Origin of the sequence: Arthrobacter sp. Soil761 (assembly GCF_001428325.1) — a bacterium.
Lineage (GTDB): Bacteria > Actinomycetota > Actinomycetes > Actinomycetales > Micrococcaceae > Arthrobacter.
Map to the genome: position 1 here is coordinate 1 of NZ_LMSF01000001.1, position 57671 is coordinate 57671.

At 65.9% G+C, this 57671-nt stretch carries 49 protein-coding genes and 1 pseudogene (1 of these 50 running past the window's edge); 31 read left to right on the top strand and 19 right to left on the bottom strand.

Annotated features, from left to right (window positions below; translation table 11 throughout):
- The 6 genes from ASG79_RS00005 to ASG79_RS00030 all read left to right on the top strand — a co-directional run.
- A partial coding sequence (locus tag ASG79_RS00005; protein ID WP_414730901.1) for a transketolase-like TK C-terminal-containing protein occupies positions 1 to 1354 on the top strand: 1354 nt, incomplete at its 5' end.
- Between the two features lie 103 nt (positions 1355 to 1457).
- Complete coding sequence (locus ASG79_RS00010) at positions 1458 to 2702, top strand: PucR family transcriptional regulator (protein WP_018768270.1); 1245 nt, start codon at positions 1458 to 1460, stop codon at positions 2700 to 2702.
- Positions 2703 to 2790: 88 nt separating this feature from the next.
- Positions 2791 to 3720 carry an ACP S-malonyltransferase gene (locus ASG79_RS00015; RefSeq protein WP_186447725.1) on the top strand — a complete coding sequence of 310 codons (930 nt, stop codon included), beginning with the start codon at positions 2791 to 2793 and terminating at the stop codon, positions 3718 to 3720.
- On the top strand, positions 3717 to 4778 hold the full coding sequence (locus ASG79_RS00020) for a beta-ketoacyl-ACP synthase III (RefSeq protein ID WP_056387340.1): 1062 nt from the start codon (positions 3717 to 3719) through the stop codon (positions 4776 to 4778). The genes ASG79_RS00015 and ASG79_RS00020 overlap by 4 nt, the downstream gene beginning before the upstream one ends.
- Positions 4779 to 4855: 77 nt before the next feature.
- A complete protein-coding gene (locus ASG79_RS00025) occupies positions 4856 to 5101 on the top strand; it encodes an acyl carrier protein (RefSeq protein WP_009359314.1) in 246 nt (81 codons plus the stop codon).
- A 148-nt stretch (positions 5102 to 5249) separates the two neighbouring features.
- The gene (locus tag ASG79_RS00030; protein WP_018768273.1) at positions 5250 to 6485 is read left to right on the top strand and encodes a beta-ketoacyl-[acyl-carrier-protein] synthase family protein; all 1236 of its coding nucleotides are present in this window, start codon (positions 5250 to 5252) and stop codon (positions 6483 to 6485) included.
- Between the two features lie 111 nt (positions 6486 to 6596).
- Here the strand turns inward: ASG79_RS00030 and ASG79_RS00035 are convergent, their stop codons facing one another.
- The 10 genes and pseudogenes from ASG79_RS00035 to ASG79_RS00075 form a co-directional block, all read right to left on the bottom strand.
- A complete protein-coding gene (locus ASG79_RS00035; RefSeq protein ID WP_026265612.1) occupies positions 6597 to 7100 on the bottom strand; it encodes a DUF3145 domain-containing protein in 504 nt (167 codons plus the stop codon).
- Positions 7101 to 7339: 239 nt separating this feature from the next.
- Positions 7340 to 8266, bottom strand: a complete 927-nt coding sequence (locus ASG79_RS00040; protein ID WP_056387343.1) for a tyrosine recombinase XerC — start codon at positions 8264 to 8266, stop codon at positions 7340 to 7342.
- Between the two features lie 46 nt (positions 8267 to 8312).
- Complete coding sequence (dprA, locus tag ASG79_RS00045; protein WP_056387345.1) at positions 8313 to 9500, bottom strand: DNA-processing protein DprA; 1188 nt, start codon at positions 9498 to 9500, stop codon at positions 8313 to 8315.
- Positions 9497 to 10366 (bottom strand): annotated as a pseudogene (locus tag ASG79_RS00050) (YifB family Mg chelatase-like AAA ATPase); the annotation flags it as partial. The gene dprA and the pseudogene ASG79_RS00050, both read right to left, overlap by 4 nt.
- An 81-nt stretch (positions 10367 to 10447) precedes the next feature.
- Positions 10448 to 10618, bottom strand: a complete 171-nt coding sequence (locus tag ASG79_RS23345; RefSeq protein ID WP_156400141.1) for a hypothetical protein — start codon at positions 10616 to 10618, stop codon at positions 10448 to 10450.
- Between the two features lie 10 nt (positions 10619 to 10628).
- Positions 10629 to 11480, bottom strand: coding sequence for a hypothetical protein (locus tag ASG79_RS00055; RefSeq protein ID WP_056387349.1), 852 nt, complete (start codon positions 11478 to 11480; stop codon positions 10629 to 10631).
- Between the two features lie 118 nt (positions 11481 to 11598).
- Positions 11599 to 12690: a hypothetical protein gene (locus ASG79_RS00060; protein WP_056387352.1), complete on the bottom strand. Its 1092-nt coding sequence runs from the start codon at positions 12688 to 12690 to the stop codon at positions 11599 to 11601.
- Positions 12691 to 12693: 3 nt separating this feature from the next.
- A complete protein-coding gene (locus ASG79_RS00065) occupies positions 12694 to 13902 on the bottom strand; it encodes a GIY-YIG nuclease family protein (RefSeq protein ID WP_056387355.1) in 1209 nt (402 codons plus the stop codon).
- A complete protein-coding gene (locus ASG79_RS00070; RefSeq protein WP_056387358.1) occupies positions 13899 to 15875 on the bottom strand; it encodes a DEAD/DEAH box helicase in 1977 nt (658 codons plus the stop codon). Before ASG79_RS00070 ends, ASG79_RS00065 begins: the two co-directional genes overlap by 4 nt.
- Positions 15872 to 18571: a DNA methyltransferase gene (locus ASG79_RS00075; protein ID WP_056387359.1), complete on the bottom strand. Its 2700-nt coding sequence runs from the start codon at positions 18569 to 18571 to the stop codon at positions 15872 to 15874. Before ASG79_RS00075 ends, ASG79_RS00070 begins: the two co-directional genes overlap by 4 nt.
- A gap of 355 nt (positions 18572 to 18926) precedes the next feature.
- Here ASG79_RS00075 and ASG79_RS00080 point away from each other — a divergent pair, with 355 nt between their 5' ends.
- The gene (locus tag ASG79_RS00080) at positions 18927 to 20099 is read left to right on the top strand and encodes a hypothetical protein (protein WP_056387362.1); all 1173 of its coding nucleotides are present in this window, start codon (positions 18927 to 18929) and stop codon (positions 20097 to 20099) included.
- On the opposite strand, the gene ASG79_RS00085 is transcribed toward ASG79_RS00080, so the two are convergent.
- Positions 20080 to 20571: a helix-turn-helix domain-containing protein gene (locus tag ASG79_RS00085; RefSeq protein WP_082581619.1), complete on the bottom strand. Its 492-nt coding sequence runs from the start codon at positions 20569 to 20571 to the stop codon at positions 20080 to 20082. The genes ASG79_RS00080 and ASG79_RS00085 overlap by 20 nt on opposite strands.
- A gap of 442 nt (positions 20572 to 21013) precedes the next feature.
- Here ASG79_RS00085 and ASG79_RS00090 point away from each other — a divergent pair, with 442 nt between their 5' ends.
- The 24 genes from ASG79_RS00090 (at position 21014) to ASG79_RS00205 (ending at position 54797) form a co-directional block, all read left to right on the top strand.
- Entirely contained in the window at positions 21014 to 21397 is a 384-nt protein-coding gene (locus ASG79_RS00090; protein ID WP_056387364.1) for a hypothetical protein, read from the top strand.
- A 172-nt stretch (positions 21398 to 21569) separates the two neighbouring features.
- Positions 21570 to 22871, top strand: a complete 1302-nt coding sequence (locus ASG79_RS00095; RefSeq protein ID WP_056387367.1) for a hypothetical protein — start codon at positions 21570 to 21572, stop codon at positions 22869 to 22871.
- Positions 22872 to 22929: 58 nt separating this feature from the next.
- A complete protein-coding gene (locus ASG79_RS00100; RefSeq protein WP_142133570.1) occupies positions 22930 to 25221 on the top strand; it encodes a phage tail tip lysozyme in 2292 nt (763 codons plus the stop codon).
- A gap of 133 nt (positions 25222 to 25354) precedes the next feature.
- Positions 25355 to 26329 carry a hypothetical protein gene (locus ASG79_RS00105; RefSeq protein WP_056387374.1) on the top strand — a complete coding sequence of 325 codons (975 nt, stop codon included), beginning with the start codon at positions 25355 to 25357 and terminating at the stop codon, positions 26327 to 26329.
- Positions 26329 to 27051 carry a hypothetical protein gene (locus tag ASG79_RS00110; RefSeq protein WP_056387377.1) on the top strand — a complete coding sequence of 241 codons (723 nt, stop codon included), beginning with the start codon at positions 26329 to 26331 and terminating at the stop codon, positions 27049 to 27051. Before ASG79_RS00105 ends, ASG79_RS00110 begins: the two co-directional genes overlap by 1 nt.
- A gap of 73 nt (positions 27052 to 27124) precedes the next feature.
- Positions 27125 to 27928, top strand: coding sequence for a hypothetical protein (locus tag ASG79_RS00115; RefSeq protein ID WP_056387380.1), 804 nt, complete (start codon positions 27125 to 27127; stop codon positions 27926 to 27928).
- Positions 27925 to 28656: a hypothetical protein gene (locus tag ASG79_RS00120; RefSeq protein ID WP_056387381.1), complete on the top strand. Its 732-nt coding sequence runs from the start codon at positions 27925 to 27927 to the stop codon at positions 28654 to 28656. Before ASG79_RS00115 ends, ASG79_RS00120 begins: the two co-directional genes overlap by 4 nt.
- Before the next feature lie 57 nt (positions 28657 to 28713).
- Complete coding sequence (locus ASG79_RS00125) at positions 28714 to 29250, top strand: hypothetical protein (protein WP_056387384.1); 537 nt, start codon at positions 28714 to 28716, stop codon at positions 29248 to 29250.
- A complete protein-coding gene (locus ASG79_RS00130; RefSeq protein ID WP_056387386.1) occupies positions 29250 to 30266 on the top strand; it encodes a hypothetical protein in 1017 nt (338 codons plus the stop codon). Before ASG79_RS00125 ends, ASG79_RS00130 begins: the two co-directional genes overlap by 1 nt.
- Positions 30267 to 30360: 94 nt before the next feature.
- A complete protein-coding gene (gene mobL, locus ASG79_RS00135) occupies positions 30361 to 32637 on the top strand; it encodes a relaxase MobL (RefSeq protein WP_160141486.1) in 2277 nt (758 codons plus the stop codon).
- Between the two features lie 160 nt (positions 32638 to 32797).
- The gene (locus ASG79_RS00140) at positions 32798 to 33337 is read left to right on the top strand and encodes a hypothetical protein (protein ID WP_056387390.1); all 540 of its coding nucleotides are present in this window, start codon (positions 32798 to 32800) and stop codon (positions 33335 to 33337) included.
- Between the two features lie 87 nt (positions 33338 to 33424).
- Positions 33425 to 34219, top strand: coding sequence for a hypothetical protein (locus ASG79_RS00145; RefSeq protein WP_056387393.1), 795 nt, complete (start codon positions 33425 to 33427; stop codon positions 34217 to 34219).
- Positions 34220 to 34244: 25 nt separating this feature from the next.
- Positions 34245 to 34517, top strand: a complete 273-nt coding sequence (locus ASG79_RS00150) for a hypothetical protein (protein ID WP_056387396.1) — start codon at positions 34245 to 34247, stop codon at positions 34515 to 34517.
- A gap of 153 nt (positions 34518 to 34670) precedes the next feature.
- On the top strand, positions 34671 to 36437 hold the full coding sequence (locus tag ASG79_RS00155; RefSeq protein ID WP_056387398.1) for an AAA family ATPase: 1767 nt from the start codon (positions 34671 to 34673) through the stop codon (positions 36435 to 36437).
- A gap of 132 nt (positions 36438 to 36569) precedes the next feature.
- Positions 36570 to 38639: a hypothetical protein gene (locus tag ASG79_RS00160; protein ID WP_056387400.1), complete on the top strand. Its 2070-nt coding sequence runs from the start codon at positions 36570 to 36572 to the stop codon at positions 38637 to 38639.
- Between the two features lie 50 nt (positions 38640 to 38689).
- A complete protein-coding gene (locus ASG79_RS00165; protein WP_200953125.1) occupies positions 38690 to 42859 on the top strand; it encodes a type IV secretory system conjugative DNA transfer family protein in 4170 nt (1389 codons plus the stop codon).
- A 166-nt stretch (positions 42860 to 43025) separates the two neighbouring features.
- Positions 43026 to 48587: a hypothetical protein gene (locus ASG79_RS00170; protein ID WP_056387406.1), complete on the top strand. Its 5562-nt coding sequence runs from the start codon at positions 43026 to 43028 to the stop codon at positions 48585 to 48587.
- Positions 48559 to 50352, top strand: coding sequence for a hypothetical protein (locus tag ASG79_RS00175; protein WP_142133566.1), 1794 nt, complete (start codon positions 48559 to 48561; stop codon positions 50350 to 50352). Before ASG79_RS00170 ends, ASG79_RS00175 begins: the two co-directional genes overlap by 29 nt.
- 30 nt (positions 50353 to 50382) lie before the next feature.
- Entirely contained in the window at positions 50383 to 50748 is a 366-nt protein-coding gene (locus ASG79_RS00180) for a hypothetical protein (RefSeq protein ID WP_056387413.1), read from the top strand.
- Between the two features lie 109 nt (positions 50749 to 50857).
- A complete protein-coding gene (locus ASG79_RS00185) occupies positions 50858 to 51229 on the top strand; it encodes an HU family DNA-binding protein (RefSeq protein ID WP_056388141.1) in 372 nt (123 codons plus the stop codon).
- A gap of 144 nt (positions 51230 to 51373) precedes the next feature.
- Complete coding sequence (locus tag ASG79_RS00190; protein ID WP_056387415.1) at positions 51374 to 52432, top strand: hypothetical protein; 1059 nt, start codon at positions 51374 to 51376, stop codon at positions 52430 to 52432.
- Positions 52433 to 52543: 111 nt separating this feature from the next.
- Complete coding sequence (locus tag ASG79_RS00195) at positions 52544 to 52741, top strand: hypothetical protein (protein WP_056387418.1); 198 nt, start codon at positions 52544 to 52546, stop codon at positions 52739 to 52741.
- A 228-nt stretch (positions 52742 to 52969) separates the two neighbouring features.
- Positions 52970 to 53989 (top strand): ATP-dependent DNA ligase, encoded by a 1020-nt coding sequence (locus ASG79_RS00200; RefSeq protein WP_056388143.1) that lies wholly within the window; start codon positions 52970 to 52972, stop codon positions 53987 to 53989.
- A 28-nt stretch (positions 53990 to 54017) separates the two neighbouring features.
- Positions 54018 to 54797: a hypothetical protein gene (locus ASG79_RS00205; protein ID WP_056387420.1), complete on the top strand. Its 780-nt coding sequence runs from the start codon at positions 54018 to 54020 to the stop codon at positions 54795 to 54797.
- Between the two features lie 70 nt (positions 54798 to 54867).
- On the opposite strand, the gene ASG79_RS00210 is transcribed toward ASG79_RS00205, so the two are convergent.
- The 8 genes from ASG79_RS00210 to ASG79_RS00245 form a co-directional block, all read right to left on the bottom strand.
- Positions 54868 to 55110, bottom strand: coding sequence for a hypothetical protein (locus ASG79_RS00210; protein WP_142938892.1), 243 nt, complete (start codon positions 55108 to 55110; stop codon positions 54868 to 54870).
- Between the two features lie 11 nt (positions 55111 to 55121).
- Positions 55122 to 55463, bottom strand: a complete 342-nt coding sequence (locus ASG79_RS00215; RefSeq protein ID WP_142133565.1) for a hypothetical protein — start codon at positions 55461 to 55463, stop codon at positions 55122 to 55124.
- Between the two features lie 54 nt (positions 55464 to 55517).
- The gene (locus ASG79_RS00220) at positions 55518 to 56024 is read right to left on the bottom strand and encodes a hypothetical protein (RefSeq protein ID WP_056387430.1); all 507 of its coding nucleotides are present in this window, start codon (positions 56022 to 56024) and stop codon (positions 55518 to 55520) included.
- Complete coding sequence (locus ASG79_RS00225; RefSeq protein ID WP_056387433.1) at positions 56017 to 56388, bottom strand: hypothetical protein; 372 nt, start codon at positions 56386 to 56388, stop codon at positions 56017 to 56019. The genes ASG79_RS00220 and ASG79_RS00225 overlap by 8 nt, the downstream gene beginning before the upstream one ends.
- A gap of 157 nt (positions 56389 to 56545) precedes the next feature.
- Entirely contained in the window at positions 56546 to 57040 is a 495-nt protein-coding gene (locus ASG79_RS00230) for a hypothetical protein (protein WP_056387434.1), read from the bottom strand.
- A 28-nt stretch (positions 57041 to 57068) separates the two neighbouring features.
- Entirely contained in the window at positions 57069 to 57353 is a 285-nt protein-coding gene (locus tag ASG79_RS00235) for a hypothetical protein (protein WP_056387438.1), read from the bottom strand.
- On the bottom strand, positions 57350 to 57613 hold the full coding sequence (locus ASG79_RS00240) for a hypothetical protein (RefSeq protein ID WP_056387441.1): 264 nt from the start codon (positions 57611 to 57613) through the stop codon (positions 57350 to 57352). Before ASG79_RS00240 ends, ASG79_RS00235 begins: the two co-directional genes overlap by 4 nt.
- Positions 57614 to 57615: 2 nt before the next feature.
- On the bottom strand, positions 57616 to 57671 hold the 3' end of the coding sequence (locus ASG79_RS00245; protein WP_056387443.1) for a hypothetical protein. 646 nt of this gene lie beyond the right edge of the window; only the last 56 of its 702 coding nucleotides appear in the window; its start codon lies off the right edge, out of view; its stop codon occupies positions 57616 to 57618.

Consider the following 57671-nt stretch of genomic DNA (forward strand, 5'->3'; position numbering starts at 1 on the left):
GCACGCACGTTCGGCATGGATGCGTTCTTCCCCAGCACGCACGTTCGGCATGGATGCGTTCTTCCCCACCGCGAAGATCTACAACCCCAAGGGCCAGAACTACCTCTCCGTGGACCGCGACCTGGTCCTGGCCTACAAGGAATCCCCCGCCGGGCAACTGATCCACCCCGGCATCAACGAAGCCGGCGCCGTGGCAGCCTTCACCGCCGCCGGGACCTCCTACGCCACCCACGGCGTGCCCCTGGTCCCGGTCTACGTGTTCTACTCCATGTTCGGCTTCCAGCGCACCGGCGACGCCTTCTGGGCCGCAGCAGACCAAATGACCCGCGGCTTCATCATCGGCGCCACCGCAGGCCGGACCACCCTCACCGGCGAAGGCCTCCAGCACGCCGACGGCCACTCCCCCCTGCTSGCCTCCACCAACCCCGCCGTGCTCACCTACGACCCCGCCTACGGCTACGAAATCGGCCACATCATCCGCTCCGGCCTCGAACGCATGTACGGGCCGGACTCAACGGACAAGAACGTCATGTACTACCTCACCGTGTACAACGAACCCATCGTCCAGCCCGCCGAACCCGAAAACCTCGACATCGAAGGCGTCATCAAGGGCATCTACCTGCTCGCCCCGGCAAAGATCGACGGCCCCCGCACCCAGATCCTCGCCTCCGGCGTCTCCGTGCCCTGGGCCATCGAAGCCCAGCGCGTCCTGGCCGACGACTGGAACGTCTCCGCCGACGTCTGGTCCGTCACCTCCTGGAACGAACTGCGCCGCGACGGCCTCGCCGCCGAAGAAGAAGCCTTCCTCAACCCCGGCCAACCCGCCCGCACCCCGTTCGTCACCCAGCAACTCGAAGGCGCCACCGGCCCCATCGTCGCCGTCTCCGACTACATGAAAGCCGTCCCCGACCAGATCCGGCAGTTCGTCCCCAACGAATTCGCCACCCTCGGCGCCGACGGCTTCGGCTTCTCCGACACCCGCGCAGCAGCCCGCCGCTACTTCAAGAACGACACCCACTCCATCGTGGTGCGTTCGTCCCCAACGAATTCGCCACCCTCGGCGCCGACGGCTTCGGCTTCTCCGACACCCGCGCAGCAGCCCGCCGCTACTTCAAGAACGACACCCACTCCATCGTGGTGCGTGCCCTTGAAATGCTGGCGCGCCGTGGCGAGGTGGATGTTGACGCCCCGATCAAGGCCATCGAGAAGTACAAGCTGCTCAACGTCAATGCCGGCACCACCGGCAATGCCGGGGGCGAAGCCTAGCCTTCCGGCTGGACAGCGTATCAAGCAGCATCACGACGACGGCGGCCCCCACCTACCAAGGTGGGGGCCGCCGTCGTCGTGTCTGTAGTGTGCGGCACCGGACGGGGCCGGACGTCTTGTGATCCGTGACAAGGCGGATTGTAGCCTTCGCACAAATGGAGCTTGCGCGACGGTGGCCGTATGCTCAAAGAATGCCAGCACCAGCCAGCCCGTCCTCCAAGCGGAAACCGACCCCGCCGAAGGTCACGCCGGAGAAGTCCGAAACCCTCAAGCAGCTCCGCGCCAACGTCGGCCAGCTCTCCACCAGCACCATGCGCAAGCTGGAGCAGTCGCTCCCCTGGTACAGCCGGCTCAGTGCGGATGAGCGGTCGGCACTGGGAATGGTGGCACAGAACGGCATCGCCGCTTTCGTGACCTGGTACGAGCGGCCGAGCTCGCCGTCGTGGATCCTCACGGATGTCTTTGGGACAGCCCCCACGGAACTCACGCGGTCGATCAGCCTGCAGAAGGCGTTGCAGCTGATCAGGATCGTGGTGGAGGTGGTGGAGGACCAGGTTCCGGTCATCGCGCCGGAAGCCGACCAGCCGTCCCTGCGCGAAGCAGTCCTGCGCTATTCGCGGGAGGTGGCCTTCGCCGCCGCCGACGTGTACGCCCGCGCTGCCGAATCCCGCGGCTCCTGGGATACCCGGTTGGAAGCCCTGATCGTGGATGCGATCCTGCGCGGCGAAAACACGGACGCCCTGCGCTCACGCATCGCAGCGCTTGGCTGGAAGGCGCAGGAGAGGTTCACCGTGATGGTGGGCAATTCGCCCTCCGAACCCAGCGCCAGCTACGTCAGCGAGTTGCGGCGGATGGCCGGGCGCTATGCCGAGGACGCGCTGGTAGGCATCCAGGGCGACCGGCTGATCCTCATCCTTGGCGGCGTGCAGGACCGCGAAACAGCCTATGTGAAGCTCAGCGACATGTTCGCCCCCGGACCCGTGGTTTACGGGCCCGAGGCCAGCTCGCTGCTGGAAGCCAGCGGTTCCGCGCAGTCGGCCTTTGCGGGGCTGACCGCCGCGCGCGCCTGGCCCTCCGCTCCGCGGCCGGTAGCCGCGGACGACCTTCTGCCCGAACGCGTTATTTCCGGCGATGATGCGGCGCGCCGCTCGCTGGTGAAGAACATTTACCGGCCCCTCCTGGCGGCGTCCAACGGCCTGGTGGAAACGCTGGGAACGTACCTGGAACTGGGCCACTCGCTGGAGGCGACAGCCCGGGAACTCTTCGTCCACGCCAATACTGTTCGGTACCGGCTGAAGCGCGTCTGCGACGTCACAGGCTGGGATCCGTTGCTGCCGCGGGAGGCGTTCGTCCTGCAGGCCGCGCTGGTGGTGGGCCGGCTGTCGGCCCCGCCCAAGGCCGCCACGGAGCGGCAACCGTCCCGTAACCAGTCGTGAGGCATTGTAGACTTCCTACAACCTGACCCCGTGAGCTTGGTGCGGTGAAACACCGCTGGATCACACAGTAATTTGGAAAGCTGGTTACGTGCTTGCAATAGTCTGCCCTGGACAGGGCTCACAGACCCCGGGTTTTCTGGCCCCCTGGCTGGAACTTCCCTCGGTGGCAGGCCAGCTGGCCTCCCTGAGTGACATCGCAGGCATTGACCTGATAGCCCACGGGACCACCTCCGACGAGGAAACCATCAAGGACACTGCGGTTGCGCAGCCCCTGATCGTTGCCGCGGGGCTGGTCACCGCCGCCTCCCTCTTCGATGTCGAACTCAACTCCCTTCCGGTGATCCTCGCGGGCCACTCCGTGGGTGAAATCACCGCCTCCGCCCTGGCTGGAGTGCTGACGGAGCAGGAAGCCATGACCTTCGTCCGCGAACGCGCCAACAGCATGGCCGCCGCGGCAGCCGTCACCCCCACAGGCATGAGCGCCGTCGTAGGCGGTGACCCGGCCGAGGTGCTGGCAGCCATCGAGGCGGCCGGCGCCGCCCCCGCCAACGTCAACGGGGCAGGCCAGACAGTGGCGGCCGGAACCTTTGAACAGCTGAAGGCCCTGGCCGAGAACCCGCCCGCCAAGGCCCGCGTCATCCCGCTCAAGGTGGCCGGCGCCTTCCACACCAGCCATATGTCGCCCGCTGTCAGCGCGCTTGAGAAACTGAAGCCGCAGCTGAACCCGGTGGCGCCCAAGGTGCCGCTGCTGTCGAATTTCGACGGCGGTGAAGTCACGGACGGTGATGCCGCCGTCGAAAGCCTGATTGCCCAGGTGTCCCGCCCGGTCCGGTGGGACCTCTGCATGGAGAGCATGGTCAAGCGCGGTGTGACCGGCGTGATCGAACTCGCCCCTGCCGGCACGCTGGCCGGACTGGCCAAGCGCGGCATGCCCGGCGTCAAGACCGTTGCGGTGAAGACTCCTGATGACCTCTCCGCGGCCCTGGCGCTCTTTGCAGAACTGGAGGGCAACGCATGAGCGTTCCCACACTGAAACAGGTTCCCATCCACGAGCACAGCCGCATCCTTGGCCTGGGGGCCTACCGGCCGGACGTCATCGTCACCAACGAGGACGTGTGCCAGTGGATTGATTCCTCGGACGAGTGGATCCGCCAGCGCACCGGCATCGTCACCCGCCACCGCGCGGCTGCCGACGTCAGCGTGATCGACATGGCAGAGGGCGCTGCCCGCGAAGCCATGGAGAAGGCCGGTATTGACGCCTCGGAGCTCGGGGCCGTCATTGTTTCCACCGTGACACACCCCTACGCGACGCCTTCCGCCGCAGCCAGCCTGGCCGACAGGATCGGCGCCACGCCCGCACCTGCCTTTGATATTTCCGCCGCTTGCGCCGGCTACTGCTACGGGATTGCCCAGGCCGACGCCCTGGTCCGCTCCGGTACCGCAAAGTATGTCCTGGTGGTGGGGGCCGAAAAGCTTTCCGACGTCATCGACAACCGGGAACGCACCATCTCCTTCCTGCTCGGTGATGGTGCCGGCGCCGTCGTGATCGGCCCCTCCGACACCCCGGGCATCGCCCCCTCGGTATGGGGCTCAGACGGCAGCAAGTGGGACGCCATTGGCATGACCCGCTCCCTGCTTGACGTCCGCGACCTCGGCCTCGCCGCCCGGCAGTCCGACTCCACGGGCGACCTCGCGCTCCTGGAGGAAGCCCAGGAGCTCTATCCCACCCTCCGCCAGGACGGCCAGACGGTGTTCCGCTGGGCAGTGTGGGAAATGGCCAAGGTGGCCCAGCAGGCACTCGATGCTGCCGGCATCCAGGCTGAAGACCTGGTTGCCTTCATCCCCCACCAGGCCAACATGCGCATCATCGACGAGATGGTGAAGAAGCTGAAGCTGCCCGAGACGGTTACAGTGGCACGGGACATTGCCGAGGCCGGCAACACGTCCGCTGCCTCGATCCCGCTGGCAACGCACCGGCTCCTGCAGGAGAACCCCGGACTGAGCGGCGGGCTGGCCCTGCAGATCGGTTTCGGTGCCGGGCTGGTCTTCGGCGCACAGGTAGTTGTCCTTCCCTAGATACGCCCAAGGGTCGCAACCGCGGCCCGGACCGTTTCCGGCAGTCCCTGCCGGCAATACAAGAAAAGGAGCCACCAATGGCTAGCAACGAAGAGATCCTGGCCGGCTTGGCTGAAATCGTCAACGAGGAAACCGGCCTGGCCCCGGAGGCCGTCGAGCTGGACAAGTCCTTCACCGAGGACCTGGACATCGACTCCATCTCCATGATGACCATCGTGGTCAACGCCGAGGAAAAGTTCGGCGTCCGCATCCCGGACGAAGAGGTCAAGAACCTCAAGACTGTTGGCGACGCCGTCAGCTTCATCGCCGGAGCACAGGCCTAGCCAAGGGCTTTCGCCGTCCTACGGCTTGGCGGGGCTGCCGGTCCGGACTGACCGGACCGGCAGCCGACCGGGACTGGCCGATCATCAAACTGTGCGGGACCCTGCGGCAGCCGCAGGCGGATACCCCCACCGACGAAAGAGTGATCCCATGACACGCAAAGTAGTCATTACCGGTCTGGGCGCCACTACGCCCATCGGCGGCGATGTGCCCACAATGTGGAGCAACGCCCTCAAGGGGGTCTCCGGTGCCCGCACCCTGGAGGACGACTGGGTAGCCAAGTACGAACTCCCTGTCCACTTCGCCGCACGGTGCAGCACGCCGGCCCTTGATGTCCTCAGCCGCGTCGAGGCCAAGCGGATGGACCCGTCCACCCAGTTCGGCGTCATCGCTGCACGGGAAGCCTGGGCCGATTCGGGCATCACGGAATTCGACCAGGACCGGCTGGCTGTTGCCTTTGCCACCGGCATCGGTGGCGTCTGGACGCTGCTGGACGCCTGGGACACCCTGAAGGAAAAGGGCCCGCGCCGCGTCCTGCCCATGACGGTGCCCATGCTCATGCCCAATGGTGTTGCCGCGGCCGTGAGCCTGGACCTCGGTGCCCGCGCCGGCGCCCACACCCCCGTCTCCGCCTGCGCCTCCGGCACGGAGGCCATGCACCTTGGCCTGGAGCTCATCCGCTCGGGCAAGGCCGACGTCGTCATGTGCGGCGGCGCCGAGGCAGCCATCCACCCCATGCCGCTGGCAGCATTTGCCTCGATGCAGGCGCTGTCCCGCCGGAACGATGATCCCCAGGGCGCCTCACGCCCGTACGACACCGGCCGTGACGGCTTCGTCATGGGCGAAGGTGCCGGCGCCCTGGTCCTCGAGGCCGAGGAACACGCCCTGGCCCGCGGAGCCCGCATCTATGCCGAGCTCGCCGGTACGTCCGTCACCGCTGACGCCTACCACATCACTGCCCCGGATCCCCAGGGGCTTGGTGCCACCCGCGCTCTGAAGGCGGCCATGTTCGACGGCCGGATCCAGGCTGAGGACGTGGTTCACGTCAACGCCCACGCCACTTCCACCCCTGTCGGCGACAAGCCCGAGTACACGGCCCTGCGTGCTGCCCTGGGCAGCCACGTGGACGACGTGGCGGTCTCTGCCACCAAGTCGCAGATGGGCCACCTCCTGGGCGCTTCGGGGGCGGTTGAGGCTGTCCTCACCGTACTGGCCGTCCATGACCGCAAGGCGCCGGTGACCATCAACCTGGAAAACCAGGATCCGGAGATCCCGCTCGACGTGGTCACCTCCGCCCGCGACCTCCCTGCAGGGAACATCGTGGCACTGAGCAACTCCTTTGGCTTCGGCGGCCACAACGCCGTCGTGGCTATCCGCAGCATCTAGGCGCTGCCCGGGGAAGCCACCCCGGACGGCAAAGGAGGCCCCGCCGCTTGGCGGGGCCTCCTTTGCGCTATGGAGGTGTTGTGGTGTCGTCGCGGTAAAAGTGGACGGCGGTCAGCCCACCTGGTGCAGCCAGCGAACGGGAGCGCCTTCGGCAGCGTGGCGGAACGGTTCAAGTTCTTCGTCCCACGCCTCGCCGAGGGCGAGGGACAGCTCGTGGTAGACGGCGGCGGGGTCGCCGGCTCCGGACTCGTAGGCGTACCGGATGCGGTCCTCGGACACCATGATGTTGCCGTGGACGTCTGTGACGGCATGGAAGATCCCCAGTTCGGGGGTGTGCGACCACCGGCCACCATCCACGCCCTGGCTGGGCTCCTCCGTCACCTCATAGCGGAGATGCGCCCAACCGCGCAGGCAGGACGCCAGTTTCGATCCCGTTCCGGGGGTTCCGGTCCAGGACAGTTCGGCCCGGAACATTCCGGGCGCAGCAGGCTGCGGGGTCCACTCAAGGTCCGTCCGCTTGTCCACCACGGCGCCGACTGCCCACTCAACGTGGGGGCACAGCGCCGTAGGGGCCGAGTGAACGAACAGCACACCGCGGGTCATTGCAACAGACATTCCATCCTCCATAGCTCTAGGTACGTCTTCCCCAACGACCTCGGCCTGGATGGAACTGCTGCGCCCTGCACTGCGGCGACGGTTCCCTGCCTGTATTCAGATGTATCAGATCAAGCTGTGTCCGGGCTTGCCGCGCGGTCCGAAGCCGTGAGAGCTTCAAGCCGCACTTGAAAGTTGCCGGACGTGACTCTTATTGTGCCGTACGCCATGGAATTACGCCAGTGCGATTACCTCGGCGATCAGGCCCTGGGATGCGCCTGCTGGTAACTCTTCCGGAGCCGGTCAACCGAAACGTGTGTGTAGATCTGGGTGGTGGCCAGGCTGCTGTGGCCAAGAATCTCCTGCACTGCCCGGAGGTCCGCGCCGCCGTCGAGCAGATGAGTGGCCGCCGAGTGGCGCAGGGCGTGGGGCCCGGACGCGGAGGTATCACCGAGCGCCTCAAACAGGGCGTTGACCAGGGCGCGCACCTGCCGCTGGTCGACCCGTCCACCGCGGGCACCGAGGAAGAGGGCGGGCCCGCTGGTGTCCTTCACCAGTCCCGGGCGCCCGCGCCGGAGCCAGTCGTCCACGGCCACCGCGGCCGGGACTCCAAACGGAACCGTGCGTTCCTTGTTGCCCTTGCCGATGACCCGCAGCGTCCGGCGGTCCGGGTCAAGGTCGTCGACGTCCAGTCCGGCGAGTTCGCCTACCCGGATACCTGTGGCGTAAAGGAGTTCTACGATGGCGCGGTTGCGTACAGCCAGCGGTTCGCCCGCCGCGGCCGCCCTTTCCAGGCCTTCCAGTATGCGCGCGAGCTGGGAGGCCTGCAGGACCCCCGGCAGGGACCCTTCCCGCTTGGGTGCCTTCAGCCGCAGGGCCGGGTCTGCGGTGATGAGTTCTTCCCGTACGGCCCAGGCGGTGAAGGCCCGTGCCGTGGCAGACCGGCGTGCCAGCGTCGCCCGCGAGGCGCCCGCGGAACTTTGGCTGCCAAGCCAGCGGCGGAACGTCCCCAGTTCAAGCTCCTTCAGCCCTGCCACGCCTTCCGATGCAGCATGGGCCAGGAGGCTGCGCAGGTCGCCCAGGTACGCACGCATGGTATGGGCGGACATCCCGCGCTCCCCTGACAGGTACCCGGCGAACGCGTCCAGTGCCTTGGCCAGTTCCCCGGGCAGTTCTTCATTGTCCACTCCTCTACTTTCCCAGTTGCCCGGCCGGTACCGCCGGTGGACACGGTCATGCCTTGCCGCGTTTCCAGCCGCCCCGCTCCGATACGGCGAGTCCCAGCAGCCCCAGCCTCCCAAGTCCTGCCCTGACGGAGTCCTGGCCAAGCCCGGCCACGGCTGAGAGCTTTTCCACGGACGCAGTGGAGCGAAGCGGAAGCGCGTCCAGCAGGATCAGGTCCTCCAGTGTCAGCCCGTCCTGCACTGCAGCGTCTGCGGTGGGCTGATCGGGAAGGGCAGATCCACTCGGCGAGGCGAGTTCGGCCACTTCAGCCGCGTCGGTGACGCAGACGGCTCCCCCGTCCCGGAGGAGTCGGTGGCAACCGGCGGAGTTGGCACTGTGGACGGATCCGGGTACGGCCCCGACGGCTCGGCCCAGGGTCTCTGCGTGATGGGCGGTATTAAGCGCCCCAGACCGCCAGCGCGCCTCCACCACCACTGTCACCGCGGAGAGGGCAGCAATGAGGCGGTTCCTCTGGAGGAAGCGGTAGCGGGTAGGGGCCGACCCCGGTGGTACCTCGGCCAGCACCGCACCCTGGTTTGCCACGGCCCGCAGCAGGTCGTCATTACCGGATGGATAGAAGCGGTCCACTCCCCCGGCCATGACGGCGATGGTGGGGACGGCGGAGGAACTGCCGGCGAGGGCGGCTCTGTGGGCATGAGCGTCGATTCCGTAAGCTCCGCCGGAGACCACCGTGAAACCCCGCTGCGCCAGCGAGTAAGCGATGTCCCCTGTCACGGACGCACCATAACTGGTGCTGTCCCGCGATCCCACGAGCGCGATGGATTTGTCCGCACCCGGCAGCGGTTGTTCCTGCCCGCGCCACCAAAGGCAGATGGGCTCCTGGATTCCCAAGTCGGCAAGTCGGGCCGGCCACAGCTCATCACCGGGAATGATGAGGCGTCCGCCGAGCCGGGCCATGGTGGCCAGGTCGCGTTCGGGCGCAAGGTCGGGCAGCCGTGGCCGCCAACGCTTCAACGCGGCTGCCAGTCCGGCCCAACTGCCGGCAGCCCCGCTGTCAGCCAGCAGCGATGTCATCCCGCGCTCCAGGTCGGGCCCGGGTGCCACCTCACCGGCAGCGATGCGCAGCGCGTCCGTTGCCCCTGCCATCTGGACAAGGGCCAGGCCCGCGGTGTCCTGGGGCTCCATGAGCCGTGACAGGGCGGCCCGGGCCAGCCGTTCGGCATCCCTGGGTGTCATGCCGCGGCCGCCGAAGCCTGCCGCAGGCCCAGGGCCTGTCCGATGTCGTTCGGGTCCGGCGTATCGCGGTGCCCCAGGTCCGCCAGCGTCCACGCGAGCCGAAGGACACGGTCATACCCGCGGGCGGTAAGTACCCCCCGCTCCAGGGACTGGTCAAGGATCCGGGTCGCGGCCGCGGGGAGACGCAGTTCACCGCGGAGGATGCGCCCCGGCACCTGGGAATTGGTCTCCAGGCCGAAGCACCGTAACCGTTCCGCCTGCCGGGCACGCGCGTCCAGGACCCGGCCTGCCACTGATGCAGTGCCCTCTTCCGCGCCCGCCTGGCCAAACTCGGCCAGGGATACGCGCTCCACCTGCAGTTGGATGTCCACCCGGTCCAGCAGGGGCCCGGACATCCTGGCCAGATAGCGGCGGCGCATCACGGGTGTGCAGGTGCAGTCCAGCCCCTTGCCCGATGCCTTGCCGCAGGGGCAGGGGTTGGCGGCGAGCACCAGCTGGAAACGGGCCGGATAGGCGGCTGTTCCGGCTGATCGGTGGATAACCAGCTCCCCGCTCTCCAGCGGCTGCCGCAGCGCGTCCAGGACACGCCGCTCGTACTCCGGTGCCTCATCCAGGAAAAGCACGCCCCGGTGGGCACGTGATGCTGCCCCCGGCCGGGGCAGGCCGGTCCCGCCGCCGATGATGGCGGCAGCGGTGGCTGAGTGGTGCGGGTTCTCGAACGGCGGCCGGCGCAGGAGCTGTACCGAGGATGCGGGCAGGCCGCACAGCGAGTGGATGGCCGTGACTTCCATGGACTCGTGGTCGCCAAGGTCCGGCAGGAGGCCCGGCAGCCGCTCCGCCAGCATGGTCTTGCCGGCTCCTGGGGGACTGCACACTTAAGTATGCATGCGCGCTGACCTGCGGTTATGTCCGAAAACGGACATCGCAGCGTGGGAGTTTTTGGAGGCTCAGCTCTCGTCGAACGGCAGGCCGACGACCTCATCGCCCGGGTCTTCCGGACCTGCTGGCGGAGCCGCGCTCGGGTGGTCCTGGTACAGCGCGTCGGAGGCGCTCTGGTCGTAGGCGTCGGAGAGGTCTGCACCCTTGGTCCCGAGGACCTGCTCCCAGTTGAATCCCATACACACGACTTTATCGGCCGGTATCGAACTCGCGAAGGATCGCCTCGACGCGCGCGGTGAGTTCGTCGGCGCGTTTGAGGATCTGCTCTTCCTCCTCATGTGACATCTGCCGCCGGGGGCTGGCCGGCATCGCAGCTGCAGCAGGCACCGGCGCAGGTGCGGGCTCCGGACCGTCGAGCAGCAGGGCCGCGGCACTGATGACCGCCGACAGCGAGGATGGGTGCATGGAGCGGTAGGCATCGATCCATCCCCAGCGGTCCATGGCTGGCAGCAAGCCGATGGAGAGGTGCCAATCCGGATTGGGATCCGGCCGCAGGTGCCGGTGCGCGGAGCCTACTTCGTCGCGGCGGTGTCCCAGGACCCGGACGGAACTGTGCGACCACCCGCTGTTGGTGCCGATCACATCAAGCCACGACCAGGTGGCGCACGCCGGGCAGGCGCTCGGGTCCTCGGCGATGCCAATCCACTGGCGCAGCTCGCGCATGCTGTCCGACCGCAGTCCCAGCGCACCTGACCTGTCCAGTCCGAGGCCTCCGTGGGAGCGCGGTGCGAGTAGCACCGCAGCGAACAGAATCCTACGCAGCCGCAGCCGGAAGACCCAGTGCGTGCCGGGGTGCTGGATGATCGCCGTCCCACGCCGGATCAGCCGCTGCAGTGAGCCGGCGTCCTCCCTGTGCCCGCGCGGCCACGCCGGGGCTGGTGGATCTTTGGGAGCCAGCCGCCGGCGCAGTGTCATGAGGACAGCCCGGGACGGCTGTACTTGCTGCACAAAGCGAGAGACTGTGGCCTCGTCGATTCTTCCGGCAGGCACGCCCGTGACCGAGCACCAGTCGGTCCAGAGGTCGGGAAGCGCCGTCGTCATCCTAACGATTCTCCTACCGCGGCTTGGTTCGACACGAGCGTCGCCTCAGGCGAGGGTCAGGCCTGCTATTCGCGACCGCTATTGTCCGCATAACTCTCGATGGGCCATCCGCCGATGCTCAGCTATCAAGCCCGAAAGCAGCGGTGACGTGCTCGATCGTGAACTGGTTTCGCAGCCTTGTAGCCGTGTTCTGGTTGGCGAAAAGACCCGTTTTCCGCACGGCCTCCGCTTGCGGAACGGCCCGTATCCATTCGACCGGAACAACCCATTCAGCATTGTCGTCGTTCTCATCACCCTCGTGGCGATAATTCCCGGAGAGGTCGAGTTCACGCAGCTGTCGCTCGGCCCCGTTCACGAGAAGCGTGCTTTGGTCGTATCGCTGGGCTTCGCCGGCGACGGTACCAACTCCTACATACCCAATCTTGGGAATGTAGGCGAAGACTCTGGCACCAATCGGCAGATTCTTGAGCGTCTGAGAGTACCTCTTGCCGCCACCGCCCGAGACGAAACCGTACTTCATGCCGTCGACCCATTGCCGGCCTGTTGGCTCTTCACCAAATGAGACGTACCAGTCAGACCCGTTCCAAGGCTCACGTGTCTTATTCTTCCGCGAGATCGCGGAAATGGACGACTTGGCTTGTTCGCTCTGATCGACCAGCCAGCTGCGGGCAAGGTACGAAGATCCGTTGTCCTGAAAATGTCTGAAGAAGACGACGTTGATGGGAACATCGAAGTCTTCATTGAGGAACCGCACGATGCGCTCGGTAGCGTTGTCAACGCTGGCGGCAACGATTGTAAATTCTTGTGCAGTGTTGACCTCTTCAGGAAGAGTGTCGCCGAAGCGATCGGCAAACGCTTCTTCAAGAGCAAGGCCTGGACGGTAGGTGGCGAAGATATTGTCGATATCGCTTCGGCCAAGGGTTGCTGCCCAGGAGCCGTAATCGAGGGTTTGAGCGGCAACATCGCGTGGAGTTTTGTCGCGTTTGAGTTCGATTACGTGCAGCGACGCCGTTTCGTCCAGGGCGAGCAGATCTACGAATCCCCCGTGCGCGGTCGGAACCTGCCGGCCAATGACGAGAAGCGGCTCGCCAAGCACTGACGGGTCAGACTCGATGTAGCCCTCCAACTGGGATTCCAAGCCGATTGATGTCGGCACTATCCGGCTGAGTTGGCCGCCCTCTGCCCGCCACAAGCCCATCTCAACAGCCATTCGTCATTCCCATCCTGCCTGTTGTCGTTCGACGAGTTTCTTGAGCTGAGCGTCGTAGACATAGTCGGTGATCTCGCCGGACATGATCATTGCGACGGCTTTGTTGATGGTTTCCAGCGGCACCACGAACCACTCCGATGGGTCGTAGTCGCGTCCCTTCCGGTCGACCTGCGTCAGGTCCAGACGCACCTCGGCGAACACCCGGTGCAAGAGGTGCTCCAGCCACGACGCACGCACATTGTAGAGGCGGTAGTCTGCCAGCACCTTCACGGGTGCCATCAGGTAGGTCGGCGACTTCGCCGCGTTTTTGATGCGGGTCTCGACTTTGGTAGTCGAGAAGCCGATCTTGTGGAGATCCTTCATCCCAGCGACAACAGGATCCTTGCTGAGCGACTGCAATACGTAGATGTGGCCGCTCTCCACGTCGGCGTCGAGGGCTTCGGTAGCATCGTGGCCTGTCCGCGCCAGGACCTGGCCCTGTGCTTCGTACATGCGGGTCATGAGGCTCTGTTTGTACATCGCCGATTCAGTGCCGTTTTCGAAGACGAGGCGGAGCCGCTGCTTCTGCCTGGGCTTGCCGCCGACAATCAGGTCCACGTCTTCACCGACCTCAGCGACAAAGCACATAACGCCACTGAGAACGAAGAACGCACCCTCACGGATAAGATCCATGCCGGTGAAAGGCACCAGACTATATGTGCCTTCGGCCAGCTCGGCGTGCTTCGCTTTGAACAAAGGTTCGAACAGGTCGAAGTCCTCGGCCTTTACCCGCTGAGCGACCGAGTCCGGAGACTCGGGCCGTTTGATCACGGGAAGATCCGATACGTCGAGGATGCCACTGTCGTCGCCGAGCAGATCGTCCAGGTCATCGCTGTCAAGAAGCTCGTCCAATGACTCTGGCGCTGCCTCTACAGCCAGGAGTTCGAACTCCGTGTCGAGGTGTTTGAGCGCTGCGATCTTTTCGTCGTTGGCCAGGATGCCCTCCAGGCGGGCCCCAAGCTTCCGCTCGGCGATCTCCCTCGTCGCCGAGCTCGGCAGACGCTCGTGTGTCCGGCGGAACTCCACGATCTCTAGGAAAGCCCGCTCAAGGCGGTCAGACGAGGTTACCTTCTTGGCTTTCTCAGGCACGTTGAGCAGGCCATCGAGGTCGTTGTCGATGAGGTCTTGCAGGGAAGCCGGCGCTTCCTCGAAAATTTCGTCGTTATCGATCATTCGTCCGTTGCCATTTCAGTCGCACGCTTTTGGGCTTCAAGTTTCTGCTTGGCCCGCTGGAGCCAGAGCAGCGCGTCGGCGTATCGTTTCTCAGTCGGTTCCTCGGCACGGGAGTCTGGCCGTCGATTGTTGACCTTGATCCAGTTCTTGATCCGGGGAACAAGAGCCAGAGCCTCTTCCTCAGTGAACTCGACGCGGGTAGCCGTGATCTGGTCCTGGATGATCCGCAGTACGGAGGGAGTCACCGACTTGGACATGACCTCGAAGGCGCGCTGGAAGGGGTTCACCGAGTCGATGAGGTTGATGGAGAGTTCATCGATGTTGACGAACTTCTCTGCCATCTTGATGAAGCGTTTGTCTCCGACTTCGCGGACCTCACCGTTCTTGACCACTGAGTCCACGACGACCTGCTGCCGCACCTCCTCAACCTGCGAGTCGCTGAGGTCCGGGTACTTTTCCCGGATGATCTTCGGGATCAGGAGCTTGTTGGCGGTCTCAGCGTCGATTGAGCCGGCAGCTGCGCGAGCGAAGGTGTCGTCTTGCAAGATCGTAGCTTTCAGGTCGTTCAGGTCCGTCTCGACGATCTGCCTGACACGCTCCGTCGAGGGCTCCTTGAAGCCCTTGATCTTCAGCTGACCGGGGATCTTCGAGTCGTCACCATCGAACTTCTTAGTTTTGAAGGTGAAATTCTGTGCGAGTACCTGCTCCATAAGCAACGATGCCGTAATGGCCTTCAGCATGTTGTTCACCGAGACCTTCACTTCACCCTGAGTGGCGTCGGGCTCAGCGATCAGGTTCGTGAACTGGGCATGCTCCTTGCCGGGGCTGTCGCGGGTAACGCGGCCGATGATCTGGATGACCTCGGTCAGCGAGGCACGGTACCCGACGGTCAGGGCGTGCTCGGCAAAAGGCCAGTCGAAGCCTTCCTTCGCCATGCCCAGGGCGATGATGATGTCCACAGCGTCGCGCTCTTTCGAGGCGACATGGGAGAGATAGTGGAGCGTGTCAGCACGTTTTTTCTGGTCAGTGTCATCCACGAGGTCGGCGACGCGAAGAATTTCACCGGTATCTTTGTGGCGAATGCTGATGATTCCGGTATCGGGGTCAGTGGCTTCGACATGGCCGATCGCATCGATGATGAACCCGACTTCTTCGATCTTGTCCTTGGTGGACTCCCCCGAGTTGACGTTCGGAATATGAACGATGGTCTTCTTATCCAGGTGCAGGACTTCACCTATAGCGTCCGTATAGCGGCCCTGGTAGAAGTGATGGCCGATGCCGAGCGAGTGCAAGTGCTCATAACCGTTGAGCTGGTCGTAGTAGTTGAACGTGACCGGCGTGAACTGTGCCTCGTCTTCAGCGGACAGAACCGGCACTGAGTCTCCGCGGAAGTACGAGCCGGTCATTGCCACGATGTGCACGTCCGAGCCGTTCATGACTTCACGCAGGAGCGCGCCGAGGCGGTTGGCTTCAGTATCAGCGGAGACATGGTGGAACTCATCAATCGCCAGCACGATGCCGTTGAACGCTTCCGGTGCGAGTTTCTCAAAGGCGAACCGTAGCGTCGCGTGCGTGCAGACCAGTGTGGCGTCGGGGCCTTTGAGAAAGTCGATGAATGCTCCGACCTTGCCCTGCGAGGAACCGGCGTCGCAGAGGTTGTGCTCGGCTTTGATTTCCCAGTCTGCGAAGAATCCGTGCGAGGTGAGCTTCGTCGAGGAGAAGGAGGCTCCGATGGATCGCTCGGGGACGGCGACGATGACCTTTTTCCGGCCCTGGTTATAGAGCTTGTCGAGCGCAACAAACATCAAAGCCCGCGACTTGCCTGAGGCCGGCGGGGCCTTGACCAGAAGGTGCTGGGCATCTCTCTTGGCGAAGACGCGCTGCTGCATCTCTCGCATACCTAAGGCATCGGTGTTAACCGACGCCTTGGTGCGGGCATAGGTCACGTCGACGATGTTGATCGGCTTGTTCACTTCTTCTTGCTCCCCTTTGCAGATTCCGCTGCCATCTCTTCATACATAGCAAAGAGGTCCGACAGTCTTTGCTCATCGGTCTCGTATCCGCGCTTGGAGTAGATCGAATCCACCAACACATCAATCTCGGCATGCGCCGTCCGCAGGTCCTCCGGCATAAAGTCCGGATCGTACAAATCGGCGAAGTTGCTCTCGCAGTGGTACTCACGTACGTCAAGCACACGCAATGCCGTAATGGTCAGCTTCTCCTTCATCGCATCCGACAGGGGCGGCAGCGGGAAATTGTTGTAGACGATCGTATTCGAGTAGCGGATTCGGGTTTCCAGTTGCCCGCCAACAGCTCGGGTCCAAACCATGTGCATCCGAGACATTAACAAAGCGAAGACCCAAGGCTTCGCGTCATACACAGCGTTCGCCGAATCTCCGACAACGGTCTCTGGCCCCAGATAGCCAAAGGGTATGTACTTGCGTCGCTCGGAAGAGTGCCGAGGGACAATGATGGATTCCGTCGGCTTGTAGCTAATTTGTACAAATCTATGAGGTTGAGAGGCGTACGCGGCCGTGCTGGCCGCTTTGCTCTTGCTTCGTTCCTCCGCTACGCGGGCCAGTCGGCTGGCGATTGGTGCGATGGATAAGGCAGTCGCAGCGAAGCCGTCAGGAATCCAGAGGCAGTAGCGTTCTCCATCGTTGATCACTTCGGATGTTCCCATGAATCGCTTGATGAACTGACCGCTCTGCGGGTCGTTGTCGATCATCTGCTGGCGCTCATCCGGAGACAGTAGGAGACCACCACCGTCACGCGGCATCGAGCCGAAAACCATGTCGGGCAGCTGAGCACTGAGTGGCTTCTTGCGCCGTTCCATGACGACATTGGGTCCATCAGCGAGATAGCCGTTGATGTTGTCCGCTGTAATCTGAAGGTCCTCGGTATAGAGGTACTTCGGCTCCGTCCGAGCCATTCGCAGGCTGATTACTGCGACGGTGACGCCGGCGTTGCGTTTGGCGTTGTTCTCCCACTTGAAGGACGTGTAGGCGAACCCGATTTCTATACCCTTGGTGAAGATCATCGGGAACATCAGGCCAACGTGTTCGCCCTGAGACACCGAGTTCGTAGTGACGAACGCGAGCTCGGCTCGCGTGCCCTCGATATAGTCCGCACCCTTCAGGAACCAGAGCGCGATGTAGTCCAGGTTCTTCGAGTATGGACGGCGTCCGAACACGAAGTCGTAGTCCGCCTTTTGATCCTTGGTCTGGGTCTTCGCCCCGACGTACGGAGGGTTTCCGATGAGATAGATCTCCGCCTGTCCGTTGTTCGAGCAGACCGTGTTCCAGTCGGTACGTGCGGCGTTGCCAGCCTGGATCTGTCCGGTCTCCTTGAGCGGGATCAGCGGGATAGAGATGTTGAACTTATCTTTGAACTCTGCATTCATCTGGTGCTTGGCGATCCAGAGGGAGAGGATCGCCACCTCGACTGCGAAATCGTCGATCTCAATACCGTAAAAACTCTCGATGTTGATCTTCGACTCGGCATACAGCATCTGGTGCTTCGGATCGATCTCGAAAAGGCGTTCAAGGATCGCGTGTTCCAGCCGGCGCAGTTCCTTGTACGCAATGATGAGGAAGTTGCCGGACCCACAGGCAGGATCGAAAACTTTGATCGCGCTGATTCGCTCGAGCAGTGCTTCAAGCTTTTTGACTGAGTCGAACCCTGCATCGAGCTGTTCCTTCAAATCATCCAGGAACAGCGGCTCGATGGTCTTGAGGATGTTCGGCACTGACGTGTAGTGCTGGCCCAGGTCGCTGCGCTTGCCCGGGGTGACAATGGCCTGGAACATCGAGCCGAAAATGTCCGGGTTGATGTCACGCCAGATCAATGTGCCCAACTCAATCAGCAGGTCGCGGGCCTTTTTCGTGAAGACCGGAACGATGTGCTCAGATGACATCGTGAACAGTCGGCCGTTGACATACGGGAACCCTGCCAGGTGTGTGGGCTTCTCGGCGGCATCTTCAGTATCCAGTGCCAGAAAGACCTCGGTGAGGAACTCCGCGACGTCGGATCCATCAAGCTGAGTATGAGAGCCGACTGCATTGACGAAGACACCCTCTTCGAAGATGCCGGTGTCTTCGGCGAAGAAGCAGAATAGGAGCCGGGTGAAGAACACGTTGAGCGCGTGACGCCCGTGCGCCATGTCGAACATTCCGGGGTTCGCCGCCAGCAGTTCGTCGAACAATTTGCCCATTTTCTCGGCAGCTTTGACGTCAGCGTGCGCCTCAGCGACATATTGTGCCTTCTCCATGCCGGCCCAGGGCAGGAAGAACGTGAAGTACTGGTCGATGTCCCGGATCGGGATCATCAGGTTCTCGCCGGTCTTCGTATCGATGGCCAGCAGTTCCGTGTAGTCGGTGACGATCACGAAGCGGGTGTTGTATCGGACGACCAGCGGTGAAGTCTTCAGCTCGTCGATGACGGCGAGAGGATCACCGGTCGTCTCCTTGAAGTAGACGACGTTCTTTTGTGCCACTTCAGTGGACGGGTCATGGGCAACGTTGAGCGAACCATTCCGCAACCTGGTCACGTTGCCTTGCGGCTTGCCGTAGGCCAGCAGCAGGCTGAAAATGAACTCGCGATCGTAGGATTCACGGCCCCCGAGCGGGGCAACGCGTTCCTCGACGGCTTTCAGGTTGAGCTTCACCATGAACGAGTTTCCTTCGCGAACATGATCCCATCATGGGCCGCGGTGCAATTGGTGATGAGGCCCTTGTCCCTGGCACTAGCTGAAATACCGTCGGCAGACGACCACGGTTCACACACGTTGTTACTCCTTACATGGCAGGGCGGGACGCTCTACCTCCCCGTGATCTTATCCGGGACGGTGCGGCGGTTGTTTTTCCCTCACCGCGTCACGCGAGGGCAGTCTTCCTCCATGCCCCGATAAGCGCCCTTACCAGAGACCCGGTTCGAAGCCGCCCCGTCGATCGCGGGTATGGGGAATCGCCACTGACAGACCATTGCGACTTGGATTCTCCGGCCAGTGAGTCGAGACTGGAGTCATGGCAGTACAGGTGAGGCTCGCAGCGCTCAGCGCTCCCACCGTCCCACCTGAACCGGAGGTGGACGACGAGCTGCGCGAGCTCGAAGAAATTTCGCGGTCTTTGGAAGGACACACGCTGTCTGCTGCCACCCGGCGCGCCTATGCCACGGCGTGGCGTGCCTTTGATGACTTCTGTACCGGCCACGGACTGGAGGCGCTGCCTGCGCATCCGGAGACCGTGCGCTGGTACGTCGCCTGGATGTCCACGCAGCTCGATGACGACGGGCTCCCCCGGTTCTCCGTCGCGACGATCCGCCAGCGCCTGGCCGGTATCGGCGAGAGGCACCTGCGCGGCGGGCTTCTGGATCCCACGGCCCACCGCGGCGTGGTGGATCTCGTGCGCGGGCTGGCCAAGCTGCGGGCCACCAGGCCCCGGCGCAAGCGCCCTCTGCTTCTGGACGACGTGGTCCGGATCATCGCGGTGATGGAGCACGACACATATCCGGCAGGCGTGTCAGCCACCAGGGACGCCCTGGCGGTGTGGCTCGGGTTCGCAGGGGCCCTGCGCAGGAGCGAGGCGGCGGCCCTGACGCTGAACCGGCTCGAGCTGCACCCGGTCGATGGTGTCCACGTTCATGTGGGGGCCTCGAAGGCCGACCCGGAGAACGCGCTGCCGGACGTGGTCGTGCTGCCGTTCGGGAGCTCGCCGGCATCCTGTCCCCCGTGTGCGGTGCACCGTTGGGTCGTGCTGCTCGGGCTCGCCCGGCAGGACGATGCGCGCACACGGCGTCGCGGGATCATGCAGCAGCTGTTCTCGTACGGTCTCGAGGAGCACGTCTGCGGAGCCGCCGGCTCAACGGCGCTCATCAGCAGCGCCGACCTGGCCTCGGGCGCGCCCCTGCTCCGGGCAACGTACCGCAACAGGAAGGACGCCCGGATCCATGCACGGGCGGTGAGCGGCGACGCGCTGCACACGATGCTGCTCTCGCGCATGGTCGAGGCGGGGATGAACCCTGCTGCCTACGGCTTCCACTCGCTGCGGGCCGGGCACGTCACCCAGGCGCGGCGCAACGGTGCGAGCACGGAGGAGATCATGCGCGCCGGCCGGTGGAGCCGGGCAGCGACGGTAGACGTTTACGACCGCGAGTTCAATCCTGCGGCACGCAACAGCGTCATGCGTCTGGGGTTGTAGACCCCTCGATGCCGGGGGCAAGCCGGTGCCCGTACTGGTCGTCCTCCTCGACCGGGACGCGGGCGTCGATGCTTTCCATGAGGCGGAAGTCGACGACACCTTTGAGTTGAGCGCCGCCGCCGAGCACTTGAATGGCCTTGGAGAGCCGCAGCACCTCCAGCCTGTTCTTCTCCCACTCGCGCTGGGCCGCTGCCAGGTCGGCGAGGTACTGCTGCAGCTGGGCCTCGCTCTCTGCCTCCGGATCCTCGGCGACCAGGATCGCCAGGGGGACGTCCAGGGCCTTGGAGGCGGCGACCGCCTCGTCCAGGCGGACGGCGCGGATTTGCTGCTCTATCCGGGTCACCGCCGAAGGGTCGACGTTCGTTCCAAGGATCTCGGCAATCCTGCGGGCCAGCTCAGCCTGGCTGATGCCCAGGCGTTCCCTCTCCTGTCGCAGTCGGCGGGCGAAGAGGTCTCCGGGCAAGGCGTTCATCTGGTTTGGGCTCCTGGTCGGGTACATGGGCGCGAAGGGCTCAGCAAGAAGCGTATGCCGAGCCGTGCCGGAGCCGCACACCGCGCGCCCCGTCATGTGAAATCTACACGTTTTTGAGCAGAACGTCAGTCCTCCCGCCGACACCTCGTTTGCGCTGGTCTTCGAGCACATTTTGGACTCGTATCCGACTCGTCACGGATACGACTATGACTGATGACTCGAATGATGTAGATTGGTCACTGAAGATGTGCACGTATACGAGTCCCTAGAGAGGGGTCGGCCGCATGATTGCAGGCATGTCGTCCCGCTCAACGGGGAGTCACGTCGCATCGGGAGAGACCATTGATAGGGCGCTGTGCTCTGTCTAGGCGAATCGGTTGTGCCAGTCGCCTCGTGACACATGTCATGCAAGCGACCATTCGATAGGCGAGAGGAAAGAACCATGACGAAGATTTACGAGGCGGCACTCGAGCGGGTCGCCCTGCCCACCGCGGCCTGGGACCTGACGAGCTTCCTGGAGAACGCGAAGTCCCAGATCCAGCTCTGGGGCGGGCTGCTGCTCATGCTCCTGGGTGCGGTCGGACTGGTCTGGGGCGGCGTGCTCCTGATCAAGAAGCTGATGGCCACCCCGCAGTCCGCGGGCCAGCAGCAGGGCTGGGGCACCATCGCCCTGCTCATCCTGGTCGGCGGCGCGCTCGGCACCGGTGGGTGGTCGCTGATCAACACCATCGGCTCCGGCGGCCAGAAGACCCTCGAGGACCTCGGCGGCGGCTCTGTCCTCGTGCAGACGGTCAGCCACGTACTGACCAGCGGCGTCCTGGGCTAAGCCCGGCGCGGCAGGAATCAACGGCCGGGCACACAAAGCGTCGACGGACCGCACCGGGTCGGTTGAGGTCACCAGGCCTCAACCGGCCCGGTGCGTCGTTCCCGGGGTCGGACGACGGCGCTGACGACGAGCAGGACAGGCAGAGCAAGGAACAGGACGAACGGGAACGGACATGGGGATCAAGGACAAGGCGCTGGCCTTCGGCAAGCGGTTCAAGCTCGACTCGCACCACGCAATCGAGCGCTTCGGGGTGTTCTTCGGCATCTTCGCTGTGATGGGGCTGGTCGTGGTGGCCGGCTCGGGTGCCGCCGCCTTCAAGGCGGGCAGCGACGCGGTGTCGCACACCGCGCTCTACAACACCGAGTTCACCTCCTCGAAGACCCAGCTCAAGGGCACGGTCGACGGGGTCTACACCAATCACACCGGCAACAGGGCACTGGTCATGATGCACTTCCCCGCCAGCGCGGCGATCTCGTACAACGCGGCGGACTACCAGGCCTTCCTGCTGGGCACCAACGACAAGCTGCAGACCGAGAAGGTCAGTACCAGCGGAATCAGGGGCACCTTCCACGTTTTCGGCTCGACCGGTTACGTCGGGGTCCTCCTGGACGCGGACCGGCCCTTCGACCGGCAGGTGCTCAACCTGACCGTCCGCGCGAACGCCGAGCTGACCTACGACGAGCGGCAGCAGAGCAGGGATGACCAGGTCGTGGGCGACTCGAGCTTCAAGAAGTACGACCAGTGGCGCGTGATCATCAACCCGGGTGCGTCGGGCACCACCGACATCCCGGCCCTGGACGCGGCCAGCTTCGACCCGGCCCGGGCCTATTACGACGTCGTGCTGAAGACCCAGGAGCAGCAGACGCGGGACAAGCTCGACCAGAAGCTGCTCGCGATGCGCACGAGCCTGAAGCAGGTCGAGTCGTACACCTCCGACCTGGCGACCACCAAGGTCGATGGGCTCTTCCTCCGTCCGCCGGCCGTTCCGACCTCCATCGCAGGTGATCAGGTGGCTGGTGTCTCGGCGGCCGAGGCCAAGGACGGGAAGGCGACGCTGGAGCTGAAGACGGGCCATGTCGTGCCCGGCGGATTCGACTTCAACTGGCGCGCGGGCAACGTCTATGCCGGCTACCTCGACACGCTCGTGCCCGCCGGTAAGGGCTATGTGCAGTTCCTCGCCGACAAGCGCGCCGAGGGCAGCGACAGCACGAGCCAGCAGGTCTCGGACATGAAGTGGGTCCTCTCCGACGGCACCGACCTGAAGAAGGACTACCGGTCCTCCGAGGTGACGATGCGCCCGCTCACGAACGTGATGAACAACCTCTCTCAGGCCTACCAGGACTACGGCAAGGCCAAGTCGGAGTACCAGTCCGGGCTTCTGCTCGAGCTGCTCGGCCTGGACGTGAAGCTGCGCGATGTGCAGTCCAACAGCACTGCGAACTCGGCCGGGGACTTCCTGACCGTCTATCACTGAGCGCGCTCCACGGAGCGGGCAGTCACCACCCAGGCATCGAGCCGGAAAGGACAAGCTTATGGCCATCGACCAGCCGACGCGGCGGGATGACCCGGCCCGGCGCGCTGCATCGCCCCGCGGGGACCGCAGGTCCGCCGACGGGGGTGCGAAGGAGGAGTCGCAGCCCCCTCGTCGTGAGGGGTCCGGCGTACGCCGCGCCGGGCCCCGTACCGGAGCGGCCTCCGCTCCTTCCCCGTCCGGGGATGCAGCCAAGGGTCTGCCGAAAACCCCGGGGGCCGCCCCCGCGCCGCAGCCCGTGGACCCGACGCCTGCGGGCCGCGGGTCGAAGCACCTGGGAGCCGCACCGGCCCCGGACGCAGCGGCTGCCGCTGGCAAGGCCACAGGTGCGGCCGACACAGCCAGCAAGACCAGCAAGGCCGCCAAGGCTGCCAAGAGCCTCGACGGTGTCGCCGCCGGGGCGGCCGGGGGAGCTGCCCGCAAGGCGGTCGAGGGTGACGGCAGCAGCGCGGTCCGCCGCGGTGCCGGCCGGTACGCGGGAGCGGCTGCCTCGGGAGCTGTCGCCGGGGCGCAGGCCGGAGCCGCCGCCGGTGGTGTCGGCGCGCTGCCCGGGGCAGCGGTCGGCGCTGCCAAGAATGTGGGCCTGGAGACCGGCAAGGATGTTGTCGACGGTGCGTCCAAGGTCACCGGCGGAGGTCCGGACGCCGAGCCTGCCGACAAGCGGCTCGGTGCCGGGGGCACCGGCTACGAGCGGACCTCGCAGAAGGAGAAGGACGGCCAGCTGCTGTCCAAGACCGCCAGGGGTGTCGCCGTCGGCGGCACCGCGGCGGCCGCTCCCCCGGCTGCGGGGCTTCTCATGGTCATGGCCTTCCTGAAGTGGCTCAAGACCATGTTCTTCGCGATGCTCGCGATGGCCGCCAACGCGGCCAGCATGATCTGGGGTTTCATCCTTGGGATCGCCAAGGCGGTCGGGCACACGATCGCCGCACCGTTCATCGCACTGGGCGGGCTGGTCGGCAAGGCGGCAGGAGCCGTGTTCGGGGTCACCGTGACGGCCACCGTCGCCCCGGTGGCCACGGCCGCATCCGGGGTGGCTGCGACCGTTGCCGCGGTGGCTGTGCTCAGCACGGTCCTCACGGGTGTGCTCGACCAGGCCGGCCTCGATGGCGGCCGCGGCTCGACCATGACCAACTGCATCGTCAATGTCAGCCGCAACGGCCCCGGCGCTGACGTCCCGGCGAATACCGAGGCGAACGCCCGGGCGGTCTACTCCGTGCTGAAGACCTGGGGTATGCCCGAGGAGAACATCGCGGGCATCCTGGGCAACTGGTCGCAGGAGTCGGGCGTGGACCCCACCAGCGTGGAGGGCATCTACAACGAGCCCTACCAGATCGGCCCGCGCAAGCAGACCGCCTGGGACGGGAACTTCACCCACATCCCCGGCCAGTCGCACGGCGGCATCGGTCTGGGCCAGTGGTCGAACGGGCGCACCACGATGCTCCTGGATTATGCCAAGTCCAAGAACCTGGACTGGTACACCATCAAGGCCCAGCTGGCATTCATGGCGGAGGGCGACAGCCCGGGGGACGTGGCCGTGTTCAAGGACATGATCAAGACCTCGCAGGGCTCTCCCTCTGCTGCTGCACTGCACTTCCACGACAAGTGGGAGCGCTCGGCCGACAACGCTTCACAGCTGCAGGAGCGTAAGGCCGACGCCGAGATGTGGTTCGGCAAGATGAGCGGCTGGACCGTCGACACCTCGGTCGTGGGCGGGGTCCAGGACATCGTGGGCGGCATTGTCGACACGGTCGGCAGCGGGATCCGCTCCATCTTCGGCAACTGCGACAGCGACACCAAGGTGCGCCCGGGCAGCCTCGTCGACGGCGGCATGAACGAGGAGCAGGCCCGGCAGCTGATCGACCTGTACAACCAGGAGGGCGACAAGTTCCTGGACGACAAGTACGGCGCTGGCGGACCGGGCTCCTGCGGCGACAACCACGCCATGAACTGCGTGTCGTTCTCGGTCTACTTCATGAACAAGTACACCTCGTTCCAGCAGTACCCGCCGGGCGACGGCATCCAGACAGCCCACGCGATCGCGTCCATGACGGGCAAGCAGGTCTCGAGTACGCCGACGGCGTACTCGGTCGGTTCCGGGCCGGGTACGGGGTCCGCGGGCCACACCCTCGTGGTGCTGGGCGTGCAGGGCGACAAGGTCATCCTCGGTGAGGCCGGCTACTGCGCGTTCATGGGCCGCGTTCGCGTTGACAGTGCGGAGCGGATGAAGTCCGAGGGGTGGGTGTTCGTCGACGTCACGGACCTCATCACCACGGGCGGCAACCTGCCGGCGTAGCCGGCGGAAGCAGGGCCGGTGTCCGGACGATCCGGGCACCGGCCCTTTCTGCGTCCCGATCCGTGCGCAGTGACCTGTCGAATGGGGCAGACTCGTTATTGAATGACCATTACAGATAGACTTGGAGTCATATATGAGGACAACACGAGAAAGGGCGGGCATCGTGACGAGTGCGGACGATGATGCGCATGGCAGGGCCGGGGACACGGTCAAGGACGAGGACGGCGCGCCGAAGAAGCTGAAGGCCCCCGCCACCCGCAGGCGGGTCAGCGGGGTCGAACTCGAGGCCCGCTTCGAGGGCTGGCGCTCCGAGCGGCGCGGAGAGCGGCAGGCACGCACTCCGGAGGAGTCGGCGCGGCGGACGCGCCTGGTTTTGAGCGCCGCAATGGGCGTGGCGATCCTCGGGCTCGCGGCGGCCGCGGGAGTGAGCGGCAAGGGATTCGAGGTGGAGCACGCGGCCAACGCCGACCGGATCTCCGCGCTCCAGGTCCAGATCGAGGATGCCAGGAGCACTCCGGTCGCCCCGGATCTGCCCGGAAAGATGACGCGGCTGATGGAGGCAGCCGCAAAGGACGCCCAGAAGGTCGCGGAGGCCCAGCAGCGCTTCGCGCAGCTGCACCACGAGGCGGCGACACAGCCCAATGCGGGCAACGGTACGCCGAACGCGGCGACACTGCAGATCGCCGAGCACCGCCGGACGCTGGCACCCCTGTTCAGCCCGCGCTCGTTCCTGGCCGACGAGAAGGGGGCCTACTCCTGGACCTCTGTGACGCCGTTCGACCCGAGCACGCAGATCGACCCGCGGTTCCCCTGGTACGTGCGCTACGAGGGTTTGAAGGCTTCCTCGCCCGGAGCGTACGCCTGGTCGGTCGAGTCGGTAATGCCGGACCTCGCCACCCAGGACGCCACGGGCACCACGCGCACGGCGCGGGTGATCTGGCTGTGCCGGGACACCGCGGGTGGACAGGTGCTGGCGTGGGCGAACGCGGCCTACTCCTACGACGGGAAGGCCGGGACTTTCGCGGATCTCAAGGTCGTGGTGACCGCCGCCGGCGCGGAGCACCAGCAGGGCGCATCGACGACGGGTAACGGAAGCGGAGAGGGCTGATGATGCAGGAGCAGCAGATTGACGGCACGGACGAAACGGCAGCGCCGGAACCGGGCTTCATGCGGCGCAACGCCCTGGTGGTCGGGGTCACGGTACTGCTGGTTACCGCCGTGACGGTGACCGGCCTGACATGGGGGTCCCAGCGCAGTGCACTGGATCAGCAGCAGCAGACGATCACGGGCCTTCAGGGCCAGCTTGCCTCGGTCGGGACCGCGAAGTCCGAGCAGGTCGAGCAGGATGTCATGCAGTCGCTCGGCGTGAGCCAGAGCCGGATCCACGACGACACGCAGATCGTGGACCGCCTGGTGAAGACGGCATTCACCTGGGACTCCGGCCAGGCCTACGAGGCCGCTCGCCGGGACCTGAAAGAGCGCTACCACCTGTCCGAGGACGAGCAGTTCCTGAAGCAGTTCATGCCGCCGGCGCGCTTCAACGAAGACGCCGCGGGCAAGCGCTACTACTACATCGACACCCAAGGGCTGAACTCGGCGGTCAATGCCGACGCGGACCTCGAGGTCGTGAAGGTCACCGCGGACGAGTACACGTATGCCGTGCAGATCGAGGTGGCGGCTACCTCCGATGCGGTGTCCCAGAACAAGGTGGCACCGGACCGGGTCAAGTCGTACCGGACCGTGCTGGTGTACCTCACCGTCGACGCGCAAGGGAAGGTCTCTGGCCTGTCCGCCATTCCCGCTGGCGGTTCGACTCGTCATTCCAGATGATCCGACTCCCTTTCGACTCATCTTCTTGATAGAGTTGTACTGGTATTCGAGACGAAGAGCGAGTTGAGGGGCAATGGCATCGACAAAGATCGGCCAGTCGGGTGTGCAGGCTGACAAGCCTGTCCGCAAGACCCGCTTCGTGGCCGCGCCGGACGCCGGTGCGGCACCGGGCGACGCCGACCCCACTGGGGACGGAAATGTCCCGGGTGCGCTGATGAGCCGCCGGGCGGCCATCGGCGGGGTGTGCACGGGGGCAGCTGCGCTGCTCTGCTTCCTGGTCGGCGCAGGTCTCTCTGGTGGCGAGGCCACCGTCAGCCAAGACAAGGCTCAGCAGATCGTCTCCCTGCGCGAGCAGATCCGCACCGCCGAGGTGCGCACCGACGCCCTCCCGGAGGCCAAGGACGCTGACCGCGCCCTGGTCACGGCACAGGGAGCTGCGGAACAGATCGCCCGGTTGCAGAACGAGTACCGCTACCTGACACCCTCGGTGGCGGACTCGGGCGGGACGCTGGACCAGGCTGCCGCCGAGCCGACGCGCCGGAACCTCACCCCGTACTTCGCCCCCGACGTCGGGACCACTCTCCAACCCTGGTACCTGCTGGCCGCCGACAAGGACGTCGCCGCGGGCAACGAGATTCCGATGAGCTTCGACTCCGGCTTCAAGTGGGTCGCCCAGCGCCCTTACTCGGTCGAGGTGGACGGCACGATCCGGGTCACCTGGTTGGCGGTGCAGACCCGCCCGGCGGCCGGGCAGGCCCCGGCGGTACTGGCCTGGGCCCGGGCTGACTACGACATGACCCGCAAGAGCTTCTCCGGGGTCCAGACCGGAACGACGACCACGGGCGAGGCCCTGCGGCAGGAGGTGAAGGCACCGTGATCGAGGACGTGAAGGACTGGGTGCGCGCGAGGGCCGGGAAGGTCCTGGTCTGCAGCACCGGAACGCTGCTGGCGCTGTCGCTGCTCTCTCTGGCCCCGGCGCTGCTGGCCGACGGTTCGGCGGACGCCGACGCCAAGGCCGACCAGCTCATCGTCCAGCTCCAGGGCAAGCAGGAGGACGCGCAGGCGGCACTTGAGACCAAGCATGCCCGGTTGCTGGCTGCCCTGCCGGGGATGGATGCCGAGCGGGCCGACCGGGACCGGGCCGCAGCGCGCTCGGTGCTGCTGAGCCTGACGGATTCTTCGGCCGCCTCGCGGACCGTCAAGGAGACGCAGGCCGCCCTCGACGCCCGGTACGGGTTTCTCGGGACCTCGTCCCGGGCCCTCACCGAGTTCATCCCGGAGTGGATGGCAGCGACCGGTGCCGGAAAGGGCGCGGGGACGGCGTACCAGCTGGCCGACTTCGACGTCGACGTTGCCGCGGTGAAGGGCCTGGACTACTCCGTCATCGGAGTGGCGCGCCTGGACCCGGTGTCCGCCGACGGCAAGTCCACGGCCAAAAGTGAGTACGTGGTCTTCACCTTCGCCACCGGACAGGACGGCACGGTCGCCTCGTTCGAAGCGTACCGGGCCTCGGGCCGGACGCGGGACCAGCTTGCCGCGCAGAGGCCACCTGCCTCTGCTTCACCGGTCGATACCGCCAGCCCCGGACCCAGCCACAGCGGCTGACCGGCGGGACACCCGCACAGACACGACACGACACGACAACCACGAAGGACGAGACGAATGACGATCCAGACTCTGGACAAGACCGGCAGCGCGACCGAGCACGAAGCCCGGGTGGAGGCTGCCACTGCAGTCCCCGTCGAGAAGGCCCCGGTCAAGCCGAAGGCCGGGCGTGGCCCTTCGAAGCTGGCCGGCGCGCTGCGCCGCCTGGCCCCCGGGAAGGGCTTCGGCGGATCGCCGGTGCTGATCTGGGCGGTGTTCTTCCGCTCGGTCGTGCTCATCGCCGACTACGTGCTGGCCTCGATGACTGCGATGGTCGTGATCCCGATGCTCGGCGCGTGGCTGCACCGGCAGTCGGGCGCAGCAAGCGGCGACCTGACCATGGCCGGGACCGTCGCGATGTGGATCGCCCCGCTGCTGTTTGTGGTCCTGTTGCTGGCCGCCGCGGAGATCGCCGCGATGCGCGGGATGTGGCGCTGGTCCACCCGCCGGATCCGGGCTGTACGCGACGCCCGCACCCCGGCGCTGGCCCCGGCCACCTCCGCCCCCAGGACCACCCGCCCGAGCAAGAAGACCAACCGGAAGAGGAGCAACTGATGCGCACTGCTGGACTGATGATGAATGACGTGTGGGCCGACCGGGCCCTGCGGGAGCGTGGCGTGCAGGCGCACCGCTACGACGGCCTCGATGCCCAGATCGGGGTGCTGGTCGACTCTGTCGAGCTCAAGCACCGCGGCAAGGAGGAGAACTACCGGCCCTACCTGCACGTCGTGGGCGAGCTGCGCTCGATCACTCCCGCCGAGCCGCTTCCGTACGGGATCACCCAGGTGACCTACTCGCACGGCCAGGGCGAGAAGGTCGACGCCTTCTACGAGTTCGACGACGAGCAGCTGGTCGCACTGGCGGCCAAGGGCTACTTCAGCCCTTCGTTCACTGTGCCCGACCAGCTCACGGGGATCGAGTGGGAGCTGCCCGCCAGGGCGGATGCCCTCGTGCTCACCCCGTCCGGGGACCAGGCCGATGCCCCCGTGGTCTTCATGAACGTGCACCGCATCGCCGATCTCGAGATCGACCTGGCCTCCACCGAGTACGACCTGGCGGCCTACTTCGCTGACCGCTCCAAGGATGGTCATGGTCCGGTCGAGTCCGTCGTCGACCAGCGGGGCCTGCGGGCCCGCTCCGACGCGATCAACTCGCTGTTCAGCGAGGACGAACTCGACTTGGTCGCGCAGGCGGAGAACCTCCAGCGGCCCGAGGAGCAGCAGCCGGCTGCCGAGGGCGTCACCGCGCAGTTGCTGGCGGTCGAGGCTGAGATCACCGCGGAGCGCGAGCGGTATCAGGCTGAGCTGGAGCGCACTGAGGGCACGCCCGAGCACCTGTACCACCAGCGTGTGGCCCCGGCCCTGCACCTGGACGGACCGGAGGATGCTGCCGTCCCTGCGGACGCGGAGCCGGATGCCAGCGCGACCCACGATCTGGACTTTGGTCTGGATGAGGAGGCCACCGGGCAGGAGGTGCCCGCGCCGACGCTCGAGGAGCGCAAGCGCGAGGCCTCCCGCCGCGCCGCCGACCTCGACTTCGGCGAGGAAGACGGGCACGGCCTGGGCCACTGAGGCCGAGGCGGGCAGAGCAGTCAGGACGGGCCCCGGTCGCTGGAGGACAGCGGCCGGGGTTCTGTGCATTCACACGACGGAGGGATGAGGCGGGATGGGCCTGAAGCAGTCAGTGGTCATCGTCAACGAGTTCAGTGTGCCGCTGCCCGGCGGCAAGGGGTCCCGGGGCGGCACCCCCGGCGACTACGTCACCCGGTACATGGCGCGCGAGCAGGCGACTGAGTCGCTCGCGCCGATCCAGCGGCTGCGCACGGACGACTTCATCCTGCGCTACATGGCCCGCGAGAGCGCGGTCGAGCGCGCCGGGACGAGCAGGGTCGAGGCCAAGACGATAATGCGCCAGGCCCAGGGCGATGGCGGCGTGGCCTTCGGCTACGGCTCAGTGTCGCTCTCCGACGAGCAGCTGCGGGCTGCATCCCGGGACATCCAGAAACACTTCGAGAGCGGCAAGACGGTGCTGAAGACCGTGCTCTCCTTCGATGAGGAATACCTGAAACGGCACCGCATCGTCGGCGAGGACTTTCACTGCGAAGGCCGCGGGGACTACCGCGGCCACATCGACCAGATGAAGCTGCGGATGGCGATCATGCACGGGCTGGAGCGGATGAGCTCGGGCACGAGCGGTTTCGACGACCTGCGCTACGTCGGCGTGATCCAGGTCGACACCGAGCACGTCCACTGCCACCTGGCGATGGTCGACGCCGGACACGGCCACCTGGCCAAGGACGGCACCCAGCGGGGCAAGCTTCTGGACCGGCACAAGTCCCGGTTGCGGCGCGGCGTGGACGCCTGGCTGGACGAGAAGCAGGCCGTCGCGCACCTGTCCAGCGCCGTCGGTTACGAGCGCAGGAACGTGACGACCTTCATCAAGCGCTGGGCACACGAGCGCATGCGCTCAGAGGCCCTCCCCCAGTTCCTGTTGGCCTGCCTGCCCGCCGACCGCTCGCTGTGGCGCGCCGGAACCAACGATCTGCGGATGCGCAAAGCCAACCGTCTGGTCTCCGAGCTGGTGGCCGAGCAGCTGGAGCGGCCGGGCTCTCCGCTGCCGGCGGCAATGGAGAGGGTCGTGGAGTACGCCAATCAGCGCCGGGAGGCCGAGGGCCTGCCCACCGACGCGTGGCAGCGCCTGGTCGACGCGGGCCGCAACCAGATCACCGAGCGGGCGGTCAACGGGGTCTACCAGATGCTGCGCGCCCTGCCCGAGGAGGAGCTGCGGGTGCGTACGCCGATGCTTGAGGTGATGGGTATGGACTACGCCGAGATGGCCGCCCTGGCCGCAGAGCGCCAGCAGCAGCACGGCAGCTCGGAGGACGACGTCGTCTCCTTCGGCTTCCGGCTGCGCAGCTATGCCTCCCGCCTGCAGCATCACAAGTCCAAGGCCAGCGCCTACCGCGACCTGGCCCGGCAATGGGAGCGTGCCGAGAAGGCCGAAGTGGCCGTAGAGGACTCCCGGCCGCTCTACGACTTCTACCGCTACGAAGAGGACTGGCACCGGCGGGTGATGAGCAAGTACCAGCACTTCCTGCCGTTTGTCGGCGACGCCAGCCAGTGGTACGCCCAGCAGCAGGAGGTCGCCGCGTACGGCCAGCGCCTGCTCTCGCTGATGGCGCTGCGCCAGGACGCCTCGCTGCAGCGGATGAAGGACGCCGACCAGGCCGAGGAGATGGGCCGCGAGATCTACGGCCAGCCCGGCGGACGGCACCTGACCGCGGGCAAGGCCGGACGGGCGGTGCTGGACGCGCGCATCGAGACGATGAAGCAGGTCTACGACGAACGGCTCCAGGAGCTGCGCACCGACCTGGCCGACTCGGGGCTGGTGCTCGTCGCCGGTCCTGCTGACCAGCGCAGCGCCGTCGCCGGCGGGGATCCGGAGGTCTCCACCCAGCTGTCGATCGAGACCGGGACGGCGCACCCCTTCGACGACGTCAAGGCACTGGACCTGCATCACCTGGGCTACGACTTCGTGGCCGATGTCGAGATCGGCGAGCGGGCCCGGCGGGAGTTCACCGCAGCCGCGGCCGAACGCCGCCGGCTGCTGCTGGCGGCCATGGAGTACCTCGACCAGTCAGGCCAGTCTGAGGCGATCGCCGACCTCCCTGTCGACGACATCGCCGCGATGACCCGGGTCTCGCGGGAACTGGTTCCGGTGGAGGACGGCTCCATGCGGCCGCTTCTGCGTTCGAGGATCGCGGCGCTGCGCGAAGAGCAGGAACAGGCGGCCCGGATGCGCCGTTCGAAGGCCTCCTCGCTCGACGCCGGCCTGGTGGTGCGTGTCCAGCAGCGGGTCGACGCCGCGGTGGCTGGTGCCGGGGTCCTCCCCGGCCCCGAGCAGGAGCCGGCAGGCCGGTCCGACGGTATCCAGCACGAGTAGGGACACGAGTCGAAAGATCATTCGAATGGTTGCGGAATGCTCTATAGGAGTATTAGTGTATAGAGCAGTTCGGCACTGCACTTCGGGGCTTTGCTCGGACGACGTGAATGATCAAGGCAGTTCTGCCGAGTGGCGGACGGAACGACGAAAGGACGAGATCATGGCACTTCTCAAGGGCAAGGGCGCAATGACCGGGGTCAACCTCATCGCCAAGGTCTATGACAACGGCGCGACCAAGGACGGCAAGTCGCACTACGCCGACATCCAGGTCGACGCCCGCGACTCGCGCGGACCGGAGCAGAGCAACCTGCACCTGAAGTCCGAGCGCGTGAAGGGCCCGGACGGCAAGGAGCGCTTCGCCAACACCGCCCCCTACTCGGTGGGCCAGCTGGAGGAGATCGTCAAGGCCGCGGGCCCGAATACGGAGCCGCTGCTCAACAAGGACGGCGAGAAGGTCGGCACCGTCTACGGCTTCAAGGGCAACGTGATGCCGGCCTCGCGCGGCACCGGTCTGGTGGTCAACACCAAGTCCGTGGAGGCCAGCGACTTCAAGGTCGACGCCAAGACCCTGGACAACCAGTTCGCCTCCATGAAGGCGGCCAAGGAGACCCAGGCGGCTGCCAAGCAGAGCCAGGCCGGTCCGGAGCAGACCGCCCAGGCCGAGCAGGTCGTCGAGGCCGAGGCCCCCGCGGTCGGCTGACACCGATCCACGGCTCAGCAGAACTCATTGAAAGGCCCCCGGAGAAACCTCTCCGGGGGCCTTTCGCATAGAGAGGAACGAATCATCATGGCAGATCTCAGTAAAGGTTCCCAGGGCCGACCGGAGCACGGCCAGCGCCCGACGTCGTACACGCCCGAGCAGCTGGCGGCGATCCGCGGGGCCACCCCCGATACCGGAGAGCAGCGGGGCCCGAGCTCGCAGGCGGGCCTAGGCGCGGTGCGGGGTCCCCGATACAGCTTGCCCTCCTCCCCCGCTCCCGGCCAGCCGGGCTCGAGGTTCAACCCCAACGTGGTCGAGCGGCGGCCGCGCCCGCAGGCTGAGCCGGCACCGGGGATGATCACTTCAGCGGATGTGCCGAAGCCGGAATCGTCCCGGCAGGAGCAGCCCCAGGCGAAGCAGGCCCATGCCGGCGGCACGGTTCAGGGTCCGGTGAAGGTCCCGCTCACCCAGCGGGCCGCCGGGTCGAAGGTCGGACAGGCCGTGCAGTCCGCGGGCCTCCGCGAGGGAGCCAGGCGGCTCGGCACCGAGGCCATGCAGGATGCCGCGGCCCACGCCCAACGTGCCCAGCAGTCTGGTGCATCGACCAGGGGCGTCGCCGCCAGCGCCGCCAGGGGAGCTGCCGTGGGTGCAGCCCGCGGGCTGCACACGGAGCTGGCCGGACATGGCGGAAAGAAGGCCCCCCAGGGCTCCGCTGCCGGGGCGGACCTGGTCGGGCGGATGGGCTCGGTTGTCGGCCGTGGTGCTCAGGAGCAGCTGCCGGGCACCTCGCCGCAGGGACGGAAGCCGGTCAGCGAGAGGTACGACTATCAGTTCGAGGGCCAGGGCGGGCCCGAGGGCACCGAGCAGCAGCGCGGGGCCTGAGACAGGCACGGAGGAGGAGAAGGCTATGGCGACGAACGATCCCAGCCCACTGAGCGGCACGAGCCTGCTGGAGCTGGGCCTGGACGAGATCACGGCCCCGGACGAGGGCAAGGACATGTGGGCGGAGGCCGGGCGCGCACTGGTCGACCGCGTGGGTGCCTCGATGCGTCAGCAGCGGGAGGCGAACGAGCGGGCACGGCGCGACCGGGAGTCCAGCAGGCCGCTGAGCGAGCGGTACGACTACCAGTTCGAGCAGGATGGGGCTTCGTCCCAGGAGGACCGCCAGCCGGGGCTGTGACAGCACCCCTACGGAGTGAATGGCCAGGAGGCCCCCGGATATGAGTCCGGGGGCCTTTCGCTGTCCTATCACAGTCGAGCCGAATGGTGCCATGATAGACTTTTGACTGATCTATCAGATGAATTCAAGTCTTGGCGAGAGGTCTTCCACGGCATGTTCCATGAAGTGCACCTGAATGAGGGCTATCCGCTCCTGTCGAAGCTGTCGGACCCGCTCAAGAGGGCCGAGCGCGAGATCGTCGGCCGCGAGCACGAGAAGCTCCAGCTGCTGGCCTCGATGAGCAGGCCGGAGCTCTGCAACGCCCTGCTCCTGGCCGAGGCAGGTACGGGTAAGACCGCTCTCGTCCAGGCCACGATGGCCGCTGACGCCGAGCGGCTCTATCTCGAGGTCGATCCGTCCCGGATGATCTCCGAGGCCGGCGACTCGGACCGCATGGCCGCCATGCTCAAGGGCTTCTTCGACGAGGCCGAGCACTTCGTGGCGGACGAGAAGCAGGAGCTGGTCCTGTTCATCGACGAGTTCCACCAGATCATCCAGCTTTCCGATGCTGCGGTTGAGGCGATCAAGCCGGTGCTGGCGGCTTCCGGGGCACGCGGCATCCGAATCATCGCCGCGACGACCTATGACGAGTTCCACAGGCACATTGCGCCGAATCAGCCGCTGGTTGAACGGCTGCAGCGCATCAACCTGACGCCGCCGGACCAGGAGACGACGATCCGGATTCTGCAGGGCATGGCCGAGCACTACGACGTCGCCGACCAGTTCTACGACGACCACATCTACCGGCAGATCTATGAGTACACCACGCGCTACATGCCGGCGAGCTCGCAGCCGCGCAAGTCGATCCTGGTGCTGGACAGCATGGTTGGCTGGCACCGCCTCACCAAGCGGGCGCTGGACCGCGATCTGCTCTCGGACGTGCTCCAGGAGTCTCTGGGCGTCAACGTTGCCTTCAAGGTCGACGGCGCGAAGATCAAGGAGCAGCTGGACTCGAAGGTGTTCAGCCAGGACCTGGCCACGCGTGCGGTCGCGCGGCGGCTGCAGCTGTCGGTCGCGGACCTGAACGACAAGGGCCGGCCGGAGGCCTCGCTGCTGTTCACGGGGTCGACCGGTGTGGGTAAGACCGAGCTTGCCAAGCAGCTGGCACGGCTGCTCTTCGGTGACGACCAGCGCCACCTGATCCGATTCGACATGTCCGAGTACGCCCAGGACTCCTCGATGGACCTGTTCCGCTCCGAGCTGACGAAGCGGGTCTGGGACCTCTCGCACGCCGTACTGCTGTTCGACGAGGTCGAGAAGGCCTCGGCGATGGTCACCCGCCTGCTGCTGCAGGTGCTCGACGACGGCCGGCTCTCCGACGACAACAATCGCGAGGTCAGCTTCCTGAACACCTACATCGTCATGACGACGAACGCAGGCTCGGAGATTTACAAGACCATCGCGCAGTACGCGGCCGACGACACGGGCTCGGGCGAGCAGCTGCTGAAGTACGACAAGCTCATCCGCCGCTCGATCACCGAGACCTCGGCGGATAACCGCTTCCCGCCCGAGCTGCTGGGCCGTATCGACGCCATCGTCCCGTTCCAGCCGCTCTCTGAGGACACGCAGCGCAAGATCGTGCGCAACAAGCTGCGCCACATGGTGCAGGAGGTCCTCATCAAGCACAACGTGCGGGTAGACATCGACCAGAGGGTCCTGCAGTACCTCATCGACGACAAGGGCGACACCGACTCCAATGCCGGCGGTGCCCGTGGCGCGGTGGCGAAGATGACCGACGAGGTCACCACCGGAGTGGCGACGTTCATCAACGAGCATCCCTCTGAGCGGCGGATCCGGATCGACGTCGTCGGCGAGCTGGCGAGCGACCACAAGGACATGCTCACCTCCGATGCGTGCATCGAGGTGAGCGCCGTGCGCTGATCTGCGCCAGCGGCCATTGTGGGTCATTCGGCGTCGTGTCGAATTGTCTATCATTGCACCTATCGACTCATAAGCGATAGGATACTCATAAACCAGGCGAACTGCGTTTCATCATCGAAGGGATCGACACCAATGGGCATTCTGGGCACGGCTGCGGGAAGCCGGAACAAGGATCGGAAGAAGAAGCCTGACGAGCTGCTGTCGTCCGTGGTCAGGGAGACGGCGATCCCCGCAGCAGTCGAACTGCTGCGGTCGAACGCGAAGTTCGTCTTCCCCAGCGGCACGGCGTGGGTCATGCTCGTGCTGGCCGCCGAGTCCATCGGCGGGCTGAGCAAGCGGCACGGCCGCGACGAGGCGAAGGGCTCGCTCATCGAGCTCATTGACTCCGACCAGATCAAGACCGTCGCCACGGCAGAGATGTTGGGCGAAGAGGTCTTCGGCATCATCCCCAACACGGAGACGCTTGCGCGCATGGAGGAGTACTCGCTCCTGGCTGGCGCGGAGTACTCCTGGGCCGTCGTCTGGCAGAAGCCCAGCGGCGAGCTGCTGGTGGACCTGGTCGCCGAGGCCACGTTCAAGCAGGCCCAGGAGGTCGCTTCCGGCACGCTGAGCCTCGAGGAGGCTGTCGGAGCGCAGGCCTGGCGCGAGCACAGCGGCGTCACCACCGACGAGCCCGGGACCCGTCCCGCGGCGGACGCGGACGCTGTTGCTGCCGTGGATAACGCCGACGAGGGTGACCCGATCTTCGACTCGATCTCCGGCGGGGACGAGGGTGCCGGTGACGAGCCGGTCTTCGACGCTGCGGGCGATGAGCCCGTGTTCGACGACGAAGCCGTCGACTTCGGAGACGAGGACGCGGCCCCGGTTGCGGTGGAGCCGGAGCCCGGCTTCGACGGCACGGCCGGCTTCGAGGAGTTCGACGAGGAGTCCGGTCCCGTGACCGCCGACGATACGGCGTACGCCCCGGCCGAGGAGGAAGCCGTCCTGCTGGAGAACCAGGAGCAGGTGCGTGAGGTCATTGCACGCCGCTTCCTCTCCGAGGACCTGGACCTCGACGTGCGCCTGGACGAGTTCAATGCGACCTTCGCCATCGGCGCGCCGGTCGTGCAGATCGAGGTGCCGCAGGGTGCGACCGAATGGCTCGGCGACCAGGTCGCCCAGCTCAACCGGCAGGCCAACGCCGACCTTGCCCAGCTGCGGTGGGCGCACGAGGACGAACTGCGCACGCTGTACGTGAACCTCATGTCGGCCCATGTCGAGCAGGTCATCCGTGACGTGGCCACCGACCGCGAGGGCTCGCGCTACAAGGCACTCAAGGACGGCACCGAGGCGGCGCACCGCGAGCGGGAGTCCGAGAAGGAACAGCGGATCCGCACCCGCAAGGCCGAGATCGTCCAGGACTACGAGGCCCAGGCGAAGAAGCTCGCCGAGCAGGCCGCCCTCCAGGCGGAGATCCAGTACAAGGAGCGCAACCGCTCCCGCATGGAGCGCGAGCAGGCCGACGCCGTCGCCGAGATCGAGCGGGTGCTCGAGAACTCCTACTCGCACGACCGCCAGGAGATCCTGCGCGTGCGCCGCTCCGACGCCGCCCTGAAGATGCAGGTCGGCACTACGCGGATCTTCGAGGTCCTGGCCGAGAAGCAGAAGGCCTACCTCGAGGCCGAGGAGCAGCGTCTGGGGCAGTGGAAGGCCGAGATCCAGCGGATCGTCGACGACAACCGCAAGGCGGACATCGCCCAGGCCGAGGCTCTGGCAGAGCACCAGCGCACCACCGACGAGATCGGCGTCCTGCGCCGCGAGCAGGAGGCGCTGCTGGAGTCGATCCGCAACGAGCACGCCGACCGCATCCGCCGGATGGAGGACGAGCTCGACCGCAACCGCAAGGACGCGATCACGCAGATGCAGGCCCGCGAGACGGAATGGCAGCACAGCCTGTCCCTCGAGAAGGAGAAGACCGACTCGGCCACGCAGCGCAACACGGACCTGCTGCAGCAGATGGAGGTTGTCGAGGACTCGGTCAAGCGCCGTTACGAGGCGCGGCTGGAGGAAATGGCTGCGGACAAGGAGTCCTACGCCAGCGAGCTGGCAAGGGCTTCGGAGATCCAGAGCCGCTACAACAAGATGCTCATCGCCCTGATCGTCGCGCTGCCCGTGCTCGGCGGCCTCGCCGGCTTCATCGGCGGGGCGGCCATGGGCGGCTGATCCGACTCGGAGATCGACGGGGGTCTGACGGCGCATGGGGCTCGCACCCCGTGCGCCGTCGGCGTCTTCCGGATCACAACAGGCGCAGGACACACAGACACACGCGGAAACAGGCAGGGAGAACCATGGCAGGCAGCAAGCGCAGGGCGGCACGGCCCAAGGCCAGCGGCTGGGAGAAGATCTCGGCGCGTCGGCCGGAGGAGACGCTGACGAACCGGGACGTCTATGAAGACCAGCAGCTGGACCGCGGCGAGCGGCTGAGCAAGAAGTCGAACACGTCGGGCCTCGCGCTCGCCGGCGTCGCCGGCCTGCTGGTCGCGATCGTGGCGTGGGTGCTGTACTCGGTCATTGCTACGGCAGTGCTCACGCTCGGGGCGACGATGGGCGGTGGCCTGGGCGGAAACAGCAGCGGAAAGCCGGACTCGTACTACGTGGAGGACACTACGACAGGCCAGGGCGGGGCCCCGATGACGTGCTACCGCGCCGTCAACGAGAAGGGTAACCCCGAGATCGGCTCGAAGTGCTACCCGGATCTCAAGGACGTCCCGGTGCCAGCGTGGTGGACCCACGCAGGCAGCGCCGCCCAGGACGCCCCGGAGGCTGACCAGGGGGCCACGCCCACGGCGACGAACGTGGGCGGGCAGCTGGGGTCCGTCACCGGGTTCAAGCTCTTCCTGACGCTGGGATCGGGCGCGCTGGTCATGATCATGATCTCCACCTGGACCGGACGCCAGGTCGCCAAGCACAACGCGACGGTCGACCACACGGACATCAACGACCACCGCAACGACCAGCACATCGCGCTGCCGGAGGAGGTCCAGCAGAACTACGACTGGTTCCCGGACGCCGGTGCGCACTCGGGGGTGCAGGTCAGCTCCATGATCAGTCACATGATGCTCAGCAAGAAGGGGCTGGGCACGGTCAAGGTCTCCCGGCGCGCAGAGTCCGACGTGATTGACCAGGACGGCAACGTCGTCTACTACAAGGGTGAGGTCATGGACGGCGACGACGGSGAGCCGCTGGTCGAGACCCTGCCGCTGATCGACGAGGAGTTCGGCGAGGCGCTCTTCGACGCCTCGGGCCTGCCCCGGGACAAGCGGCTGCGCCGGAAGTATGACGCAACGGTGATCCCGTACAACCCGCCGACCGAGGAGAGCCGGCGCAAGGCCAAAGAGGCGATGGACCCTGGGAAGCTCCAGGGCGCGAACCGTGACAAGCTCGGGCCCTACCGTACGGTGTCGGACCTGATCACTGATGATTGGGAGTTCCCGGCGTACGAAGTCCAGCGCCCTGCCGGTGCCTACATCGTCGACACTGCTCCCGTGAACACGATGGTGCTGGCCATCACCCGGGCGGGCAAGGGCCAGACCTACATCGAGCCGATGATCGACATGTGGTCGAGGGAGAAGGAGCCCTCGAACATGGTCATCAACGACCCCAAGGGCGAGCTGCTCGTCAAGAACTACATCCCGCTGGTCACGCGCGGCTTCGAGCCGGTGCAGTTCAACCTGATCAACGCGATGAAGACCGACATCTACAACCCGCTGGGCATGGCCGCCGACGCCGCCCGCGAGGGCGACTCGACCAAGTGCGCGCTCTACATCGAGAACATCGGCGAGGTTTTCTTCCCGCTGGACGGCGGTGAGGACCCGGTCTGGCCGAACGCGGCGAACAACGCCTTCAAACGGGCCGCCTACGGTCTCATCGACTACTACCTCGAGGAGGAGCGTGAGCTGCGCGAGTACGCAGCAGCCACCGGCATGGACCCGGGCACGCTGGAGCAGCGGCTGGACGACATGTGGGGAAAGGTCACGCTGTACAACTGCTACCAGCTCTTCGTGCAGCTGACCTCGAAGAAGTGGAAGAACCCCGCTGCCGAGCTGGAGAAGCGCATCAAGAACGGCGAGTTCGAAGAGGACGAGGACGCCCTGGCCGAGGAGCAGGCCAAGGTCGCCGAGAAGGATTTCCTGTGGGAGGGCAAGGCCGAGCAGGACCTGCTCACGCTCTACTTCAACGCCACCCAGGCCCTGCCGCGCAACTCGATGCGCACGCTCGTCGGCAACGCCCACAACGCCCTGGTCGCCATGGCCGGTGCGGAGAAGATGATGTCCTCGGTCTACGGCATCGCGATCACGGGCATGAGCTTCTTCACCGACCCGACGATCTCGACCCTGACCTCGGGTAAGCCGAGCCAGAACACTGACCTGGCGGGCCTGTCCTTCCCGCGGCGGCTGGGCGTGCGGTTCTCGCCGAACTTCATGAAGCGCGACCACCTGCTCGGCCAGATGGCGAGCTGGTCGGCGTACGCGGACCCGATGTTCATCCAGAACCTTGGCAAGGACTTCGAGCACTCGGAGATTGTCGGCCGCGTGGGCTGGGCGCGCTACAACTTCAAGGGAATCTTCCCCGGCGACGAGGCCTGGCTGAAGCTGGAGCTGAAGAACCCGCAGAGCGGCATGCTCGTGCGCACTTTCTACTTCCACTTCCGCAAGAGCTACCAGCTCTCCCTCAACGGCCGGCACTTCGTGGTCGAGCCGGTCACCGGCAAGAAGATCGTGAAGAACGGCGTGCTGCGCGAGCTGCGGCCGGTGCGCGAGGGCGGCACCCGCGACAGGAAGATCCTCTCGTTCCAGCCCGGCGACACGACCTTCCCGAGCCGCAAGCTGGACTTCTCCGGTGGCGGGCACCCCGAGGAGGTCGAGGTCCGGGCGCGCGCGATCACGCAGACGATGGCGCGGTACTCGGAGTCGCCCAAGGCGGTCTTTCTCGTCACTCCCCCGCACCTGATGAAGTACGCCAAGCTGATCCTGATCCTGGTCAAGCAGCTGGTGGACGTCTCGTTTGACCAGTCGTACATGACCAAGTCGAACCAGAAGCCGCTCTACCGCACCCGGTTCATGCTCGACGAGCTCGGCAACCTGCAGTCCGACGGCAACGGCATCGCCGGCTTCGAGACCATGCTCTCCATCGGCCTCGGCCAGGAGCAGCAGTTCACGCTTATCCTGCAGACGCTGCAGCAGCTGCGCGACGTCTACGGCGAGTCGGTCGACAAGATTGTGCAGGGAAACACGAGCAACATCGTCTTCCTCAAGTCGACCGACGACTCGATGATCGAGACGCTGGAGAAGATGAGCGGCAAGACCCACCGTACCCACGCCAGCTCGAAGCAGATCACGCAGAACTTGGACAAGGTGGTCGGCGGGAAGACGGACGGAGCGATTTCGCGCACCTGGTCGACGGAGGAGGAGCCGCTGATCAAGTACAACGATTTCGCCTTCCTCTCGCCGCGCAACTCGATCGTGCTGCGCGCCGGCGACGCGCCGGTCTGGAACCGCAACGAGACGATCCTGCCGATGTCATTCAAGCTGCTCGGCAACACGATCACCCACCCGGGGCACGAGTACTCGCTGCAGACGATCCCCACGCTCAGCTCCGCGATGGAGTTCGACGTGCGCATGAACCAGCCGGACTTCGTCAAGATGCTCGACAAGCGCATGGCCCAGGCGGTCAGGGCGGCCGACGCCAAGACGCTCTACCAGGAGACGTACGACTACAAGGACATCGACATCGAGCGCCTTGACCCGGACGTCTACTCGGACGAGGTCATGGAGGTCATCACGCGCATGGTTTTCACCGACGAGAGTGGCGACCCCAACGCCCCGGTGGTCGTGGACCCGGACGACTACGAGGCCATGATGCTGGGCAACGACGAGGAGTTCCTGGAGGACGTGGAGGTGGCCGCGACCGTGGCTGCCCACCAGGCGACGCAGAAGGACCACAAGCGCCTGGTCTACGCCGAGGGCACGGTCAGCAAGGAGATGCTGATCAATCTCGACGGCTCGGCGAAGGTTAAGGCCCTGGACCTTGAGATCGGTGAGGCGTACAAGACCGCGCTGGTGGAGATGCAGCGGGACCGCGAGCACTTCTCAGTCGGCGGGGACGGCGAGCTGCGCAGCGCCGACGGGTCGAAGACCTACATCAGCCAGGTCCGCTCCGATGCCTACACCGACGCCGCCCGCAGGATCAACGGCCAGATCAGCGACGAGGGCTCGCGCGTGTTCGCCGAGCAGGACGTGACCGAGGAGGATCTGCGGTCGCTGGCCACGGTCAAGGTGCACGCCGCCTTTTACACTTACCTGGCCTCGCTGCCCAGCTGGGAGGTCCTGGCCGATGGGGCTTTCGACCGGGCCATGGCCGTTGAGATGAAGTCCCGGGGGTAGTGCCGGCGGGTCTATTCGCTCCGTGCCGGGACGGTCGATGCAATTCGACTGTCCCGGCATTCGTCTTTTGGCTCGTTTCTGACTCATCTATCGCTTCCATTCGAATCATCAGCGTATGATCTATACATAGTTATGTCCCCGAGCGTCCACAGGAGGCTGAGTAGCAATGAAGAAGGCACACGGACTGAGGCGGTACTTCTACGAGTACGTCTTCTACAAGGCAGTCGAGCAGGCCCGGGAGCAGAGCGGGGAGATCATTCCGATCTCCCAGGCGAAGGCCATCCGTGCACGGGTCGACCAGATCCTCGGCCAGCGCGGAACCGCCCTGGCTGATCCCGGACTCGGCGTCACCGCGTGTCTGACTGCGATCGACACGGCCTTCTCCGAGCGCGTCCCGGACTACGAGCCGCAGTTCGGCGACCACTCCCCCGCCAACGAGCGCTACCAGACGCTGCAGCGCGAGTTCACCCGTGCCACGGGCGTCGGAGCGGAGATCGACCCGCGTTCGGCGCGGCTGCCGATCAGCCCTTACGACCCGGCCTGGTCCGAGCGCGCGACGGTGAAGCGCGCAGGTACCGAGCTGCTGTACATTCCCGACGAGACGATCGTGAAGAACGCCGGCGGCGAGGTGGAGTCCTTGTCTGAGCCGCGCCGCGGGAACATGACGCTCTGGCGGCTCGACGAGGACAGTAAGCCGTACGAGGCCGGCCGTGCCATGACCAACGACGACGCCGCAGGCCTCACGGCGCTCATGGACAAGATGAGCCGCCAGGAGTACGACCAGGTCCGCGAGTGGGTCATCGACGGCGGACGCGACCCGCAGACCGGCCGCGTTGACCGCAACCGTTTCATGTCCCAGCGGGCGGTGGCACGCTCGGCGGCGTTGCTCGAGGAGCTGAAGTCCCAGGGCGTGGCCTACGAGGTCCTGCGCGACCGTGAGCCCGGACAGATCAAGGCCCGGATCTCCGGGACCGGCATGGAGATCCGTCTCACTGACACGCGCCAGGAGGAGTACGCCGGGGCGCGCATCTACGACAACGGAACGGTGCTGCGCTACAGCACCAATCACCGGGTGCCCGGCGGCATGGCCGTGCCCGCCCCGACTCCCGAGGACGCCGTGCGGCTGCTGCGTTTCGCCCAAGGCCTGCCCATCGAACGCGAGGACCGTCCCGGCACGGTGGTTGGCGTCGTCGGCTCCAGCCACCCCGAGCATGGCCGCGGCCGCTCCCTCATCGACGTGCCGGACAGCTATCACGTCGACCGCGAGAGCATGTTCGTCGTCGCGGACTATGTCGTCCCCGGTGAGAGCGCCCCGCGCCCCGGGTCCAAGGTCATGCTGCGCCGGGATGCCAAGAACCGCTCCCTGCCGACCTTCTTCGTGGACGCAGAGCCGGCCGAGGCCTACGGTCGCGAGGCCGTGGACACCGCGCGGGAGAACCTGCGCGCCGCCCTGGGCGTCGAGGAGCTGATCCTGCGCGCGGAGTCTGAGCTGCAGCGCACCGAGGGCGCGCTCGACGAGATCGAGCCCCCGGAGTATGCCTCTGACCCCGAGGTCGCGGCGATCCAGCGCTCTTACTGGGACGTGCTCACCGGAGCACGCAGCGAGCTGCTGCGTCCGGGCGCGACCGAGGAGATGTACCAGGAGCGCCTGGAGGAGATCGGCGAGCTGCAGGCCGGTGAGCTTCCGGACCTGGGCAACCTCGTCTATGGTGGCACGGCCGCCGACAAGGTCCGTGCGCACGCTGATGACGTTCCGTTCGAGCTGGTCGGCACCTGGGATGCCGAGCCGCACCTGATCGACGGTGAGTGGCTCGACCAGCGCTTCGACCCCGCCCGCGTCGCCAAGTACATGACCAGCCCGACCGGCCAGTGGTCTAACCTGGACAACCTCGCCTCGGCGCTGCGCCGCTGCGGGGTGCCTCCCACCGAGCTCATGGGTACCAGCTTCCAGGCGACCCGCTTCAAGGACCGGATCGTCTCCTTCCATGCGGCCACCGCCGCCCCCATCGCCGAGCATCCCTCGGAGTTCATGCGCCGGATCGGTCAGACCGTCCGGGAGAGCATCGAGCGCAACGCCGCGACGCCGGGTGAGATCCTGGTCGACGCGCAGGGCGTCATCAGCTGGACCGCCGAAAAGCTGCGTCGTGACGGCAAGGCCACGCCGGTCTCCGGTGAGATCGGCCAGGTCTTCGATGTCGGCAGCCATGGGGAGATTGTCACGCGCTTCGCCAGTGGCGAGAACGCGCTGATCGTCCCCGGCTACGAGGCGCGGATCAAGGCCCAGACCCCGGGCGAGGCCCCCAAGTCGGTCGAGGAGCGCACGGTGCTGCGCGGCTACGAACAGCTGATGCACGAGCGCATCCAGTACCAGCTTGCCGGTGACCTCGTCTCCGGCCGCAGCCGGACCGGCGTGCCGGCCTCGCTGAACGCGGTGTACTCGCAGCTCTACGGCACCAAGCACCCGGTTGACTTCATCGAACGGGCCACGACGTATGAGGTCGACCCTGCCACCGGCAAGGCCACCGCACGGCTGGACGAGTGGACGGCCTCGATCCTCGAGACCGAGGCCAAGCGCGTGCGCTACTCCAACGAGATCAAGCAGGGCTCGACGATCTACGCTGAGTACCGCGCCGAACGCGATCGCACCGACCCGGCCGACGACAACGTCTTCGACGCCTGGCGGCTCACCGGTGGACGGAACATGACGGTGCTCACGGGAACCGACCGTAACCATGTGACGGCTCCCGGCGGCTTCTTCGATCCGGTGATGACCGGCGGCGCGACCAACCAGGGCATCGTGCGCTACCTCACCGAGGACGCCGCCGTGCGCCCCGACGGCACGATTGAGCCGGGTGACCCGGAGACCGTGACCGGCTCCCGCGCCCCGCTGATGAGCCGGCCGGAGCTGGAGACGCTGCGCTATGACCCGTTCGACCGCCAGCAGATGACGGCCTCGACGATCATGCAGTCTTCCGAGGTGACGAAGCCGACCGGCACCGCTCTGATGACCTTCGGCGGCTGGACGGCCGACGACCCGATCGTGGTGTCGACGGAGTTCTCCGAGCGGCACCGCATCCGCGGGGCCGGTGGCCAGCTGCGCGACCTCGTCGTGGGCGACAAGATCAGCGATCTGCACGGCAACAAGGGTGTCGTCTCTCTGGTGGTCGACCGCCACATGGACCCGGACGAGGCGCGTGCCCAGGGCCTGGAGCAGGAGGTGGCCTGGTTCAGGGAGAACCCGGGCATCGACGTGGTGATGAGCCCGTTCTCGCTGATCTCCCGCCGCAACGCCGGATCGGCGCGCGAGCTGATGGGTGGTGCCGTGGGCGACATCCGCCGCCCGGCCGTCCAGGGCCCCGATGCCGGGCCGGTCGACGGAGGGTTGGGCGAGATGCGGTTCGTGGTCACCCACATGGCTGTCGACGAGAAGACCAAGATCTACGACGACGAACAGGTGCGCGCCGGCAAGGGGCGCAAGGCCTCCTCGCAGCTGGCCTGGGCGCTGCAGTCCCAGGACTGCCCGGCGATCATGCGCGAGTTCTACGGCCACAACTCCGGTGCCGAGTCGAACCTGCGCGAGTATCTGCTGGTGGCGGGACTGGACATGGAGGCCGACGGCACCCTGCGTGTCGTGGGCCAGGCCGAGAGTGTCGACGAGCGGCCCGAGCGCCGTCTGATCCCGATGCCGGAGCTGATGCGCACGCAGCCGCGCAGCGAAGGCGCGACGCCGGGGCTGAACACCACGGCCATGCGCAAGTCCTTCGGCGACCTGATCGGCGATCGTGGCGGCGACATGGAAATCCCCTTTCCGCTGACCTACCCGACGAGTCAGCTGACCGAGACGGTCAGCGCGACTTCGTGGAAGCTGCCGGTGCTCTCTTCGCACCTGCGCAGCGGCCAGGAGTTCGACGACGGCACGTCCGTCACGCACGACTACACGCGCAGCTATCAGGACGTCTTCGTCGAAGCCTGCCGCTACCGGTACATGGCCGAGCAGCTGGATGACCACGGCCTGTCGCCGGACAAGCGCGCCGAGGTGCGCCGGGGCATGAGCGAGTCTGTCTCGCGGGCCCAGCGTGCCTTCGAGGCGATCACCACGGACGTGCAGAACCGCGTGCTGACCGGCAAGAACAACATCTTCAAGACCGGGCTGATGAGCTCGCGCCTGTCGGACTCGGCCACGATGGTCTGGACCGCCGACCCTCGGCTGGACATCGATCAGATCGCTCTGAGCTCGGTCAAGGCCGAGCAGCTGGGCCTGGCCGAAGGCGATCACGCGCTGGTCTGGCGCGACCCGGTCCTGCGCGACGCCGGCGTGCGCTACATGCGCGTGGCGATCGACGACCGGCTCACCGGCGCGGCGATCAACCCGGTGATGGACCAGTGCTTCGACGGCGACTTCGACGGTGACGCGGTCGCCGTCGTGAGGCTGCACAGCGAAGCCGCCAAGGCCGAGGCGATGGCCAGGCTCTCGGTCGGAGCGAACCTCCTGGACACCGGCGTGGTGAAGGCCGACGGCTCGCACCCGCTGGCCATGCAGGTCTCGCTGGACACCCAGGTGGCAATGTCCAAGAGCCCGGAGCTGGCGGAGAGCCTTGAGAGTGCCGTCAGGGAGGCGAACCGCCTGCGGTTCGTCAGCGATCCGCACGAGGTTGCCGCCGGCCACGAGGTCCTCGTCGAGGAGCTCAGCGATCTCTATCGCTCAGCACAGCGCGGCGAGTTCGGCTCGGCGCTGACCTTCAGCAGCCGCGAGGCGCACCTGCAGAGCGTGCGTGAAGTCTGCGTCGAGACCGGGGCCAAGGGCAGCGAGAAAAAGCTCGCGGACTACTCCCGCAACCTCGGCGACGAGCAGGGCACGCCGGGCATCACGCAGGAGGACCAGGAGGCCTCGATGTTCGCCACGGCGATCAAGGCCCACGGCACGGGACTGGGTGGCTCGTTCTCCCAGCGTGCGGTGCGCGCCCTGCGTGGCGCTGACCTGAAGGCGGTGCTTGAGGTGACCTATCCGGTGACCCAGTCGATCCTGCAGGCCAAGCACGACGCTGCGGAGGCACGGCACAAGTACGAGATGCTGCAGGGTCCCGGGCGCGATCTGTGGCGCGGCCGCAAGCTCGAGCACCCCGGCCCCGGCCAGTGGCGTCCCGAGTTCGCCGACGGCGAGGCTGTCCAGGCCACGGCCGAGGAGTGGGAGGCCCAGTTCGTCGAGTTCTACGAGGCCAAGGACGGGTTCAACGTTTCGGTCAACCCGGACTGCGTCGCCCGTGTGGCCCGCGCGCTGGAGGACCCGAAGTCGGGCCTGGTGCGCAACCTCGAGGAGGACCCGTCCCTGGCGGGCACGGTGATGGACCGTATGGCCTACGGCGGCGACTTCGAGGCGCTGGTGCAGGTCGCGAAGAACCGCGAGAGCGTCTTCGACGGCGAGAAGAACGAGCAGTTCGCCTCAGCGGGCACCCGCCGTGCCCGGGCCGCGGCGGCGCGCGAGCTCGACGCGTTCGCGGCGCACGGCCTCGACGGGCTGGACGGCCTGGACTCCGCGGAGGCCGCGGTGGATGCCTCGGTCCTCAAGCGTGACGTGCTCGCGCAGACCGGGGACGGGGCCGCCAGGGCGCGCGGTGCCAGCCGGCGCTCGGCACACGCCGTCGGCGTGGGCGGCCGTCGCCCGGCCTGGACGCCGAGCTACGAGACCGGGCAGCAGCAGAATGACGACGACTATGGACTGGGAGGCTGACATGACACAGGACACGGAGCAGGAAATGGGTCCGGGCGGCAGGGGCCGGGGGCGCAAGGCACTGCCTGTCGACCCCTTGGGCCACGTCCATCCTGTGTACGGGATGGACGCCGGGGAGGAGGACATCATCGACGCGGAGATTGTCGACGAGCCGGACACGCAGGCCGGACACGACACCTCACGCGGGCAGCGCGAGCGGCTGCGCGACCGTGCCCGCGGCTTCTTCGGGGCCACGACGCGGGAGCGGACCGAGGAGCGGGAGCGCCAGCGTGCACGCGACCAGGAGCGCGCTGCGGCCGACGATGACGGCCTCGACGACCGGGAGCGGCTGCTGAAGCTCCGGGCGGAGACGCGGCTGGCGGGCGAGGCGTACATGCAGACGCTGCGCGATTCGAAGCTGCTCGTGCCCGGCTTCAACGACGGGGAGCGCACGAAGGAGTTCGACGCGATGCACGCGGTCTACATGCAGATGATGATGCAGGGCTGCCTGCGTCCGCTCACCCGCGGCGTGAACCCGAACTCGGTCATCCAGGCCGCCGGCATGATGATGGCAATGCGGATGCTCGCTCCTGACTTCAGGAAGGAGATGGACTCCTACCTGCAGCCGTTCAAGGACAAGGTCCAGGACCGGATCGACGCGAAGACCCGGCACATCGGCGAGAGGGCCGAGCGCCAGGCGGCCCTGGTCGGAGATCTGTTCGGGGGCGCGCCGGAGGCGCAGGAGGCCTCCGGCGACGACGGCGACGACGGCGGGAAGCAGTCCGGGAAGTCGGGCGGGCGGTGGGGCACCAGCAGGGACGACTTCCTTTCCCGGCGCTGGCGTACCCGCCTGGAGGACCTGGAGCGCCGCGAGCGGGGCAACCGTGAGTTGTTTACTCCCGAGTCGGCGGCCATGACCGAGGTCGCACTCATGGAGAACGCCTTCTGGAAGATGCGTGACCCCGAGCAGGACGCGAAGCAGATCAACGCCAGCTACAAGGCCCTGCGCAAGCGCCTGCGCCAGCAGATGGAGGACGACGGGCTCGACCGTGCCGAGGTGGTCAAGCGCGCCCGGACGATCATCGGCGAGCGGATGGAGTCCGAGCCGGAGCTGCGCCTGATGTTCAACGGCGTCGCGCACGGCCGCATCGTCAAGGCCCCGCCGCACGAGGCCCGCCTCGCGGGCACCGACAGGGTACGCGAGGTCTGGACCGGGGAGTTCGACGACCACCTGGGCCGGCGGATCCCCGACGAGGGCATGTTCACGCTGCGCCTGCCGATGGAGCCGGACGAGCACCAGGTGCAGCTGGCGGAAACCATGAAGGCGGCGATGCTGGACGGCGTCCAGCGTGGCGACGGACAGGCCCTCGGCGGCAGTGTCATGGGCTACATGATCGGTTTCGCGGCCAAGAAGCAGGGCCTGGACACCCGCGGGCTGCCCGAGGACCTCCAGCAGCGCCTCGACCAGTCCGAGAGCATGCTCGCAAGCATGGAGATCGATGGTCTCTCGGACGAGGAGCAGCAGCGTGTCTACTCGAACGCCTACGTGGACGCCATCGAGGAGCTGAACAAGGAGGACCCGGATTTTGAGCACGAGCTCAAGCTGGCCCTCGGCGAGGACTGGCAGGACACGATGCGGGCCGCGGTCGACGATCCCGCTACTTTCCTGGCGGCGCAGCGCACGCGGCCCCAGCCCTTCCGACAGGGGCCCGGCCCCTCGGCCCGGCCGGGGCCGGAGGGCCAGTGGAGCCGCGACCGCGGAGCCGAGGACTACCAGCCGGCATAGTCCGGAAACGAACGAGAAGGAGACAGGACCATGAGCGACGACCAGCAGGTAGAGCAGCAGGAGCGGTACGGTTCCCGGCTCGCCCAGATGTTCGGGTACGTCACGTCCGAGGACCGCGGTCGCTGGGAGCAGCAGCGTGCGCAGAACAAGAAGAACGTCAACGTAACCAAGCAGGGTGCGAAGTCCTCCGTGAGCTCGATGATGGAGTTCGGCGACAAGAACATCAACGCCAAGCTCAACGCGGCCCACCGGATCGCCGACCAGCAGCGGTTCGACGAGTCCCACGACAAGATCGTCAGCACACGGCGCGATCCGAAGACTCGGTCGATTATTGAGTCAGTTGACTACGAGTACAAGGACGACCGCCAGTCCATTGATCCGGATTTCGAGCTTTAGTTGAATGAATACCGACAGGTCTGTGGATCGCTTTTCGACAGGCCTGTCGGATAAACTGGTTTTCAAGCAGGAAGCGGACGACGAGGGATGATAGGACAAAGGTGTGGGCATGAAGACGACGGTTCATCCGCGGATCAGCAAGCGTGGATTCATCTCGAAGGTGGCCGGCCGCAGCGGACAGCCGATAAGGGTGGTGAGTGAGGTGTACGAGTCGCTCATCGCGGAGCTCACCGACGCCGTGCGCCGTGGAGACACCGTCGTGCTCACCGGCTTTGGCCGCTTCGCCCGGCAGACGCACAAAGGCCACAAGGTCCGGTTCGGCAAGAAGGACGTGGATGACTACTCGGTGCTGAAGTTCTCAGCGTCACGCAGCATCAATCGACGGCTCGATCCGGACACTGACCTGGGCGGCCAGGAGACCTTGAGGCTGATCGATGAATTTGACGAGGCTGAGGAGGTCCTTGCCCGGGTGGCGGGATAGACGACGGGCAGCTGCTGACAGAAAAAAAGAAGAACCCCGGCGATGCGGAAGCATCACCGGGGTTCTTCTGTCCGTAAGGGGCTGCAGGTGCCAAGACCGGTCCCTGTGCACGGCGCATCGTCAGGGGTCGCTTATGATCGCTCGGTGATCTCGTCTGAATTCCTCACCTGTACCTCCCATGTGCCATTGCTCCAGTCAGTGGTGCAATGCGATCCATTCAGTGTGATTGTCAGGTCGGCGGAAAAGGACTGGGACCCGAGCACTTTGTTGTCCGCCCTCAGCCAGGCGTCGGCCGTTCTGGTCGCCATCATTGGTGGTTTCCTGGTCAGCCGGCTTGTCGCGATCTCCAGCGAACGCGAGGGTATCAGGAGGTTAGTGGAAGCAGCCACCGGCCGTATTCAGCACATTGAGTCGGACCTGGACCAGGCCCATCAGACGCGATTGAACAGGGCAAAGAGCTATCTCTACGAAGAAGCAGTGGAGAAAATACTCGAAGATCCGGCTTTGGATCTCGACTCCTTGATCCAAGGCCGCTTGCTAGGGGGAACGGCAGTGGATGAGCTCAAACCGTATGCGCTTTCGCTTCGGCAACGCGTGCAGGACGCGGTGAAGGCTATCAACGGGAAGCTCAGGAAGGGTGACACCAAGGCGTTGGAGCTTGAAGCTCTTGTCGAGCGGGGTCTGGTGATTGCTGACGCCGATCAGGATATTTACGAACAGGCCTTCAAGCATCGGCGACGCAGCCTTCCCTCTCCGGCGGGTCTGGCGATGTTTGGACCGAGCAGCTATGCGGATTTATCTTCGGTACTTCGACCGGGGATCATTTCAGATGCGGCACACGCGGCAAGCCTGCGACGGCAGGACGAGGAAATCAAGGCTGAGGCAGATCTGCGGACGCAACTCCGGGCGGCTGTGGCCGAGCGGGACCGCTTGGATGAAGAGCTGGCCCGCGTCGGCAAGCCTGTGGGTGTGGCTGCGGCCATGTGGATGCTGGGCCTCCTCTCGCTGGGAATCCTCGTACCGTTGATCATGATGGCCTTTGAGCCCAAGGGCCTGGACGTCGTGTCCAAGATTCTGCTGCTTGGCAGCTTTGTCATCGGACTGGTGGCGATTCTTTGGTATGTCGGTTGGTTCTGGCTAAAGATCGGCAAAGACAAAACACAAGCCACGCCAGGAAGGTCCTCGGAAGCCCCGCCCCGGTAAAGGCCAGTAGTCACGCAATCTTGATGGCCGCCTTTGCCGACGTTTTGCCGTTGCATTGCGAACCTCGGCGGCAATGCTCCAGGCAGCCGTTTCCGCAGTTCCGTTGGCCGGATGCACGAGAACACCGTGTGGGCCCGTGAGGCTTTCACCTGTACGGGTGCTGGCGTGCACGCAGTACCTGCGCTGGTTGTGCACGGTGTAGGTGAGTTCCAACTCCAGTTCGACATCCCAGATGTGCTGCTGGTCCCGCAGAGCTTTCCTTGTCGCCGCCAGGAACATCAGGGCCGCGGCATCTTCAATCTGCTGTGAGGTGGGTTCCTTGTAGCGCCGGCCACCGGCAGTCCCGGCAGACCCAGCGGGGTTTGTAACAGCTTCAGTGGACATGACGACTCCTGTTTCGAATGTGGTTGGTTTCCCTGATCGAAGAAGGACCCGGTCACAGCTTTGCTGTGACGCTTCCCGGTGCTTGGTGCTGTATCCAGCCGGGAGGAAGCCTTGTTTCCACCCCTGCTTCGCTGGGCTTACGCTGTGCCCACGATGTTCGAAGGTTTGCCGGCCGCCCTGCATCCTCCTGTTGCCCTTGCTTTGGCCAAGGCCGTGGAGTCGATACCACGCGGTGACGCACTGTCCGGCGGCTCAGTCTTTGAGATGAAGTTCGACGGTTTCCGGGCAGTGTGCCTGGTCGGTTCGGATGGGGCGTGGCTCTACAGCAGACAGGGCAAGGATCTGAGCAGGTACTTTCCGGACGTGTTGGCTTCCGTGCGTGAGCAGATCCCTCCGGGCTGTGTTGTCGATGGCGAAGTTGTGGTGTGGTCCGAAGGGCGGCTGGATTTCGATGCGCTGCAGATGCGCCTGGTGAGCTCAAAGGCGGCTCTTGCGGAGCTCGTGATGAAAAGCCCTGCCTCGCTGATCGCCTTCGACGTCCTGGCAGTGGCGGGGCAGGATACCCGCGGGCTTCAATTCCGGGACCGCCGGGCTCTGCTCGAGGAGCTGGCGCGCGGGTGGGTTCCGCCACTGCATCTGTCACCGGTGACCAGCGACCAGGCCCTGGCGGCCACGTGGTTCAGTGACATGACCGCCACGGGCGTGGAAGGAATTGTGATCAAGGGTGAAGGGCAGACGTACGAGCCCCGGCGAATCTGGCTGAAGGTCAAGAGCAGAAGCGCCCTTGATGTGGTTCTTGCGGCGGTCATAGGTCCCATGGCGCACCCGCGGGCAGCGGTGGTGGGTTTGCCGGTACACGGACGGCTGCGGATTGTCGGCCGGTCCACGTCCTTGACGGCTCGTGCGGGAAGGGATCTGGCCACATATCTTCGTCCTCCCCGGGGAAGGCATCCATGGCCGGAGGAAATCAGCGAACGGGTGCTGGACCGCTTCACCAAGGAGGGCGGCACCACTCGCTTGACTTTGGTGGAGCCGTTGGTGGTTGAAGTCTCGGCCGACATAGCCTGGTCGGGTCAGGCATTCCGGCATTCAGTCCGCCTCATGCGGGTCAGGCCTGAGTTGTCGCCGACGGAAGTATCCCTCCCGGAAGGCTTCCAGCGTGCCTGGCGATAAAGAATGTAGCCATGTGAAGAATGGAGTCATGCGACGAGAAGATGAACCTGAAGAGTTCGAGATTGCCGACTCGTATTTTCAGGAGCTGAGGACCTGGCTGGGCTTCCGGGATTCCCACGAGGCATGGATCCCGGAAGCCGGAAGCCGTCTGGCGCAGGACGATGGGCTCATCAAACCCCACCAGGCGTCGCACAACATCGCCAATGCGGTAGTCAGCGCGATCGATCATTTGCACGCGCTGGACAGCATCATGCTTGGTGCCGGAGCATCACATACTCTTGCCCCGTTCTCGCTGGTCAGGGCAGCCATTGAGTGCGCCGCACAGGCCGCCTGGATTTCAGCGCCAGAAGAACAGGCGACCAGGATAGTTCGTTCGCTGTCTCTGTCGCTGAAGGTAGCCAAAGACCGCGAGACTGCGTACAGCGAACTGGCACGTCGCCATCCGAATCTTCAGGGAACGCTTCCGGACTTCGACAGCGACAAGGCGCAACTGCAGGCTATTCTCGATGCCTCCGGGGCCGCTGGAAAGTTGATTCTCCCCAGCAGCACGCACATACTCACGCAGGTCCGCGACCTGGTGCCCAGGACGTCCGCCTTGTCCGTATGGCAGCTGTGCTCGGGTTTTGCCCACGGCAGGCGCTGGGCCGCGGATGCCGTGCTGAAGCCGGCGCAGTCAACTTCTCTGCCGGATGATGTCATCGCCAAGGAAAACCGGCCGACCATGAGGCTGCTTGTCTGGGCCCTTACCCCGGCTATGGATTTGATCCGGTACAGCCTCGAGCGGCATTCCGAGCTGTCGCGGGCCTAAGCAGCCAATTTGTACCCGCTGAAGCAAGAATCGGCGGCCGGAGCGGGTACTGCAAAAGATGCCGCGCGACTCAGTTATCCGCGATGGCGAAGATCACGACAATGATGATGATCGGGATGAGCAGCACGCCCGCGCCGGCGGCGAGGTGCTCCCAGCTGAACGGCGAGTTGAGGAAGGCGATGAAGCCATCCCACAGGCTACGGACGGAGCCCACGGCCCAGGCGAAGAAGCCGGTAGCCCAGCCGATGACGGCGGTGACCGAGACTCCGCTGAGCGCGCACAGCCCCACGATCGTTCTGGTGTTCCTGAGCATGGCCAGTCCCCTCATTTCCGGTCCTCGAACAGCAGGTAGTAGAGCCCGATGTGCGGGATGACGAGCACGGCGAAGGCCAGCCAGGCCCGCTTCGGATCCTCGATCACCCATGTGATCCCCTCTTTGACGGGTTCGGCGTACGCGAGCACCGGCGCAAGAACATCGGTGCGGAAGACCACATGGAAGATGCCGTAGGCCATTCCCAGGGCGATCGCCAGGGCAAGGCTCCGGCGGATTGTCAGCTGCGCCCGCGGGCTCATCCCCCGGCGTGGTTCCGCGACTGCCGGATCCCAGGTCTGGTGGTCCGTGTCGTAGTCGTGCATCACTTCATCCCGTCTCCATCGAATCATCATTCATGTCCATTCTATGAGAAAGGCTGAATGACGAACAGAAACGAGGCCCAATGGTCAGTCGAACTCGAGGTCTGCACCGACTGGTGCGGGTGTGTCGAGCCCCCTGCCCGCCTGCGGGGCATGATTCTTCGCCGCGGATGCGCGGCGCTGGGCGGCGAGCTGGTCGAGGGTGACCCCGACGGGCCGCCCGAGGCGCTGGCCGGCTGTCCGGTAGACCTCGCTGTCGCGGCGTGCGCCGATGGCGACGATCTCGCGCCGGGTGATGCCGCCGGGCGGCTCGGGCCTGACGTCGCGTGAGACGATGCGCAGCGGCGGCTTCTCATGGGGGTCCGCACCGACGTAGGTTGTGTCGCAGTCGGAGAGGTCGGCAAAGCGGGAGTCGTAGTCCAGCGGCTTAGTCGGGTGGCGGCGGCCGTTGAGCCGGTGGAGCATGACGATGGTGGCCTCAAGGAGCGCCTCGTCCCGGCTGTGCGGATTCTTCAGGGCGCGCTGGTTGAGCCGTTCGATGTCCTGGCGGGCCCCGGGGCTGAGATGGACCTTGATCCGCAGCCCCTCAGTCATCGTCGAGCACCTTGCGGATCATTGACCGGGCAGGCTCGCCCAGCTCATCGCCGAGCTCATCGAGGGTCAGGCCGGGCTCCTCGGAGGCGTCGGAGGCACGGATGCGGCGGGAGAGCTCGGCCTGGAAGGCAGTCTCGTCGGCATGGACCCGCCGGAGCAGGTCGACGAAGTCGGCGAACGGGATTACGGCGGCCTCGGGGACGTTCCCGTCACCGAAGATCAGGGGCTCGGCATCCCCGGCGCGGAAGCGCTCGAGCAGGGTGCCCAGGTCGGCGGCGGTAATCTTCTGGGTCGGGGCGACGTTCACGGAGAACTTCGGCAGGGAGCCCTCGCGCGGGGCCTGGGGGGTCTTGTCGTCAGTCATGGTTCCAGTCTATTCGTGGTCGACTGGGATGCCAGTGCCTCATATCCCACCATTCCTGATGGACACTGAGTCGCTGGGGAATGGCGTAGCGGGGCAGTTGAAGAGAAGCAGGCCCGCGCCCTGCGGCCCACTGCGGGTCGAGGGCGCGGGCCATGCATCAGAACTCGCCCGAGCCGGGCTGGACGTCGAACACCGGCACGCCGAGGGCCTGCCAGGCGCGGATCACCCTGGGCCGGTCATCCAGCGCGAGCCGGACGTCCCACCGCCCGCGGATGAAGGCCTCGTAGATCTCGGGCTTGACGATGTCGTCCGGCCGGCGGTCGCCCTGTCCGCGCATGAACAGAGGGCAGCTGGCGGTCCACTCCCCCACATGTTCGATGAGCCAGGCGTAGGTCGCGCGGCCGACGTCCCAGCCGTTGTCGTCCAGGACCGGCCTGCCGGAGCAGAACACGATCTCAAGTCCGGCAGCGTACAGGGCGCGCACGGTTTCGATCACTGGCGGGTTGGGCAGGTCCCAGGGGACGAGCCGGTACTCGTGGTGTCCCCTGATGAAGCGTCCGTCGGGAAGTGTGTGCGTGGCGACTGTCCCGTCGATGTCGACGATCACGGCCGGCGAGAGGACCGCGGTCGTGGCAGTGCTGATTTCTGTCATGGTGGGTCCCTCCTTCCGGGCGGTGAGGCTATTCAGTGGACGGACGCTCGGCCTCGACGTCGAGCGGGACGATCGTCCCGAAAAGTCCTGCAGCATGCTGTGGCCCGTGCGGGACTGCCAGCGGGTCGGGACCATCGGGCATGACCCCGGACTCTCCGCATGTGGGACACGTCCATGTCCAGGTGACAGGCGCGTGCACGACGCGCCTGTCGATGATCATCCAGTCGAAGCGGTCAACCCAGTCCTCGCGGCCGAGAGGCTGGCAGAGATCGGCGTCGAAGAGGGCATCGGGCACTGGTGTCCGGCTGCTCATCGCACTCCTTCTTCGGCCGGTGCGGGACCGGGCTGGGCCACCCAGTACTCCCCGAGGGGCTGGATGGTCCCGTCTTCATGGCCATGGCAGGTCAGTTCGAGAGAGCCGGCCCATTCGTGGGGACCCTGGGTGATCGCGGTGCCAGCCGGCACCTGCAGCGGAGCGTGGTCGTGGCCGTGGTAGTCGCGGCAGGCCGACTCGTCGTCGTTCGCGAGCTTGAGGGCGCAGCACGCGCAGAGGATGAAAACACCACTGGCCAAGGTCAGTCCCCGCCTTCCTGGTTGTCGTACTGGCTGACATAGCCGATGAGAAAGTTGT

What these genes read in the sequence shown, in the direction of transcription:
- ASG79_RS00010 (WP_018768270.1), top strand. Translation starts at nt 1,458, where the DNA reads ATGCCAGCACCAGCCAGCCCGTCCTCCAAGCGGAAACCGACCCCGCCG.
- ASG79_RS00020 (WP_056387340.1), top strand. Translation starts at nt 3,717, where the DNA reads ATGAGCGTTCCCACACTGAAACAGGTTCCCATCCACGAGCACAGCCGC.
- ASG79_RS00025 (WP_009359314.1), top strand. Translation starts at nt 4,856, where the DNA reads ATGGCTAGCAACGAAGAGATCCTGGCCGGCTTGGCTGAAATCGTCAAC.
- ASG79_RS00030 (WP_018768273.1), top strand. Translation starts at nt 5,250, where the DNA reads ATGACACGCAAAGTAGTCATTACCGGTCTGGGCGCCACTACGCCCATC.
- ASG79_RS00035 (WP_026265612.1), bottom strand. Translation starts at nt 7,100, where the DNA reads ATGTCTGTTGCAATGACCCGCGGTGTGCTGTTCGTTCACTCGGCCCCT.
- dprA (WP_056387345.1), bottom strand. Translation starts at nt 9,500, where the DNA reads ATGACACCCAGGGATGCCGAACGGCTGGCCCGGGCCGCCCTGTCACGG.
- ASG79_RS23345 (WP_156400141.1), bottom strand. Translation starts at nt 10,618, where the DNA reads ATGGGATTCAACTGGGAGCAGGTCCTCGGGACCAAGGGTGCAGACCTC.
- ASG79_RS00055 (WP_056387349.1), bottom strand. Translation starts at nt 11,480, where the DNA reads ATGACGACGGCGCTTCCCGACCTCTGGACCGACTGGTGCTCGGTCACG.
- ASG79_RS00060 (WP_056387352.1), bottom strand. Translation starts at nt 12,690, where the DNA reads ATGGCTGTTGAGATGGGCTTGTGGCGGGCAGAGGGCGGCCAACTCAGC.
- ASG79_RS00065 (WP_056387355.1), bottom strand. Translation starts at nt 13,902, where the DNA reads ATGATCGATAACGACGAAATTTTCGAGGAAGCGCCGGCTTCCCTGCAA.
- ASG79_RS00075 (WP_056387359.1), bottom strand. Translation starts at nt 18,571, where the DNA reads ATGGTGAAGCTCAACCTGAAAGCCGTCGAGGAACGCGTTGCCCCGCTC.
- ASG79_RS00080 (WP_056387362.1), top strand. Translation starts at nt 18,927, where the DNA reads ATGGCAGTACAGGTGAGGCTCGCAGCGCTCAGCGCTCCCACCGTCCCA.
- ASG79_RS00085 (WP_082581619.1), bottom strand. Translation starts at nt 20,571, where the DNA reads ATGAACGCCTTGCCCGGAGACCTCTTCGCCCGCCGACTGCGACAGGAG.
- ASG79_RS00090 (WP_056387364.1), top strand. Translation starts at nt 21,014, where the DNA reads ATGACGAAGATTTACGAGGCGGCACTCGAGCGGGTCGCCCTGCCCACC.
- ASG79_RS00095 (WP_056387367.1), top strand. Translation starts at nt 21,570, where the DNA reads ATGGGGATCAAGGACAAGGCGCTGGCCTTCGGCAAGCGGTTCAAGCTC.
- ASG79_RS00100 (WP_142133570.1), top strand. Translation starts at nt 22,930, where the DNA reads ATGGCCATCGACCAGCCGACGCGGCGGGATGACCCGGCCCGGCGCGCT.
- ASG79_RS00105 (WP_056387374.1), top strand. Translation starts at nt 25,355, where the DNA reads ATGAGGACAACACGAGAAAGGGCGGGCATCGTGACGAGTGCGGACGAT.
- ASG79_RS00110 (WP_056387377.1), top strand. Translation starts at nt 26,329, where the DNA reads ATGATGCAGGAGCAGCAGATTGACGGCACGGACGAAACGGCAGCGCCG.
- ASG79_RS00115 (WP_056387380.1), top strand. Translation starts at nt 27,125, where the DNA reads ATGGCATCGACAAAGATCGGCCAGTCGGGTGTGCAGGCTGACAAGCCT.
- ASG79_RS00125 (WP_056387384.1), top strand. Translation starts at nt 28,714, where the DNA reads ATGACGATCCAGACTCTGGACAAGACCGGCAGCGCGACCGAGCACGAA.
- ASG79_RS00130 (WP_056387386.1), top strand. Translation starts at nt 29,250, where the DNA reads ATGCGCACTGCTGGACTGATGATGAATGACGTGTGGGCCGACCGGGCC.
- mobL (WP_160141486.1), top strand. Translation starts at nt 30,361, where the DNA reads ATGGGCCTGAAGCAGTCAGTGGTCATCGTCAACGAGTTCAGTGTGCCG.
- ASG79_RS00140 (WP_056387390.1), top strand. Translation starts at nt 32,798, where the DNA reads ATGGCACTTCTCAAGGGCAAGGGCGCAATGACCGGGGTCAACCTCATC.
- ASG79_RS00145 (WP_056387393.1), top strand. Translation starts at nt 33,425, where the DNA reads ATGGCAGATCTCAGTAAAGGTTCCCAGGGCCGACCGGAGCACGGCCAG.
- ASG79_RS00150 (WP_056387396.1), top strand. Translation starts at nt 34,245, where the DNA reads ATGGCGACGAACGATCCCAGCCCACTGAGCGGCACGAGCCTGCTGGAG.
- ASG79_RS00155 (WP_056387398.1), top strand. Translation starts at nt 34,671, where the DNA reads ATGTTCCATGAAGTGCACCTGAATGAGGGCTATCCGCTCCTGTCGAAG.
- ASG79_RS00160 (WP_056387400.1), top strand. Translation starts at nt 36,570, where the DNA reads ATGGGCATTCTGGGCACGGCTGCGGGAAGCCGGAACAAGGATCGGAAG.
- ASG79_RS00170 (WP_056387406.1), top strand. Translation starts at nt 43,026, where the DNA reads ATGAAGAAGGCACACGGACTGAGGCGGTACTTCTACGAGTACGTCTTC.
- ASG79_RS00175 (WP_142133566.1), top strand. Translation starts at nt 48,559, where the DNA reads ATGACGACGACTATGGACTGGGAGGCTGACATGACACAGGACACGGAG.
- ASG79_RS00180 (WP_056387413.1), top strand. Translation starts at nt 50,383, where the DNA reads ATGAGCGACGACCAGCAGGTAGAGCAGCAGGAGCGGTACGGTTCCCGG.
- ASG79_RS00185 (WP_056388141.1), top strand. Translation starts at nt 50,858, where the DNA reads ATGAAGACGACGGTTCATCCGCGGATCAGCAAGCGTGGATTCATCTCG.
- ASG79_RS00195 (WP_056387418.1), top strand. Translation starts at nt 52,544, where the DNA reads ATGCACGAGAACACCGTGTGGGCCCGTGAGGCTTTCACCTGTACGGGT.
- ASG79_RS00200 (WP_056388143.1), top strand. Translation starts at nt 52,970, where the DNA reads ATGTTCGAAGGTTTGCCGGCCGCCCTGCATCCTCCTGTTGCCCTTGCT.
- ASG79_RS00205 (WP_056387420.1), top strand. Translation starts at nt 54,018, where the DNA reads ATGCGACGAGAAGATGAACCTGAAGAGTTCGAGATTGCCGACTCGTAT.
- ASG79_RS00210 (WP_142938892.1), bottom strand. Translation starts at nt 55,110, where the DNA reads ATGCTCAGGAACACCAGAACGATCGTGGGGCTGTGCGCGCTCAGCGGA.
- ASG79_RS00215 (WP_142133565.1), bottom strand. Translation starts at nt 55,463, where the DNA reads ATGATGATTCGATGGAGACGGGATGAAGTGATGCACGACTACGACACG.
- ASG79_RS00220 (WP_056387430.1), bottom strand. Translation starts at nt 56,024, where the DNA reads ATGACTGAGGGGCTGCGGATCAAGGTCCATCTCAGCCCCGGGGCCCGC.
- ASG79_RS00225 (WP_056387433.1), bottom strand. Translation starts at nt 56,388, where the DNA reads ATGACTGACGACAAGACCCCCCAGGCCCCGCGCGAGGGCTCCCTGCCG.
- ASG79_RS00230 (WP_056387434.1), bottom strand. Translation starts at nt 57,040, where the DNA reads ATGACAGAAATCAGCACTGCCACGACCGCGGTCCTCTCGCCGGCCGTG.
- ASG79_RS00235 (WP_056387438.1), bottom strand. Translation starts at nt 57,353, where the DNA reads ATGAGCAGCCGGACACCAGTGCCCGATGCCCTCTTCGACGCCGATCTC.